Source organism: Amycolatopsis albidoflavus (assembly GCF_039525725.1).
In the GTDB taxonomy this organism is placed as follows: domain Bacteria; phylum Actinomycetota; class Actinomycetes; order Mycobacteriales; family Pseudonocardiaceae; genus Amycolatopsis; species Amycolatopsis albidoflava.
In genome coordinates, this window is the sequence record NZ_BAAAHV010000012.1 from 1,064,726 (window position 1) to 1,122,396 (window position 57,671).

Here is a 57,671-nt window from a genome sequence, read left to right on the forward strand (position 1 = left end):
GGCATCTTGGCGGGCGGACCGGGGTCAGTGGGCATCTGGCAGGCGGGCGGACCGGCGTCCCGAACGTCTAGGCAGGCAGGCGGACCGGCGTCAGCAGACGCCGTGGCGGGCGGACCGGCGTCAGCGGGCGACTTGGCGGGCGGACCGGCGTCCCGAACGTCTAGGCAGGCAGGCGGACCGGCGTCAGCAGACGTCATGGCGGGCGGACCGGCGTCCCCGCACTTCTAGGCAGGCGGGCGGACCGGGGTCAGCGGGCCTCTAGGCAGGCGAACCGACCGGCGTCACCACGCGCCTTGGCAACCGGGCGGACCCGCGCCGTCCGTCTCGCCCGGCGGGGACCCCTTCAGGAGCCGAGGGTCTCGGCTGCCGAGCCTTCCGTCCGGTCTATTCCGGCCGGACTGTCCACAAAGGACTCGTTGTCGCCAGTTCGGGGCCGGGTTCCGAGTCGGGCGGGAGGGGGTCGGGGTCGGGCAGCGGACGGTCCGGTCCCGGCGTCACCGGGTCCGGCTCCACCGGGCCGGGCGGGACGGGCTCGGGCGGGGCGGGCGGCGCGGTCGAGCGGGGGCGAAGCATCGCGGACTCCTTTCACTCCCCGATGGGCTACCGCAGACCGGCGGCGGCGAAACATCCGCGCGTCCCCGCCGAGGTCGGCTAGGGTCGAAGGCGGAGCCGACGAACCGAGAAGAGGCGAGACGATGAGCGCGGACAAGCCCGGCGAGCAGCAGCCGCTCGACGCGGAGATCGTGGAGACCCCCGGCCCGCCGCCCGCTGCCCTGCCCGAACCCGACTACAGCGACAACGGCGCCCCGTCGTTCGACTTCGTGCGGGACCGGATCGAGAAGCGGTACACGACGTCGGTCGGCGCGCAGGAGATCGCCGGAATCGGCGGGCCGGAGGACCTGCAGTCGCTGGACAAGAAGATCGCCGACCGCAAGGAGGCGGCGAAGGACAAGCTGGCCGAGATCCGGCGGGCGATGGGGAAGGAATAGCTCCCGCTCGGCGGGGAATTCCGCCCGGGGGCCGGGCGGGATCGACGGCTGCCCGGGCGAGCCGAGGCGAGACACCGAGCCGAGCGGGCCGTCGCGAACGTTGCCGTGCCCGTGCTGGTTCTCGCCGCTGACGACCTCGGCCGCCCCGGGAACCGCCGCTGCTGGGCTCCCCGGCAACGCCGAAAACCACTCTGCACCCGTCAAGCGACCCAGCAGGAAGCCTCGCCGCACCCGTCAAGCGACCCGGCGGAAAGCCGCGCCGACGCTCGACCTCGACGCTCGCTGGCTGGGCCGCCGCGGGATCTGGCGAAGCCGTGAGTTCCCGTAAACACCGCCGCGGAACGCCGCGAATCCGGCCCGACACTGTCCACAATGGACCTGAGCCGCCAATTCCCGTGGCCTCCCCCGCGCCCGTTCTGGTTGAATCGCCCGTATGGCAACCACCGTGCGCGTTCCCGGCCTGGTGCTCACCGAGCACGAGTTCTCCGTCCCCCTCGACCATTCCCGCCCGGAAGGCGCGAAGATCACCGTCTTCGCCCGGGAGGTCGCTGATCCCGACGGGCTCGACCGGCCGTTTCTCGTTTATCTCCAAGGCGGTCCCGGGCACGAAGCGCCGCGGCCGTCGCGCGGGACGCCCAGCTGGTTGCCGCGGGCGTTGCGAGAGTACCGGGTTCTCATGCTCGACCAGCGCGGCACCGGACGGTCCACGCCGGTCGGCACGCTCACCGGCACGCCGGCCGAGCAGGCCGAGTACCTCACGCACTTCCGTGCCGACGCGATCGTGCGCGACGCGGAGTTCGTGCGGCGGCAGCTGGGCGTCGAGAAGTGGAGCGTGCTCGGGCAGTCGTTCGGCGGGTTTTGCACCCTCGCTTACCTTTCCCGGTATCCCGAAGGCTTGGCCGAGGCCTTCTTCACCGGCGGGCTGCCGCCGATCGCGCGGCATCCGGACGACGTTTACCGGGCGACATTCGCCAACTTGCTCGAGCGCAACCGGCGGTACTACCTCCGCTACCCCGGCGACCGCGCCCGCGTAGAGGCGCTGCTGCCGTTGCTCGACGACGGTGCGGTGACCCTGCCCGACGGCAGTCCGCTCACCGCGCGGTTGTTCCAGCAGCTCGGTTACGTCCTCGGCGCCAGCGGCGGCGAGGAAGCGCTGCACTACCTGATCGAGCGCGACCCGAAGTCCCCGGCTTTCGCGCACGACGTCGCCGGCTCGCTGCCCTTCAGCGCGCGCAATCCGCTGTACTCCGTGATCCACGAGTCGTCCTACTCCGACGGGTTCGCCACCCGCTGGTCCGCCGAGCGCGTGCTGCCGGACGAGTTCCGCACCGACCGGACGCTGTTCACCGGCGAGCACGTGTTCCCCTCGCTCTTCGACGACCTCCACAGCCTCCGGCCGATGAAGGAGACCGCGGAACTGCTTGCCGCGCACGAATGGCCGCGGCTGTACGACGCCGACGTGCTGCGCGAGTGCACGGTTCCGGCGGCGGCCGCGATCTACGCCAACGACATGTACGTCGAGCGGGTGTTCTCCGAGGAAACCGCGCGGCTTATCCCGACGTTGCGGCCCTGGATCACCAACGAGTACGAGCACAACGGCGTGCGCGCGGGAGGCGATCACGTGCTCGGGCGGTTGATCGACCTCGTTCGCGGACGCGTCTGACCTGCCGTGAGGGGAACCCTGAGGGACTCTGAGTCCCTCAGGGTTCCCCTCACGGACGGCGCAGCGGGGTCAGGCGACGGTTACGCCGCCGTCGACGGAGTCGGTGGACAAGGTGAGGTCCTGCCAGGCGTCGAAGTCGTCCTGGACGCGCTGGCGTCCGGCGGTGACCAGGCGCAGTGCGTCCGAGCCGAGCAGCAGGTGCACGGGCGGGTTTTCCTCGTCCAGCAGGCTGAGGATGGCGTCGCCCGCGCGGTCGGGATCGCCGATGCCCTGTCCGGCGAGCGCTTGGCGGCGGGTCCGGATCGGGTCGAACAGGGCGTCGTAGTCGGCGATGCCGCGCGGGGCTCGGACCAGCGAGCGGCCGGCCCAGTCGGTCTTGAACGCGCCGGGAGCCACTGCGGTGACCCGCACACCGAACTGGGTGACTTCCTGGGCGAGGGTGTCGGTAATGCCTTCGAGGGCGTGCTTGCTGCCTTCGTAGAACGCGAGGCCGGGGAACGTGGTGTGCCCGCCCATCGAGGTGATGACGAAGATCTGGCCGTCGCGCCGTTCGCGCATGCCGGGCAGGACCGCCTTGATGGTCGCGACCGTGCCGAAGACGTTGACCTCGAACTGGCGGCGCAGCTCGGCCATCGACGATTCCTCGAAGGTGCCTTCGAGTCCGTATCCGGCGTTGGCCACGAGGACGTCGATCGGGCCCAGTTCCGCTTCGGCCTCCCGCACGGTGGGCTCGATCCGGTCCGCCTCGGTGAGGTCGAGGACGAAAGCCCGGGCGCGTTCCGGGTCCAGCGCCCGGAAATCGGCCGCGTGCTGTTCGGTACGCACGGTGCCCGCGACGCGGTGCCCAGCCGCGAGGGCGCGTCGGGCAACGGCGCGTCCGAGGCCGGTGCTGACGCCGGTGATCAGGATTGTCTTGCTCATTGCGAAGTGTCCTTTCGTGGGGCATGACTGCATAGACCCCGCAGGTGCGGCGGGGCCTGGTGTAGGAGCGAAGGTCAGGACTCGGCGGAATCCCGGGCAGGCGCGGGTTCGCGGCCCCAGCTGGCCAGCAGCCGCAGGCGTTCTTGCGAAGGCGAACCAGCCGGGGCGCTGTAGACGACCATCGATTGGCCCGGATCGGCGACCGCGGTGAAGATCTCGTACTGCAGTTCCAGGTCGCCGGCGACCGGGTGGCGCAGGCGTTTGAGACCGGTGCTGCGTTCCCGGACACGGTGTTCCGACCACCACGCCGGGAACTCGGGCGAGCGCATCATGAGTTCGCCGATGAGATTGGCGATGTGCTGATTCCGCGGTTGCGCCGCGGCGGCCAGCCGCAACCCGTGCACGTAGTCGCGGGCGACGCGTTCCCAGTCCCGCCACACCAGGCGGGCCCGCGGATCCAGCAGCGTCCAGCGCGCCATGCTGCGTTCCCGCCGCGGCAGCTCGGCCACGTCGGGAAACAGCAAGGCCCACAACGCATTCCCGCCGACGACCGTCAGATTCCGGTCGCTGACGAACGCCGACGCCAGTTCCATCGAGTCCAGCACCTGCCGCAGCGCCGGACGCAACCGGGACGAATGCTCGGCCCGGTCCAGCCGCTCGGCCGTGGCTCCCGCGAGAGCGAACAGATGCCGCCGCTCGATGTCGTCGAACCGCAGCGCGTCGCAGAGGGCGCGCAGCACCTGCTCGGACGGCTGCCGGGCACGGCCTTGTTCCAGCCGGGTGTAGTACTCGGTGCTCACCCCGGCCAGCTGCGCGACCTCGCCGCGCCGCAGCCCGGCGACCCGCCGTCCGGCGCCGGACTCGGCCGGAAGCCCGAGGTCGTCCGGCGTCAGCCCGGCGCGGCGGGCGCGGAGGAAATCGCCCAAGTCGTTCTTGCCCATGCTTCGAGTCTGCCTTCCGGGCGGTTGATCACCAAGGGCGTAGCTGGTCCTGCCAGTACTACTCAGCGGACCGGGCGAGGATGACCGCGCGGGCTGCCAAATGCAAAGCCAGCCGCTCATCCGGACGCGACAGGTCAACATGCAGCAACTGCTCGATCCGGCCGATCCGCGCAGCAACCGTATTCCGGTGAATCCCCAGTACAGTCGCCGTCTCGGCAAGCGAAGACTCCGCGTCGAGATAAGCCGCGAGGGTCCGGATCAGATCCCCAGGCACCAAAACCAACGGAGCAAGCAACGCGCGCGCAGCAGGCTCGAAGGTGTCCGTCCGCGTCCACTCCAACAGCAGCTGGGCCATCCCGAGCTGGTCCACGTGCAGGAAATGCCCGGTCTCCGGACGCGCCGCAGCGAGGCGGGCGGCGTCGGTGGCTTCGGCGACTGTCGCGGTGAGACCGTCGGCGTGCGGGCGGCCGACGCCCAGGTGTGCGTCGAGCGTCCGGCGCAGGCTGCGGTGCACGGCGCGCAGCCGCGCGGACAGCGCACGCACCCGTTCCGCAGTCGGTTCCTGTTCGAAGGTGACCCAGCCGGTCCAGCCCTCGCCGTGTTCGACGGTGACCGCGTCGATCGATTCGGCCCGGAGTGCGCGCACGACTTCCTGCGTCCGGGAGACGGTGTCGACGTCCGCAGGCACACCGATGCGCAGGCCGACGTGCCAGCCGCCGAGTCGCCAGCCCGCGTCGGCAGCGCGGCGACGCAGGTCGGAGCCGGGTTCGGTGTCTTGGCGCAGCAAATCGCCCAGCAGCGCGGACCGGGAACGGGCGTCGCGTTCCAGTTCCAGGCGGTGGGCCAGCAGCCAGCGCTGCACGGCGCCGGCGGCGACGGCCAGCGTCGCGGCGACGACGTCCGCGCGCGGGGACTTGGCTCCGGGCAGTTCGGCGGCCAGCCACACCGACGGCTGCGGCAGCACGGCGGGATGGGCGAGCAGGACGCCGTCCGCGAGGGCGATGCGTTGCGGGACCGGCTCGTGCACTCGCACGCGGGCGGCGTCGGCGAGTTCACCGGCCAGCACATCGCCACGGTCGTCGAGGACGGCGACGGGAGCGTCCAGCAGCCGCCGCAGCACGGTCACGATCTCCTCGGGCGGACGCAATCGCTCGCCGAGCGCCCGGTGCGCGGCCAGCACGGCGTCCGCGCGGTCGATGTCGGGAGCGGCCAGCGCGAGGCGGGCGTCCACGAGCAGATCGAGCGGATCGGCTGAAGTCACCAGCAGTGGCACCGACAACCGTTCGGCCAGAAGTCGTGACGCGGCAAGCGGTTCGGCTCCGGGGAGCAGGACTCCGGCGGCTCCGGCATCCGCGCACCGGCGCAGGAGGGCGTCGATCTGCCAGTCGGAACCGAGCGGACGGACTACCACCACCAGTTCGCCGGAAGCGGGGATGCCGGACGCGTCCAGGGCGGCTTTGACCGTCCGCAGTGGACGATCCAAACCGGACTCGCCGGAGCAGACCCGGACCGGACCGGCCCACGAGGGCAGAGCGAGCAGCTGACGGATAATCACCGGGCTGCCACCGGATCGCAGTCGATTCCGTACGCGCGCGGTTCCAGCAGCGGGCGGCGTCGCGGATCGGTCCAGAACGGGGAAGCGGCGAGACACACGACGTCCACCTCCACGCCGGCGCGGATCGCGTCGCACTGCAGCGGGATGCCGGTTCGGCGGTCGAGCACCGACAGAATGTCCGGAGTGGACGCCACCGGCAGCCCGTCCCGCAACGCCAGCAGGTATTCGTTCTCCATCTCCAGCCGCAGCAACGCGCCGTCGCGATGATCGGTCAGCGTCGCCGAGCCGCGGCCGAATCCGGGGTGTCCGTGCTGCCCGGGGCCGATGTGCCGCGACACCTCCAGCACCCGGCCGCGGGCGAGAACCCGGCCGTCGAGGGCGGTTTCCAGCGCGGCGAGGTCCGGGCTCTCCCCTGCCGCGAGCACGCGGGCACCGAGGGCGAGGGCTTCGCTCGTCGTGCCGACGACGGCGTGTCCGGCCAGTTCACCGGCGGGGATCGGGGCGAGCGCGATCGCCGCCCAGCCGCCTGAGCTGGCCAGGAACGCGCGGATCCCGCTCTCGACCACCGAGGCCGCCGCCGCGGCGAGCACCACCACGCGGCCGCCGGGTTCGGCCATCGCCGCCGGAGCGACGCCGCGGCCGGTCGCGGCGACCGAGAGCTGGTCGAGTCTCGGCAGCCCGCGCCCGGAAAGGTCCGCGTCCGCATAGGCCAGACCCAGGTCCTGGGCGGCCACCAGCGGCAGCAGGCCGTTCAGGCCGCCGATCTCGATGGACATCAGCGCCTGCGCGCGCTGCCCGGTCCAGCGTTCGATCGCCGCGATCGCCGAGGCGAATTCGTCGCCGCTGGGCAGCTTCTCGGCGAACGCCGCGGTCGCGCCGACGATGCCGGTCGGCACCACGAGGGTGTCCGGCGCCAGGTCCGCGACAGCGTGCACGACGGGTTCGCGGCCGGATTCGGTCAGCCGCCGCAGCAGCACCGCCGCGGTGACGGTGTCCCCGCCCCCGCCGGACCCGAGCAGCGCGACGCCGCGTTCGAGTGCCGGCACGTCCGCGGCGGTGATGCGCATGGCTGGTCAGCGTATCAGCGGAGGCTGTACCCGCCGTCCGGATACAGCGTCGAGCCGGTGGTGTAAGTGCTGGTGAACAGGTACAGCACGGCATCGGCCACTTCGGACTCCCGGCCGACGCGGTGCAGCAGAGTGTCCGCGCGGTACTGCGCGAAACTCGATTCCCGCGCGGCGGCCGGACGCCCGGCCCACAGGTTCCCGTCGATCGTGCCCGGCGACACGACATTCACCCGTACCGGTGCCAACTCCACCGCGAGTCCGCGACCGAGGCCCTCGATCGCCGCATTGCACGCCACGTACGCCGGTGCCGCGGCAGGCGGACGCACGCTCGCGACACCGGACATCAGCACCACCGAAGCATCCGGCGACAGCTTCGGCGCGGCGTGCTTCACCGCGTGGTACTGGCCCCAGAACTTCGTGACGAACGGGCTTTCCGCCTCCTCGTCGCTGAGGTCGCGCATCGGGCCGACGGTGTAGGACGCGGCGGGCGTGAACAGGTGGTCGACCCGGTCCAGCGCGCCGAAGAACTCGGCCAGCGACGCCTGGTCGGTGGTGTCCACGGCCTGCCAGGTCGCAGTCGGGCCCAGTTCCGCGGCGGCCGCGCGCAGCTTGTCGCCGGTCCGGCCGCCGAGGTGGACCAGCGCGCCCGCCGCCGTCGCGCGCCGGGCGACCTCCAGCCCGATCCCGGAACCGCCGCCGAGCACCACGACCACCCGGCCGTCGAGCGAAGTCACGAAGCCACCTCCACAGGGACGAAATCGTGCGGCAGCCCGAACGCCGCCGGGCCGAACGTGGCCAGCGCCTCCGGGGTCCGCATGAGCGGCGGCGTCGAGATTCCGACCACGGTGACGCGCTGGCCGTAGCGCAGCGTTTCGGTGGTGATCGGCTCGGCGGATTCCGCCTCCAGCACGCAGATCAGGTCAGGGACCAGGCAGCGCACTTCGCCGTCGACGAGCGCCACCAGGTTTTCGTTCTGGAAAAGGATTTCCAGCTTGTGGTCGCCCTCGAAGGACACGACGGCGGCGCGTCCGCGGGCGAACCCTTCTTCGGTGCGACGTTCCACATCGGACACTTTGCCGCGGAACAACACCCGCAGATGCGGGTACAGCGTGTCGCTGAGCGCGGTCGCCAATGCGGCCACCGGATCAGCGTTCTCTTCTCGCGCAAGGCGAATCGCGCGGCCGACGCTCAGCGCGAGCGAAAGCGTCCGTGGCACGGCCGTGCGTTTGACGTCCGCGCCGCTCATCGAGTACTCCGCGATGTGTGCGACACCGCCGAGCCGGATGGTGATCCCGCGCGCGAGCCATTCCATCCGGCGGTTGTCCGCACCGGTGTCGATCACCGTGGTTTCACCGCGTTCCCCGGCGATTCCCATCGGCGAGCCGGGGACGCCGTACACGCCGAACGTCTCCATCTGCAGTTCCGGGAACGCCCGGCCCATCCCGTCGGCGTCCACCACCGGAAGGCCGAGCCGCGCGCCGACGACCAGCGGGATCATCGAGTTGATGCCGCCGCATTCGATCGGCATCGTCGCGTCGGCCTTCGCGCCGAGGCGCTTTTCCAGCGCCCGCAAGGCAAGTTCGGGTTCGGCGCCGTTCGGGAGCTTCTCATGCACGACGGTCGGCGCGCCCATCTGCGCGGTCGGGATCACGAGGGCGTCATCGTCCAGATCTTCCGGGTCGAGCACGGTGACAGGTCCGTGCTCGCGGATCGCCTCGCGCACCAGCAGCCGTCCGACGTACGGGTCGCCGCCGCCACCGGTGCCGAGGACCGCTGCTCCGCGAGCGAGGTCTTCGAGGTGGTCTTCGGTCAGGATCCAGCTCATCCCGCGACCCCGATCGGGTCGAGGTCGTAGCCGAAGTACCGCGGACCGGCCAGCGCGATGCCTTCCGGGGTGTGCCAGCGCGGATCCGCCGGGGCCGCGATCACCGTCACCCGCTGGCCGTAGCGCAGGCCCTCGGTGGTGACGGCCTCGCCGGACTCGCGGTCGAGGGTGCAGATGAGGTCCGGCACGGAAGCGCGCACCTCGCCGTCGACCTCGGCCACCAGGTGCTCGTTCTGGAAGCGCAGCAACATTTCCGTCCCGGTGTCACCGTCCATTCCGGACAGCCGGGCTTCGCCGCGGGCGAACCCGGTGACAGTGCGGCGGGCGACGTCGACGACCTTGCCGCTGAACAGTGTCTGGCCGCGCAGCCGCGCCACGACGCGATCCACGGGGTTCTCGTGCGCCTCGCGCGCCTCTCGCACGAGCGCGCCGAGTTCCGCGCAGAGCGTCAGCGTGCCGGGCACCATCGATTCACGGGCCTGCGCGCCGGACATCGCGTAGTTGCTGATCATCGCCGAGCAGCCCATGTCGATGGTCGCCGACCGGGCCAGCCGCTCCGCCCAGTGATTGTCCACAGTGTCCAGTACGCCGCGGTTGCCCTTCTCGTCCGCAATGGACATCGGAGTCGCGCGGATTCCGTACAGGGTCGGCAAAACCATCTGCAGTTCCGGGAACGCCCGGCCCATGCCGTCCGCGTCCACCAACGGCAGGCCCAGCTGCGCGGCCGCGACGACCGGGATCAGCGAGTTCACGCCGCCCGCTTCGGCACAGGCGATGTGCGTGAGTTCCTTGCCCAAATAGGTGGCCAGCGTCCGGGCGGCGAGCCCGACCTGTTCGGCGGACGGCAGTTTCTCCACCATCACGGTCGGCGCGCCCATCATCGCGACCGGCAGCACCACCGCGTCGTCGTCCAATTCGGACAGTGACACCAGCGGGACCGAACCATGCTCGCGCACGGCGGAATGCGCCAGCAACCGGCCGATGTACGGGTCTCCCCCGCCGCCGGTGCCGAGGATCGCCGCGCCGCGCGCGATGTCGTCCAGGTCCTTCTCGGTAATCTCAGCCATCGTTCACGCCCCCAGTTGCAGGTCGCCGACCGCCTTGACCCGGATCCGGGTGGCGTTGCCGGGCAGGTACGGGATCGGCACCTCGTCGAAGTCGACGATGCCGACGGACGCCGGGCTCGCCCCGGCGGCCACCGCGCGGTCGACCGCTTCCTGCTTCGCCTCGTCCACCACGGCTTCGCGACGGCCGGGCTCGATCACGTACACCCGGTCGACCTCGCCGCCGATCTGCGCGATCGCCGCGCCGATCGCGTTGGCCACCGCGTAGTGATCCGGCCGGCGCACCTCGCCGGAACCGGCCAGCTCGTCCGGCAGCAGCACCGAACCGCCGCCGACGGCGACCACCGGGAGCGGCTCGGACGACGTGCGCATCCGGTCCACGACGTCGGAAACGTCCGTCGCGATCCGGTCCAGCGCCGCCCGCACGAAGTCCCGGTCGAGGTGCGCGACCAGCGACGGATCGCCGATCTCGGCACGCCCGGCGGCGACCGCGATGTCCGTGGCGGTCAAGGTGTCTCCGCCGAACACGAGCGCCTTCGAGGTCAGCTCGTAGCCGACGGAATCCGGTCCGACGGTCACGCCGGACGCGTCGCCGCGCACCCGGCTGCCGCCGCCGATGCCGATCGACAGGACGTCCGGCATCCGGAAGTTCGTGCGGATCCCGGCCACGCTCACGTCCGTGGTCGCCTCGCGCGGGAAACCCTGGCGCAGCACGCCGACGTCGCTCGTGGTGCCGCCGACGTCGACCACCGCGCAAGTGTCCAAACCGGACAGCACCGCCGCGCCGCGCATCGAGTTCGTCGGGCCGGACGCGAAGGTCGCCACCGGATAGCGCCGGGCGAAATCGACGTCCATCAGCGTTCCGTCATTCTGGCTCAGGTACAGCGGCGCGGTGATGCCCGCGCCGGTGACCGACGCGGCCAGACCGTCCACGATGTGCGCCGCCAGCTCGCGCAGCGCGGCGTTGATGACGGTCGCGTTTTCCCGCTCCAGCAACCCGATCCGGCCGATTTCGTGGGACAGCGAGATCGCGACGTCCGGCAGCTGCGAAGCGATGATCTCCGCCGCCCGCGCCTCGAACTCCGCGTTCACCGGCGAGAACACCGACGTGATCGCGACGCTGCGAACCCCGGCCGAGCCCATGTCGTCGGCGGCCTTGCGCAGTTCGCTCTCGTCCAGTTCGGCGATGTGCCGTCCGTCGAACTCGTGGCCGCCGTGCACCAGGTAGCTGCGCCCGGACACCGCGTCGACCAGCCGCTGCGGCCAGTCCACCATCGGCGGCAGCGACGCGCCGGCGGGCAGGCTCAGCCGCACCGCCGCGGTCGGGGCCAGCCGGTGCGCCTCGACGAGCGCGTTGATGAAGTGCGTGGTGCCGATCATGACCGCCCGCACCGCGGCCGGGTCGAACGCGCGCTGCCGCTGCAGCCCGTCGATCGCGGCGACGATGCCCGAGGTGACGTCCTCGGTGGTGCTGGTCTTGATCGAGGCGAGCACCTCGCGGCCGTCCAGGAGGACCGCGTCGGTGTTGGTGCCGCCGACGTCGATGCCGATGCGCACGAAGAAATCTCCTTCCAGGTAACGGAATCAGGCGGCCGGGGCGGGTTCGGCGTCCGCGGTGGCACTCCTGCCGACCCCGCGGACCAGGCCGAGCTTCCCGGCGGCCACGTACAGAACGAAAGCGACGACGAGCGAGTTGATGCTGGGCAGACCCCAGTCCACGAATTCGCCGAACAGCGCGGCGGCGATCCAGACGACGATCGTCGCGGGCACCCACACCGGAGCGTCGGTGGGCACCGCGCCCCGCGCCCTTGCCTCCTCCAGCGTGCCGCGCCACTGCTTCACCACGAAGTATTCGGCCACCATGATCCCGGCGATGGGCGGGAAGGCGACCCCGAGCACGGTGAGGAAATCGGTGAACTTCGAGAGGATCCCGGCCGCGGCGAGCACGCTGCCCACCACGCCGAGCACAGCGGTGACCAGGCCGCGGTGCGCCCGTTTCCCGGACACGGTGCCGATGAAGTTCACGACGCCGAGCCCGGACGAGTACAGGTTCCAGTCGTTGATCTTCATCGTGCCCGCGATGACGATCAGCAGCCCGACCCAGCCGACCGACGACGTGACGATCGTGGTGATCTGCGCCGTGCCGACCGCGTGCGCGAGCAGCACGCCGGCCAGGCCGATCACGTACTCGCCGAGCGTGACGCCGACGAGCGTCTGCTTGACGACGTCGCCGGTGGTGCGGTTGAACCGGGTCATGTCCGGCGTGATCACCGCGCCGACGATGAACCCGCCCGCGACCAGCGTCGTGCCCTGCAGCAGGCTCAACTGCGGACCCGGCGGCGCCGAAGCCACGAGCGCGCCGAGGTCGTGCCGGGTCAGTTCGGAGACCACCGACCAGCCGACCAGGATCAGGAACGCGGGCACCATCAGGTAAGCCGTCCACGCCATCGAGTGGAAGCCGCGCACCACGATCGCGGTCACCACCAGGCCGAACACGAGCGCCCAGCCCCATTCCGGCAGGCCGCCGACCAGCGCGGCGAGGCCCTGCGCGGACACCGCGGACTGGATGCCGAACCAGCCGATCAGGCTGATCCCGATGGCCAGCCCGATGAGCGCGGAGCCGCCTCGGCCGAAGCCGGTCCAGCGCGCGATCATCGAGGTGGTCAGGCCCTCGCGGACGCCGATCACGCCGACGAGGATCGTGATCAGTTCGAGGATGACCGAGCCGAGCGTGAACGCCAGCACGGCGTTCCCGAAGCTCATCCCGAAGCCGATCGTGGCGCCGAGCAGGAACTGCGACAGTGCGGAAACCTGGCCGAACCGCTGCACAGCGACCGACCACCACGAGTAACGGGCGGAATCGGGCACCCTGGTCAGCGCGTAATCGTCGACACCGACAGCCGAGGCCATGGCGACCTCCTCATCCTGGAGGGGAACGGTTCCCAGCACCGTAAGCAGCAGCTCCGGCGAGGTCACCGTGCGATCCGCACAGTCCGGCCAGCCCGGCTGTGCAGATCGCATTCCTAGCCGACCAAGGCGTGGACAGCCTCGTACGAGAACGCCGCCGCGCCGACCCCCGCCGCGATGCTGACGACGACATTGGCCGCCGCGGCGAAGTACGACTGGCGCTCGACCAGCCGGACGGTTTCGTAGCTGAAGGTGCTGTAGGTCGTCAGCGCGCCGCAGAATCCGGTGCCGAGCAGCGAGTAGACCGCCGCGGGCAGCGCGGTCCCGGCGCCGGCGAGGCCGCCGAGCAGGACGCAGCCGACGAGATTGACGGTGAACGTCCCCCACGGGAACAGGCTCTGGTGCCGGGACTGGACGGCCCGGTCGGTCAGGTACCGCATCGGCGCTCCGACCGCGGCGCCGAGGAAAACGAGGAGGACGGTCATCGGACAGCCACCTCCGCCGGGACGAGTTTGCGGGTGATCGCGTGTCCCAGCAGGACGGCGAGCAGCGCGGCGGCGAGCGTTCCGCCGAGGTAGCCGAAGGCGAGCGGCACGGTGTCCGGTTGGAGCAGGTTGCGCGCTTCGACCGCGTAGGTGGAGAACGTGGTGAAGCCGCCGAGGATGCCGACGCCGAGGAACGGCCGCACCAGCCGGTGCGCCGACCACGTCTCGGTGACCAGCACCATCAGCACGCCGATGAGGAAACAGCCGGCGACGTTCGTCCAGAACGTCGCCCACGGGAAGCCGCCGGTCGCGGCGGGAAGGGCCTGCGCGAGGCCGTAGCGGGCCAGCGCGCCGAGCCCGCCGCCGAGCGCGATCACGCCGAGCACCGACACGTGGTGCCGGACGAGTTCGCGTTGCTGCACTGGATCCCGGAGATCGACGTCAGGGTCGAGAGGTTCTTCAGGCACAGTCTTCTCCTACTCCACGGACACACGGCTCGCCGTTCGAGTAGGGACTGTTGGCGGTCTCGACCGCGGTTGTCCGGGAGATTCCCGGAGCGGCGAGCCCCACCGCCGCGCGTACGCGAGCCTACCTGATCAGTTCCCCGCCTCCCGCAACGCGGTCAGCGCCGGACCGAACATAGTGGACTTGATCGCGGCGAGCGTGCCGCGGTCCTTGCCCGCCAGCGGCGCGACTCGTTCGGCTGCCGCCGTTGGCAGGTCTTCCAGCGCGGCGGTCGCGTCGACCAGGCCGAGCGCTTTCGCCTGCGGACCGCCGAAGCGGCTCCCGGTGGTCATCGACGCGACGGCGGCGGCCGGGGTGAGCTTCGCCTGGACGAGCGCGGCCATGCCCGGGGTGAACGGGAGGTTGATGTCGGCTTCGGGAAAACAGAAGTAACCGCGGTCCTCGCGCATGATGCGGAAATCGTGCGCCATCGCGAGCATCGCGCCGCCGCCGAAGGCGTGCCCGTTGACCGCGGCGATCGTCGGGACCGGCAGCGCGAGCACACGGGCGAGGAGTTCGTGGATGCTCGTGACGTACTTGCCCGCTTCTTCGGGATGGCTGGTGAACCAGTCGAGGTCGAGGCCGTTGGAGTAGTACTTGCCGCTGCCGATGGTGACGAGCGCGGCGGGTTCCTTGCCCGCGGTGACGGTGTCGAGGTGAGTGTGGACTTCTTCCAGCCACGTTGGGGCGAAACGGTTTTCGTCGGAGCCGAAGTCGAGCACGTGGACGGCGCCGGCGGTGGTGAGGGTGGGCATTTCAGTCCTTTCTGGACTTTTTCGGTGGTTCCAGGGCGAGGATGGCGCGGACCGCCGCGGCCAGCCGTGCGCGACTGTCTGCGCTGGCAGGTCCGGTGGCGAGTTCGCGGCGGAGCAGGGCGGTCGGAAGGTCCACTACGCAGGCGGTGATGACCTCGACGGCCTGGCCGTCGCCTCGGTCCCAGAGTTGACGGGCGAGGCGGACGAGGAGGCGGACCAGGCGTTTGTCCAAGGCGTGCAAGGCTTCCGCTACGTCGTCGGGCAGCTGCGGACCCAGTACGCGCTTCGACGGGACGGCGATCATCATCCGCGCGGCGTCCGGACGCGCGTCGGCTACTACGGCGGAGGTGTCGGCGGCCGCGACTACCGCTTCGATCGGGTCGGGCGCTTCGTCGACCAGCCGCTCTTGTTCGTCGAGGAAGAAGGTGGCGGCGCGCAGCCAGGTCCGGCCGATCAGGGCGGGGAGGTTGGTGAAGGCGTGGTAGATCGTGCTGTTCGGGACGCCTGCTTCTTGCGCCAGCCGCCGGACGGTGAGCGCTTCGGGGCCGGAGTCGGCGATGAGGCGCTCGGCGACGTCGAGGATCAGCTCGGGGTCATGGATCCGGGGGCGGGGCATGTCGGCGATAGTAATGGAGCACGTGCTCCATTACTAGGGCGGGGTGATGTGCGACTCGGGGTCGCCTGCTCGCCGGCCGAGCATCGCCGCGGACGAGTGTTCGCCACCGGAATCCTTGTCCAGTGCCGAGGAAGCACCCGCGCGCGTCCCGAACGACCCCGGCCGTTCGCCGGGCAGGGCGCGATTTCCCGCCGCGCTCACGGGACCCGAACCGCCTTTTCCGCCGCCGCCCGCGCCTCGCCGGGCACGTGCGGGACGGGGTTCAGTCCGCGATGTACAGGCAATCCCGCCCGTCGCGGGCGGTGGCGTCCTGGTCGTCCAGCCAGCGGCCGCCGTCGGCCAGGTAGCGGAAGCGGAGCCGGGCGCCCGGCGGGACCTCCACCGCGGCCGAGCGCGTGCCGTTCGAGCGTTTGCGGAGTTCGTGGCGGCCGGGCTGCCAGTCGTTGAAGTCGCCGACCACGCTCACCGGGCCGGGCGGGGTGTCGAGCGGGAGCACGAACGTCACCCGCCGGGCCTGCGAGCCGCTGCTCCGGCTGGTCTTGATCACGGCGTTTCCCTTTCCGGTTCCGGCGAATCGGTCTTTCTGAATCGTTTCACGACCGCCGCCGGAAACCCGGACGCGACGAATGCCGCGTCCGGGTGAACCCGGGGTCAGGTGGTGGAAACGTCGTCCAGCTGCTCGGCCGCCGGGCGGACCGGGAACAGGTCGCCGCCGGGCGGGGCCGGGATGCGGCCGACCGCGGCCCGGGCCTTCCAGTCGCCGGCGTCAGCGGCGGCGTGCACGCTGTCGAGGGCGGCGTACTGGATGAAATGGATGTCCGGCAACGGCCACGGCGCGGCGCCGGTGGCCGCCGGGAGCAGGTGGTCGACGGCGGCGAAAATGCTGCCGCCGTCGGGGTTCCGGTACGACCACAGGTCGACGCCCAGGTGCTTGCCCAGCTGCGCGAGGCGAGTCAGGGCGACCAGGTTGAACGTGTGGTAGTGGTAGGTCCGGGTGCGGGTCGACTCCTCGGGCTGGCCGCCGTCCGCGGCGATCTGGTGGTCGATCCGGGCTTTGCCGGAGTCGCGGACGATCTGCCGGGCGAGGTCGCGCTGGCCGACGTAGCTCGCGGTCGCCGCGGTGAGCAGGTCGTAAAAGGTGCCGTGGTTGTTGGTCGCCTTGGCCTCGTCGGTGCCGTTCTTGCTGGTGCGCAACCAGGTCAGGAAGTCCGACGACCAGCCGCGGAACGCTTTGCCGTCCGCCTTCGTCCAGCCTGGCGCGCCCGCTTCGAGGATCCGGGCGGCGTCGAGGACCTGGGTGAAGGTGTAGGAGAACTCGATGATGCCGATCCCCCGCCCGTCGGTCTTGCACGGGATGCCCTGCGCGAAGTTCAGGTTCGGGTTCATTTTCGTTGCCGCGTCGAGGAACCACGTGCGCAGGTCGAGCGCGGCGCGCTGGGCGTACTCGGCCTTGCCGGTGTAGTACCAGGCGAGCGAAAGCTGGTAGATCGAGTTGAACGCGACGAGCCGCTCGGCCTTGTCCGGCACGTTCTTCATCTCGGGATTGACCTGGCCGTCGCGGTCGACGTACGGGCAGCCCTGCGGATTCTCCGGCGTTTTCGGCTGGCTGGGCCAGTAGTACGGGGCGAGGCTCAGGTAGTCGTGCTTGTCGCCGCTCGGCGGGACGCGTTCCTTGTCGACGACCGTCCACGGCCCCTTGGTCAGCGCGTCGTCGGCCTGCTTCAGGAGGTTGGCCAGCGAGGTGCGCAGCGTCGGGTTCCCGGCCATCAGGCCGATCTTGTTGCCTGCCAGGTGCAGGCCGTCGAGCACCACCGGGTCCGGCACGCAGACGAACGAACACGACCTCGGCGCGGGCGCGGCGGTCGCCGCTCCGGCGGTGGTCGCGAGCAGCCCCGCGACCGTCGCGAGAACCGCCGCGAGACGACGCGGACGGGTAGACCGGAAAGGAGGCAGCACCGCAACTCCGTTCAAGGATATGAATACTCCACAGATATGTGAACTGAGATTGAATAGCCGAACGATCGGGGCCGCGTCAAGGGGATGTCAGGCGGAGAGGCCGCGCCGGACCGGGTTCCGGAGGGTGCCGATGCCCTCGATCATGATGGTGACCTCGTCGTCTGCCTCGAGAGTGACGTCCGGGCCGGGGACGGCTGATGTACCGGTGGCCAGGACGGCTCCGCGCGGGAAAACGTCGCCGCGGTAGAGCCACGACACCAGATCCGCGAGCCTGCGATGGAGCCGCGAGGTGGACGTCTCCCCCGCCCAATGCCGTGCTCCGGCTCGGTGGATCTCGACGGTGATGCCAAGCGCGTATGGGTCCGGGATGTCTTGCGCGGGCACGATCCACGGCCCGGCCGCGCACGAGCCGCGGTACATCTTGGCCTGCGGCAGGTACAGCGGGTTCTCGCCTTCGATGCTGCGCGAACTGACGTCGTTGACGATCGTGTAGCCAACGATCTCCGCGTTCGCGTTGCACACCAACGCTAATTCGGGTTCCGGAACGTCCCAAGTGGAATCTTCCCGGACGCCGATCAACTCGCCCGGACCACGTAGGCGATGTCCGACGCTCTTGAAGAACAGTTCCGGACGCTCCGCCTCGTAAACCCGCGCGTAGACGTCGGCGTCGCCGCTCTCCTCCATCCGCGCCTCGCGCGACACCTCGTAGGTGACTCCGGCGGCCCACACTTCGGTGTCGTCGTCGACCGGCGCTCGCAGCTCTCCTGGTTTTCCCGGCTTCAGCTCGACCGCCAATGCTTCGGCGAAGTCTTCGGCGGACAGGGCCAGCAGGGAGCCGAGCGTGGTGCCGATCGGGAGCGTGCCGGTGGCTTCGCCGTCGGTGACCTGCCAGCCCGCGGCGGTCTTCACCAGGCGGCGCATCAGTGCGAGTCCCTCGGCACGGCGGAACCGCGGGTGCCGTGCAGGAAATCGAAGTCCGCGCCTAGGTGCGCCTGGGTGACGTGCTCGCGGTAGAGCCAGGTGTAGCCGCTGCGGTACGGGCTTTCCGGCGGGACCCACGCCGCGCGGCGGGCAGCGAGTTCGTCGTCAGGCACGTGCAGGGTCAGCTCGCGCGCCGGGGTGTCGAGCGTGATCCGGTCGCCGGTGCGGACGAGCGCGAGCGGGCCGCCGACCGCCGATTCCGGGCTCACGTGCAGCACGACCGTGCCGTAGCCGGTGCCGGACATCCGGCCGTCGCAGATCCGGACCACGTCGGTGATCCCCTGCTCGATCAGCTTTTTCGGGACCGGGACATTCGCCACCTCCGGCATGCCTGGGTAGCCCTTCGGGCCCGCGCCGCGGATCACGAGGATCGTGTCCGGGGCGACCGGCAATTGTGGATCATCGGCGACACGGTGGTAGTCCTCCGCGGTGTCGAAGACGAGCGCCGGGCCGGTGTGCGTGAGCAGTTCCGGCGACGCGGCGGATTGCTTGATCACCGCGCCTTCCGGGGCGAGATTTCCGGTGAGCACAGCGGTTCCGGTGCCGGGCGGCTGGAACGGCGCCTCAACCGTGGTGATGACGTCGTCATTCCAGCACTGCGCCGTTTCCCGGGGCTTGCCGCTGACCGTGCGGACGTCGGCGCGCAGGAGTCCAGCTTCGGTGAGCCTGCTGAGCACTACGGGTATTCCTCCTGCGTAACAGAAATCCTCCATGAGGAACCGGCCGGACGGCATCAGGTTCACCAACGTGGGGACCGCTCGGCCGAGTTCGTCGAAGTCGCTCATCGTGAGCGGGACTCCGACGCGCCCGGCCAGCGCGAGCAGGTGCACGATCGCGTTGGTGGACCCGCCGATCGCCGCGTTGACGCGGATCGCGTTCTCGAATGCCGCACGGGTCAGGATTTCCGACGGCCGCAGGTCTTCCTTCACCATCGCGACGATGCGCTGCCCGGCTGATTGCGCGGTCTCGAAGCGCCGAGCGTCGACCGCGGGCCAGGTCGCCGACCCGGGCAACTGCATGCCGAGCGCTTCGGCGAGACAAGCCATCGTCGAGGCGGTGCCCATGGTCATGCAGTGGCCGTTCGAACGGGCCATGCAGCCTTCGGCGAAGAAGCACTCCTCCTCGGTCATCCGGCCGGCCTTGAGTTCTTCCTCGAACTTCCAGACGTGCGTGCCCGAGCCGACGTCGCCGCCGCGGAACTTGCCGTTGAGCATCGGGCCGCCGGTGACCATCACCGCGGGCAGGTCGACGCTCGCCGCGCCCATCAGCATCGCCGGGGTCGTCTTGTCGCAGCCGGAGAGGAGGACGACGCCGTCGAGCGGGTTGGCGCGGATCAGCTCCTCGACCTCCATCGCCATCAGATTGCGGTAGAGCATCGCGGTGGGCCGCATGAGCGTCTCGCCGGTCGCCATCGTGGGGAACGCGAGCGGGAAGCCGCCCGCCTGCCAAACGCCGCGCTTGACCGCCTCGGCCACGCGATCGAGGTGGACGTTGCACGGGGCGAGCTCGGAAGCGCTCACCGCGATCCCGATCACCGGACGGCCGTCGAACACCTCCGGGCCGAAGCCCTGGGACCGCATCCACGACCGGTGGATCATCCCCGCCCGGCCGGACGCCCCGAACCACGCCGCACTGCGCACTCGCCGGCTCCCTTCGCTGGAGCCTCCCTCGATACCCGATCGGGGGGATCCTGGCAATCGACTGAGAATTCCGGTGAACCGGACACTTCGCGGGCGTGCCGGGCGTTGGAGGGGGTGAGAGATGTCGCCGGACAACGCGAGGTGTGCGATGAGCCTGATCGGGACCCTGGTCGGGTACGTCCTGACCGTGTTCATCGTGGTGCTGATAGCGCGGATGGTGCTGGACTGGACCCGCGTGGTCGCGACCGGCCCCGCGTGGCTCGGCCAGGCGCGCCGCATCACCCACCGGGCGACCGAACCGGTGATCGCTCCCGTGCGCCGGGTACTGCCGCCGATCCGGGCCGGCGGGATCGGCATCGACCTGGCATTCACGGTGGTTTTCGTGGCGGCGTTGGTGGTGCGGTCTGTGGCGTTCGCGTTGTGAGGCTTGGGGTCGGGGTTGTCAGCGGCGCGGTCGGGTCGTTCGCGACCCGGCCCGGTCGTTTGCAGTGCGGTCGGGTCGTTCGCGGCCCGGCCCGGCCCGGTCGTTTCGCGGCCCCGCCCGGTCGTTCGCGGCCCCGCCCGGTCGTTCGCGGACCCGCCGAGTCATTCGCGGCCCGGTCGAGTTGCGAGCGGCCCCGCCGAGTCGTTCGCAGCCCGGTCGGTTGTTAGCGGTTTGCTCGGGTTGTGAGCAATGCGGTCGTGTCCTTAGCCGCGCAGTCGGGTTGCGACTAGTGCGGCCGGGTTACGAGCGGTGCGCTCCGGTTTTTGGCAGTGCGCTTGGGTTGTGAGGAGCGCGTTCGCGTAGTGAGCAATGCGCTCGAGTCCTGAGCCTCGCGGTTGGGTTGCGGCTAGTGCGATCAGGGTGAGAGCAGCACGCTCGGACTGCTCCCGGTGCGCTCGGATTGCGAGCGGTGCGAGCCGGGTTGTGCGAGCGGCGCGGTCGCGTTGTAGGCAGTGCGCTCGTGTCTTGAGCGCCGCGCGCCTCGGTTGCTAGGAGCGCGTTCGGATTGCGAGTGGTTCGTGCGGGGGTCGACCAGTGCGTTCAGGCTGCGAGCAGTGCGGTCGCGTTTTGAGCCGCCCGCCTGCGTTCCGAGGAGCGCGCTCGGGTTCAGAGGAGCGCTTGCGCTCGCGTGGTAAGGAGCACGGTCGGGTTGTGAGAAGTGCGGTCCCGGCCTGAGGAACGCGTCCGCGCTGTGAGCCATCCGCTCGTGTCCCGAGGAATGCGCTCGTATTCTGAGCAGCGCGCGGTGCCGTGAGGCCCGGCGAATAACTCCCGGGTCCGCCGCAATGTCCACAGTGGAGTGACGCGGGTGCTCCTGCGGCAATCAGCAGCACCCGCGCCCAGGCGACGGCCCCAGTCAGGCCGCGGCGAACGGCTCTGCGGTGATCCCGTCAGCGGTCACCCCGGACTGGTTCCGGGGCCGTGCCGAGGGGTTGACCGCCAGCTTCCCGGTGCCCGTCTCCCCCGGCCGCGTGCTCCGGATCAGCGGGAGTCGAGCCGGATTTCGCCGGCGCTGGAGTTGACCTCGATGCGGTGAGCGCCGGTCGGCCGGTCCGGGAGGGTGCCGCTTCGTTCGCCGACCGCGGTCTTCGCCGACACCGCGTAGTCCGTGCCCGGAACGGTGAGGGAAACAGCGCCTACGTCGGTCCTGATGGTGGCGTCGGCTGCCGCACTCAGGGTGATGTCTACTTCGCCGACGGAGGTCACGGCCTTGACTGGCCCGGCGGAGTCCTGAACGGCGACCCGGCCCGCGGACATCGTCAGGTCCAGCGAGCCGACCTTGGCCGCCTCGAATTCGCCGGCTCCCATCTTCCCGGTCACCGCGACGCGGTCGGGCAAGGTGACCGTGTAGGAGACGACGCACTGGGTTCCGCAGGTTCCGTCGAGTTCGAGCGTCGGGCCGGTCAAGCGATGCCAGACGCCCTCCGGCTTTGCCCCCTGGTAATGGATCTCGCGCTCGACAGTGATCGAGTCACGGGCGCCGCCGGAGCGCAGTCGCACGTATCCGGCGGGGCTGTCGATCTTGATCGCCGTCGGCGAACCGGTGAGCGTCGACGTGTCCTTCACGGTGTTCTGCCAAACCCCGACGGTGGTGCCGTCAGGCCCGTCCTGCTGCACGGGGAGCTGGCACGCCGAGACGCTCGCCGCCAGGACACCAGCCGCGACCAACCGACCACTTCGCACGTTTCTCGTCCTCTTCTCTTCGAGCCGGACTTTCACGTTATGGCCGTGATCAGCTTTCGGGCATCAGGGATGACCCGGACCTGGACCAGGGTTTCCGCTGGAATGCCGAATTCCCGGACGGTCGTCGCGGTGCCTGCAACGGAACGCGTCTCAGGTTGTTCCCTCGTCGAATGCAGGGTTGTTCAGGCCGGAGGAACGGCGCGGTCGGGGTGCTGAGCGTCAGGGCTTTCCGGCGGTGACCGGGGCAGGTTCGTCGTCGGGGCGGCGGCGGGCGGTCCAGCGGTCGTAGCCGCGCAGGAGGAAGCGATGGGCGGGGCGTTCGACCAAGCGGGTGAGGGCCCAGCCCAAGAGGACACCGGTGGTGATCATGCCCGCGGTTTGCAGCAGCGGGTCGAGGCCGAGGCCGGACAGCCAGTGCAGCACGAGGTAGCCGATGGCCTGGTGGATCAGGAAGACGCCGTAGGAGACGCCGGCGAACCAGGTGATCGCGCGCTGGGCGAACGGCGGAAGGAAGCGGTTCCAGTCCGGGCCTGCCGCGGCCAGCGAGATCAGCGCGATGCCGATCGCGATGCCGATCGTCGAGCCCCATTCGACGTGGATTCCGGTGGGGGTGACGGTCGCGCCGTGCAGGGCGTGCGCGGTCACGCAGAGGACTTCCAGCAGCGCGAACTCCGTCGTGGACACGCGTTTCGTCGTCCAGAGCCGGACCGCGATGCCGGCGACGAAGAGGTGCCAGCGGTGGAAGCCGAAGCCGTCGACGATGACGCGGTACCACTCGGGCGGGCCGGCGATGCGCAGCGGCCATTGCGCGAGCGGGACCAGCAGAGCGGTCCACATGACGACGCGGAACCTGCGGCCGTGGCCCCAACTGCTCCGGAAGAGCAGCGCGGCGACAGTGAACGCCATGAGCTGGAGGGGAATCGTCCAGTGGGAGCCGTCGAGGAAGGGGTGCTCGGCGGGTTTCCAGTTCCAGAGCATCAGGAGGTTGCCGGCGAGGTCGCCGAACCGCGGACTGAACCAGCCGGGCGGCGAGAGGTACCGCAGCGCGAAGTAGATCACCACGACGGCCGCGAGAAACGGCGGCAGCAACCGCGCGATCCGGCCCCACCAGTACCGCCCGAGCGACCCGCGCCCGATCGTGACGGCGGCGAAGTACGCGGAAATCACGAGCAGCAGGCTCGCCCCGACCTGGTGCGGAAACACGAACCGCCGCGGCCCCAGTTCGGGGTGCACGACGACGCTCATGAAGGTCGCGTGGTACAGCAGCACCAGCACGACGCACCCACCGCGCACGAGGTCCCAGCTGATCCGCCGGTTCCCCGAAGACACGCTCACCGGACGGAACGAGGACACGCGCGCCACCGTAACTGGTGAGGTTCACGAGGCGGGGAGCGACCCTGGGGCGTGTTGGGCGGGGCATTTCCGGTACAGGGGCTCGGGTTCGCGGTGCGAGGGCGGGGTTGTTCCGGGGAAATCTGTGGTGGCGGAGGGGTTTCCGGCTGGAGCGGCTGACGGGGCGGGCTGTCGCTGGGTGATGCGGGGTTCCGGTGAGTGAGAGGTTTTGGGTTGCGGGCAAGCAGGATTCACCCGTTGGATGTGACGGACAAATGCTTGCTTGGTTCGGTGGACAGTGTCGGCGGGATGGCGGGGCGGAAGTGTCGGCGGCAGGGCGGCAGGGCGGCAGGGCGGCAGGGCGGCAGGGCGGCAGGGCGGCAGGGCGGCAGGGCGGCAGGGCGGCAGGGCGGCAGGGAATGATCCGCCTTGCGGCTGAATCGGTCTTGTGGGTGGTCTTGGTCTGGCCGCGTTGCGGGGCTGCGGGGAGGTTGCGGGGCACCGGTATCGGGTGGGTTGCCGGGCGCGGCACCTTGGGGCGGCCCACGAGTCGCGGGCACCGTCGGCCGGAAGCCGCTGCGGTCAGAGTGTGGCCGCAGCGAGCGAGTGTGCGGACGCCGTCAACCCAAGCCGCCTTGCGGCGGATCTCGGCGGGCGGGCTCGGGCAGCGTCCGCCCGGCCGATCGCCGACGTCCTCAGCGACGCCTCGGCAGGCTCGGCAGGCTCGGACAGCCGAACCAGGGTCCGGCGCGCCGTGCCCACCAGCTCGACCGGGCGGGTCCGGCCTTCGGATGCCGGTCGAGCCGCGCTGTCGGGTTGTCCTGGCCCGCCCGGCTCGAGCCCTCGGCAACCAACCCGGCTTATCCGACCCGCCCGGCTCCCGGCTCCCGGCGTCCCCGCGGCCTCGTCCGCGGGGAACCCGCGCCGCCATTCCTGCCGCTGGGCAGAGCGGCGAACGGCCTCACGCCCCAGGCTTGAAAGCGACCTCCTCCGTCACCACCGTGCCCGCAGTCCGGCCGGGAGCGGACTGGTGGGTCCAGTACAGGTTCGTGTGCGCGATGACCTGCGCCGGCGACGGCGCGCCCCACTCCGTGTGGTCGTCCGTCGTATGAGCGTCGCTCACCAAGGTCGCGTCGTAGCCTCGGGCGAAGGCTCCATGGAGGGTGGAGCGGATGCAGGCGTCCGTTTGGGCTCCGCTTACCACCAGGTGACCGACCTTCAGGTCGGCGAGGACTGATTCCAGGTTGGTGTCTTCGAAGGAGTCACCGTAGGACTTCTCGATCAGGGGTTCGGCGGGCGAGGGCGTCAACTCCGGGACCAGCGCCCATTCGGTGCTGCCTTTCTCCAGGCCCTCGTCGGAGTGCTGGACCCACACGACGGGGACCTCAGCCGTGCGGGCTTTGGCCACCAGGGCGGCCACGTTCGCGACGACGGCGTCGCGTTCGTGCGCGTCTGCGACGACGCCGTTTTGTACGTCGACGACGAGCAATGCGGTGTTCGGGCGGTTGTCGAGCGTGGTCATCGGATAGTCCCTCCAGTCAGGTACCGCTCACGCTAGCGCCGACCACCGACAAAAAGTGTCAGTCCGGGCGGAGGGCGTCGTGCGGGGAGGACGGGCCGAGCTCGGTTTCGAAGCTGGTCAGCAGGCGGGACAAGAGGACATTCAGCTCGGACAGGCCGTCCGCGTCCAGGGCCGACGTGAAGAGGGCCTGTTCACGGTCGGTGCGTTTCTTCGTGGCGGCGGCCCAGCGGGCGCGGCCTTTGCGGGTCAGGCGGATCGGGCGGCTTCGGCCGTCCGAACCCGCGGCGACGCGTTCTACCAGGCCCGCTCGTTCCAGGCGGTCGATGCGAACGGTGACGGTTCCGGAGGTGACGCCAAGGCGGTCGCCCAGCTCTTTCGGCGTCAGCACCGCGGCGCGGCCGGATCGGTGCAAAGCCGACAGCGCTTGCCAATCCCCCGTGCTGAAGCCGTACTCCTCCGCGACGCCGCGCAGCACCTGCTCGAACTGCCTCGACAGCCTGCCGATCCGCTGCCGGGCCGCCTCGACCTGCGGATCCACGCCGTCCGGCATCACGGCCAGCCATTCGGGCAGGCCCGCCCCCACTGAGTCCAACTGGACACTCCCTCGAAGCTCAAGGTAGTTTGGTTTGAGTATCAAGGTATCTGGTCCTGGGGAGGTCCGCATGTCCGGTCGCGTCTGGTTCATCACGGGAGCGAGCAGCGGGTTCGGCCGCGTGCTCGCGGAAGCTGTGCTGGCACGCGGGGAAAAGGTCGTGGCCACGGCGCGCGACACAACGGCGCTCGACGGGTTGAAGACGTTCACCGCCCGGCTGGATGTCACGGATCCGGCGTCCGTGGAAGCGGCGGTGAGCGCGGCGATCAGCGAGTACGGGCGGATTGACGTGCTGGTCAACAACGCGGGGCACGGGTTGGTCGGCGCGCTTGAGGAACTGACCGACGCGCAGGCGCGGCAGGTGCTCGAGACCAACGTTTTCGGCGTCCTGAACGTCACGCGCGCGGTGCTGCCGCATCTGCGGGCGCAGCGCAGCGGGCACATCGTGCAGTTGTCGTCGGTGGGCGGGGTGATCGGAAACCCGGGGCACGCGTTGTACGCGACGTCGAAGTTCGCCCTGGAGGGCATGTCCGAGGCGCTCGCCGGAGAGGTCGCGCCGCTCGGGATCCGGGTGAGCCTGGTGGAACCGGGGCCGTTCCGGACGGACTTCGCCGGGCGGTCGATGACGTTTTCCGAGCCCATCGAGGACTACCGCGACACTCCGGCGGGCGTTATGCGCCAACGGTTTTCCGCGCAGGACGGCGCGCAGCCCAACGATCCAGCGAAGGCTGTCGAGGCCATTCTCAAACTGGTCGACACGCCGGACGCGCCGCTACGGCTGCCGCTCGGGCCTGAGGCCGTGCACCGGATCCGGGCGAAGCTGGAGCAGCAGCTCGCGGATCTCGCGGCGTGGGAGGAAGTTTCGCTGGACACGCGTTATCCGGACGACTGAACTCAGCCGTCCGGATAACCCGGCAGGTCAGCCCACGGGGCCTTCGGCGGGCACGACGGTGACGTTCTGCTGCTGACCGGTCTGGTCGACGACGGTCACGGTCATCTTGTCGCCCGGGTGGTGCTGGTCCATCAGGGTGGTCAGCGTGGTGGGCGAGTCGACTGCTTTGCCGTCCACCGCGGTGATCACGTCGCCGGCGGCCAGTCCTGCCTTCGCGGCCGCGCCGTCGGGGACTACCTGCTGGATCGCCGCGCCTGAGCCGGATCCGCCCTGCTGTTGCTGTTGCTGCTGTCCGGCATCGCTGACGGTCACGCCCAGGAACGCGCTCTTTCCAATGTGGACAGTGTCCGAACCGGTGCCGCCGACGATCTGGTGTGCGATGGAGATCGCCTGGTTGATCGGGATCGCGTAGCCCTCGTTCCCGCTGGACCCCTGCGAACCATTGCCCTGCGAACCCTGCGAGTCGCCTGGGGAGTTGCCCTGCGAGCCGCTGCCGGGGAAGCCGTTGCCGAGTCCGCCGTGGCTGCGCCGCCCGCCGCCGCCGTTGAACTGGTACCCGGCCGATGCCGCGGTGTCCACGCCGATGACCTGGCCCTGCGCGTTCACGAGCGGGCCGCCGGAATCGCCGGACTGGATGTTCGCGTCGACCTGGATCAGGTCCTTCAGCTGCTCGGACGAGCTGTTCGATTCGTCGGACGCGGTGATCGATTGGTTCAGTGCGGTCACCCGGCCTCCGGCGGGAATCGGCGCTCCCCCGGCGCCGCCGGCGTTGCCGAGACCGACGACCGCGTCGCCGACCTTGACCGAGGACGAATCGCCGAGCGCCTCCGTCGCCAGCCCGGACGCGTCGTTCAGTTTGAGCACCGCGACGTCGTGGCTGCGGTCGTAGCCGAGCACGGACGCAGTGTACGTCTGGCCGTTGCCGATGTCGGTGACCTTGATGCTGGTCGCGCCCTCGACGACGTGGTTGTTCGTGAGCACCTCGCCGTCGGCGGTGAGCACGATGCCCGTGCCCGCCGCGGCCGCGCCCTGGTAGCCGAGCTCGGTGTTGATGTTGACGATGCCCGCGCTGACCTTCTTCGCGATCGCCTGCGGGTCGATGGCCGTGTTCGACGGGTTGGTCTGGTTGCCGATCGAGCCGAAGTTCTGGTTCCCGGAAACACCCGGCGGCGCGGACGGAGTCCACACGAAGTGCCCGACCCCGAGCCCGACGGCGACCGACAACGCGATCGCGCCGACCGTGACGGCCGCGGTCCGCAACGGGTGGCTGGCCCGCTGCGGCCGGTGATACGGCGTGGCGAACTGCTGCGTCGGGTGCGGCTGACCGGCGTACTGGCCGCCGGGCTGCGCGCCGTACGCGCCGGGCGGCGGGTTCCAGGCCTGCTGCTGTCCCCAGCCTTGCTGATACGGCTGACCCGCTCCGGGCGAATAGGGATGCGCCTGTCCGCCGTAGCCGGGCTGTCCCTGGTCCTGCCCGCCTCGCTCCTGCTCGTTCATGGTCCGCTCCCGCGTCTCGTGACCCTCCGCCAGCTCAGCAAACACCCGGTACCTGAGATTTTCCTTGCCGTGGTCCGTGCGGAAGCTGTGTACCCGCCCAGCGGCGCCCCGAGGCACGGAAAACCCCGCCCGGCACAGAGTGGGCTGCGCCGGACGGGGCCGCGGAGACCGCGTTCTCCGCGCCGCCGGGATTCCGGCGGCGAGGGTGGTCAGCTCACGTGCACGTAGTCGACCACCAACTGCTGCGGGAACTGGGTGTTGCCGTCCGGGTCTCCCGGCCAGTCGCCGCCCACCGCGAGGTTCAAGATGAGATAGAACGGGTGGTCGTACACCCATTTCTTGCCGTTCAGGTCCGCCGGGGTGCGGGTCTGGTAGGCCTGCCCGTCGACCAGCCAGACGATCTTGTTCGGCGACCAGTCGACCGCGTAGGTGTGGAAATCGTCGGAGAAGTTCGGGCCGTTGAACGCCGCGCCGATACCGCCCGCGCCCGAGTAGCCGGGGCCGTGGATGGTGCCGTGCACGGTATTCGGCTCCTTGCCGATGTTCTCCATCACGTCGATCTCGCCGTCGTCCGGCCACTGCCCGCCGCCGAGCATCCAGAACGCGGGCCACATTCCTTGCCCGCGCGGCAGCTTCATCCGCACTTCCAGGTGCCCGTACGCCTGGCTGAACTTGCCCGCGGTGTTGAGCCGCGCCGAGGTGTACTGGCAGGCGCCGTACCAGCAGTTGTTGCCGGAGTTCTCTTTCTTGGCAGTGATCACGAGGTGGCCTTGGCCGTCGAGCGCGCCGTTCGCCGCGCCGGAGGTGTACCACTGCCGTTCGTGGTTGTTGCCGTTGTTGTCGCCGGTTTCGTAGCTCCACTTGCCCCCGTCGGCGGGCGCGCCCGCCGGGCCGTCGAAGTCGTCGGAGAACCCGGCGGCCGGAGCGGCGGCGGGGGCGGCGTTCCCCGCGGGCGTCAGCGCGACCGCACTGGCGACGGCGAGCGCCGCGGGAATCGCGAGCCGCCGCCAGCGGGAGGAGGTGTGCGTGGACGTCATCGTCATCCCTCAATCACTCGAGGGGCGGCCTGGCGGCGCCACCCCGGGTTTGTTGTGGATGGCAACAAAGTATGCCCACCAGTGTCTTCACCGGCAAGACGTTCCGTGGGTCATTTTCCGACCAGGGCTGAGGAAAGGCGCTCCGGAAGCATTTCCGGGCAAGGCCGGAGGACCGGACGGGCAAGCGGTCCGGTCATCCGGCTTGGTCAGTACCGGAACTGCTGCAGCTGACGCCCGTCCGCCGACGGCGCCCAGCCGATGCGGCCGGCCGGGTCGAGCTGGGCGGAGCGCTCGGTCAGCGGGTCGAACTCGCCGCCGAACGGACCGGCCACGAAGTTCAGGCCGGGCACCACCGCTGCCGGTTTCCCGGCGGCGAGGTCGACGACCGCGAACTGGCTCGTCGCGTTGTTGTCGGTGACGACGCCGCCGACCTTGCCGAACTGCGACAGCACCGGCGGCGTCCGGAACGCCTCCAGCCCGAGGTGGTGCTCGCCGTCGACCGCCAGGAACCCGCCCTTCTGCTTGCGCACGCCGATGGTGCCCGCCGACGCCAGGGTCGCCTCGTCCACTGACACCAGCGACGACGTGCCGACGATGTTGAGGCTGATCGCGCGGTAGTCCGACTGGTAGATCCGCCCCGCTCCGGAGTCGACCGCCAGCCCGGTGGCACACCCGCTGCCGCCGTCCGCCCGCCGGACTTCTCCGGAGTTCAGGTCGACGCGCGCCACCGGGCCGGCGCCGCCGCTGAAGCAGATCAGGCTGCTGTTGGCCCGGCTCAGGTAGACGTAACCGTTCGCCGGGTCGAGGTCGAGCATCCGGTACGCGCCTGCTCCCACGCCCGGCGGGTCGGCGGGCAAGGGCTTGCCGAACGTGCCGGTGCCGAGGTCGAGCGGGAACACCGTGTCGGCGTTGTCGCCGTCGTGGTGCGCCAGGAGCGCGGCCCGGTGTCGCACCGGGTCTACCCGTCCGCCGTCGAGCGAGTATCCGGTTGCGGAGGCGCTGGCGACGAGCTTGCCCGATGCCGTGTCGTAAGTCTCCACAGTGGACTGATCACCGCCGAAGTGCAGCAGCGCCAGGCGATGCGCGTCGGGATCAGCGCCGAGGACCTGGTACCCGCGGTCCGGCGACGCGTCACTGGCGACTGCCCGGCCGTAGGTGCCCTTGGCGGTGTCGTACTCCCGCACCGACTCCCCCGCGCCGGGTTCGCGCAGCGCGACGTACGAAGTTCCGGTGGCCGACGCGGCGAAGCTCGTCACCACGGTGTCGCCTGGCGCAAGGCCGTCATCGACAGTGAGGAACGACGTCGGCGAAGCCTGGCCGAGGATCCGTCCGTGCGCGTCAGTCGCGAAGACGCGGACGTTGTAGGACAGCGAACCGCCCAGACCCAGCTTCCCCGCGTCCAGCGACGCGGTTCCATTGCGACCGGGAAGCTGTTGGTAGGCAACCGCTCCGGCGCTCGGACCGCCTGCGTCCCTGCTGTCGCCGTTCGCGTTCGTCACCGTGTTGAGCGATTTGAACAGCGTCGGCGCGGGTGCGGAGAACTCGACCGCCGCGCCGGTCGCGCCGCGGATGCCTCGCACGTCGTAGCCAACAGAGAACCCTGGTGCGGCACGGGGGATCTCCGCGTGATGCCCGGTGCCGAGGATGGGCGCGTCGGGCCGTTGCCCGGCATCGCCGCCGACACGAACCGCAGTGAACTCGCCGTACACCGGATCGCCGACGCTGCCGGTGACCGAGCGCTGCACGATTCCGATGCCGTAGATCCCTCCGCCGGAGGCGAACGCCGACGCCGGCACCAGCACATCTCCGGACGTCGCGGTCAGCGGGGCGGTGAACGTGGTCCCGAACAGCGGTGCACTGACTGGGCTCCAGTGTCCGAGTGTCGACACGACCAGCTGCGGGTTCGACAGGTTGCGGACGCCGGTGAGGTCGTAGTGCACGCTCGTTGACTGTCCGCTGTGGACAGTCGCGGGCGCGACCGGGGCCTGTGCTTCGGCATAGGTGCCGTCGGTCGGGCCGAAGGTCAGCGTGCGGGCGGCTGACGCGATCGGCCAGCCCGCGATCCGGACTTCGAAGGTGACCGGCACGCTCCGGTCTGTTGTCGCTACCACGGGCATTCCGGCCGCAGTAAGGATCTCTGCCGGGCTCAGCCGGACTGCGGGTACCGCTGAGCGGAACTCCTTGCCGCCGATCTTCAGCGCATACGACGCGCCCGGCGGTGCACCCACGACGTCGGCTCCGATAGTGACCGGTCCGACCAGGCCTTCGCCGGTGCCGTTGGTGGCGAGGTCGATCCGGCCGTCCGGTGCGTCCTCCAGGAACGAAGCGCCGAGACCGCCGGTGGTCACCCGGTGTGCGACCGAAACCCGCGCGATGGCCGGAGCAGCGTGGACGCCGAGTACGGACTGGACAGCGGCGGTCACGTCGAGCTGCGGTCCGACGGTCACCGGCCGGTCTGCTTGCGGCGGGGTCGACACCGGTCGCGCCGAATGCGTCAGCACGTTGCGGACGTCGAGCGGGTTCATCGGGCGGCCGCTCAGTTTCGCCGCTTGAAGCACGACGGCGGCCGCGGCGGCGGTCATCGGCGCGGAGGCCGAGGTGCCGCCGTTGAGCACGGGGCTCACGTCGTGGGCGGAGCCGCGCAGAGGGTGCTGGTAGACGAGAATTCCGTCGCTGGGTGCGGAAATGTTGACCCGCGAGCCGAAGCCGGACGAGTAAGCCGCGCTGCCGTTGAAGCGGGTCGTCGCGTACGTCGGGTTGTGCGCGGCGGGAGTGCCTGAGCGCTGCGGTACCGAGAGAGTGTCGTCCAGTGTCGTGCCGCCGACGGCGATCGCGCCGCTGTCGAGGACCTTCGTCGGGGTCGTGGAGTACGCGTCGTCGTCGATGTCGGTGGTGTCATCGGCGTTGCGGGCGACGTCGGTGGGTGTGCTGCCGCCGTCCGGGCCGACCGCGGTGGGCGTGTAGAGCCGGGTTCCGTCATTGGCCGAGATGGTGACGACGATGTGGTACTGGTGCACGATCGTGCTGACGACGGACTGCAGCAGCGGATCGTCTTCGAGGTACCGGCCGGGGAAGCCGACCGTGTCGGTGCCCTCGCCGAGGCTCGCCGTGATCACGTTCGGCCGCGGCGTCTGCCGGGCGGCGGCCAGCAGCGAAACCGCGATCTGGTCGACGGTCGGCTCCTGCGGCACGACGAGCCGGTACTGCGCGCCCGGCGCGATGCCGAGCAGATCCGTGTAGCCGGACCCGACCGCGTCCGGCCGTTGCGCGTCGTGCGGGAGCGGGGCCATCACGCCGAAGTCGAGCAGCACTTCGCCGAGCCCCGGGTCCTGGCCTTCCGCCGAACCGAGCGGGTCCAGGCGGCCGGACGGGCTCGCGGTGTAGGTCGGGATCAGCGGCATGGACGGAAGATCGAGGTACCGCTGGCCGTCGCGGACGATCGTCGTCGGGCCGTAGGCGGCGACGTACTGGTCGCCCGCGTCGGCCATGCCCTGGTCGGTCAGGTCGCCGATGGAGACGTTCGTGATGATCTGACCGGTGCCGGGAAGCTGGCCGTACTTCGATTTCAGCAGGCTGTACGCGCCGAGTGCGTTGGTGCCGCCGGCGTTGAGGTAGTTCTCGGCCGACGAGCTGACGCCGTAGTTGTCCGGCAGCGGCGCGGGCGGTTTGGCCTGGGCTTGCTTCTGCTGTGCGTGTTGTGCGGCCTGGACGGACGGTTGCGGCACCGGGATCGGGCCGGTGGACATCGCGGACACGCGGCGGTTCGCGCGGGCGCTCACCACGCCGGGCGTCTTCGACAGCCTTTGCGCGGCGGCGGTTGCGTCGGAGCCGCGAAGGTGTACTAAGACGGTCTTCGACAGCTCGGGAACGTCGGTGGCATCAGGGAAAACCGGCTCTACTGATGTTGCGCCGACTTCGGTCAGTGCGGTGTTGACAACGTTGTCGGAAGTGCGAGCGGCCCGCTTGCCCGCCGCGATCGGCGGGCCCGTCACGGAAGTCGACGGTGCTAGCCGCAGGACGACGTCGTTGGGTTGCTGCCGGGTGAAAGCGGCTCGGACCGCGTCGTCGGTCGGGGCGAAGTCGCCGAGCGCGGACGTGCCTTGAGCAAGGGGAAGCACGGTTTTCGCGACGGTCTTGCCGCGGGCGTCGGTGCGGGTCGCGGTGCCGTCGGAGGCGAGCGTGATCGCTCCCCCGTCCGGCATCGCGACGTGTCTGGAGGCTGGCTGATCCGGCGGCGGCGCGGCAGAAGCCGGAGCCGCGGCGAGGCCGCACAGCGTCACCGCGGCGGTGGCCGCGGAGACGAGGAGGCGCAGCGAGAACGTTCGGGCGCGAGACACAGCGCCCCCTTTCGGGTCGGGGGGACGGGGGTCAGTGGTCGGATCAATTTCCCAGCCCGCGACGGCGTGGCGCAAGATAGCCACCATGACCAATAGTCGCCAGGTGGCGGATTCCCGCCAGGCCGCGCCGGATTTGTCCGCGCTCGGCCTGCCGCCCGCGGACATCCGGGTCTATACCGCGCTTGTCGGGCATCCGCGCACCCGGGCGGCGGACGTGGCCGAGCAGTGCGGACTGTCCGCGCAGCAGGTTTCGCGCGCGCTTTCCCGGTTGACCGCAGCCGGATTGGCGAGCCGCGTGCCCGGACGACCGGCGCGCTACCTCGCCGCGCCGCCCGACCTCGCGCTCGGAGCGCTGGCCGCGGAACGGGCCGCCGAACTGCGCGAAGCACGGGCGAAAATCGAAGAACTGATGGAAGTGCACCGCGAGGCGAGCCGGTTCACGCATCCGGCGGAGCTGGTCGAGGTGGTCACCGGGACGGAGAACATCGACAGCCGCGTGCTGCGGTTGCAGGAGGAGGCCCGGACACAGATCCGAGGTTTCGATCGGCCGCCGTACGTGAAGCCGCCCGGCGCGAACCTTGGCGCGGAACAGCGCCGGCTGAAAGCGGGCATCGCGTATCGGGTCATTTACGCGCAAGCCGCCATCGCCGTGCCGGGCCGGTTGCGCAGTGACATCCTGGCCAGCCACGGCGAAAAATCGCGGGTGCGGCCGACGCTGCCGATCAAGATGGTGATGGCGGACGAGAAGGTCGCGGTGATCCCGATCAGCTCGTCGCCGCACGTCGCGGACGCCGCGTACATCATTCACGCGTCGGCGTTGCTGGACGCGCTGGTCACGCTCTTCGAGGCGGAGTGGGACCGGGCGGTGCCGATCACGCGGGCGCTGACCGGCGGGGACCGGGATACCGCCACGCTGCTCACGCTGCTGGCGTCCGGGCAGACGGACGCGGGGATCGCCCGCGCGCTCGGGTGGAGTGCGCGGACTACGCAGCGCCGGGTCCAGCGGCTGATGACCGAGCTGAACGCCACGACCCGGTTTCAGGCCGGGATGAACGCCATGGCTCGCGGATTGCTGTGACGAGGTTCGTGAAGGACTCCTTGAGGGAATCAGATTCCCTCAAGGAGCCCTTCACGGACTTCAGCGGCGGTGCGGCGGCGGTGCGCGGGGCGGCGGGGTCCGTCCGTGAGGGCCACCTTCAGGGACTCTGAGTCCCTCAGGGTTCCCCTCACGACCCGCCGCGGCGGTCGGCGGTGCGAGGGGGCGGGGGGCGGCGGTGGAGGGCATCAGTCCGCTGTGGACGGACGTTCCTCCAGCAGCCACAACACCCCGCTCGGCGGAAGCTGCAAGACCGCCGACGCGGGCTGCCCGTGCCACGGCTCCTCAGTCGCCTCCACAGAGCCCAAGTTCCCGACTCCCGAACCGCCGAACGACTCCGCGTCCGTGTTCAGCACCTCGGTCCACCGGCCGGCAGCGGGAAGGCCGACCCGGTAGTCGTGGTGCGGGACTCCGGCGAAGTTGGCGATGCAGGCCAGCCGCGAGCCGTCCGCGCCGAGGCGCAGGAAGCTCAGCACGTTCCCCGCCGAGTCGTTCGCGTCGATCCAGCGGAAACCCTCCGGCCGGACGTCGCCGCTGAACAGCGCGGCGGTGTCGCGGTAGATCGCGTTCAGCTGCCGGATCAGGTCGCGGACGCCGCGGTGCAGCGGGGTTTCCAGCAGGTGCCAGTCCAGCGACCGCGATTCCGACCATTCGCGCGGCTGCCCGAATTCGCCGCCCATGAACAACAACTGCTTGCCCGGATGCGCCCACATGAACGCCAGCAGCGCGCGCAGGCCGGCCGCCTTGTTCCAGTCGTCGCCCGGCATCCGCTCCCACAGCGAACCCTTGCCGTGCACCACTTCGTCGTGCGACAGCGGCAGGACGAAGTTCTCGCTCCACGCGTACACGAGCGAGAAGGTCATCTCGTTGTGGTGGTACGCCCGGTGGATCGGCTCGTGCGACAGGTAGCGGAGCGTGTCGTGCATCCAGCCCATGTTCCACTTGAAGCCGAATCCCAGGCCGCCCAGATGCGTCGGGCGCGTGACGCCGGGCCAGGCGGTGGATTCCTCGGCCACCATCACCACACCGGGGTGTCGCTTGTAGACAGTCGCGTTCAGCTCCTGCAGGAACCGCACAGCGTCGAGGTTTTCCCGGCCGCCGTACTCGTTCGGCAGCCACTCGCCGTCCTTGCGCGAGTAGTCGAGGTACAGCATCGAGGCGACCGCGTCGACGCGCAGGCCGTCGAGGTGGAACTCCTCCAGCCAGAACAGCGCGTTCGCGACGAGGAAGTTGCGCACCTCGTTGCGGCCGAAGTTGAACACGAGCGTGCCCCAGTCCGGCTGCTCGCCGCGGCGCGGGTCCTCGTGCTCGTACAGCGGGCTGCCGTCGAAGCGCGCCAAAGCCCAGATGTCGCGTGGGAAGTGCGCGGGCACCCAGTCCACGAGCACGCCGATGCCGCGCTGGTGCAGGTGGTCGACGAGGTAGCGGAAGTCGTCCGGCGAACCGAAGCGCGACGTCGGCGCGTAGTAGGAGGTGACCTGGTAGCCCCACGAGCCGCCGAACGGATGCTCGGCCACCGGCAGGAATTCGACGTGCGTGAAGCCGGTTTCCTCGACGTAGTCGGCCAGCTGGTCGGCCATCTCGCGGTAGCCGAGCCCGGGCCGCCACGAGCCGAGGTGCACCTCGTACACGCTCATCGGCGCGTCCGCCCAGTCGGTCGCCTCGCGCCGGGCGACCCAGTCGTCGTCGCCCCAGGCATACGACGATTCGGTGACCTTCGACGCGGTCGCGGGCGGCACCTCGGTGGCGAACGCCATCGGGTCGGCCTTCTCGTGCCAGTGCCCGTCCGCGCCGAGGATGCGGAATTTGTAGCAACTGCCCGAGGAAACGCCGGGTACGAACAGCTCCCACACGCCCGACGACCCGAGCGAGCGCATCGGGTGGCCGCGGCCTTCCCACGCGTTGAAGTCGCCGATCACCCGCACGCCGCGCGCGGTCGGCGCCCACACCGCGAAGGACACGCCTTCGACGACGCCGTTCGGAGTGTCGTACCGGCGCACGTGCGCGCCCAGCACGTCCCACAGCCGCTCGTGCCGGCCCTCGCCGATCAGGTGCTGGTCCAGCTCCCCCACCGTCGGCAGCCAGCGGTACGGATCGTCGGTGACGACAGTGTGGTTGTCGTAGCCGACCTCGATCCGGTAGTCGCCGGGATGTTCCGGCAACGCCGCGGCGAACAGCGCGTCCGCCACCCGCTCCAGCGGGACGCGGCGCTCGCCCGCGATGACGGACACCGACGTCGCGCCCGGGCGCAGCGCGCGCACGACGATGTCGCTGCCGTCGGTGTGCACGCCAAGCACCGAATGCGGGTCGTGGTGCTCGCCTGCCAGCAGCCGGTCGATGTCGAGCGGAGACGGCGCCGCCGAGGGCAGATCCGCGGGGACAGCGTTCACGGGGTCACTCGCTTCCGTCGGTGCTGCGGGCGATCGCCGCCAGGGGCACGCTCAGCCAGTCCGGCCGGTTCGCGTGCTCGTAGGCGACCTCGTACACGGCTTTGTCCAGTTCAAAGGCGCGGAGCAGGTCCGCGTGCTCCTGCGGGTCGCCGACCGGGCCGCCGGCGCGGGCGTACCCGGCGCAGAACGCGGCGCGGTTGCGCCGGGCCCATTCCATCGCGTGCCGGGTCACGTCCGCGTTCTCCGGCTGCCCGACGAGCCGCTGGTGCGCCGCGTAGTCGAACGACCGGAGCATGCCCGCGACGTCGCGCAGCGGCGAGCGCAGCGCGTGCCGTTCCGCGACCGGGGCGGCCGGTTCGCCTTCGAAGTCCAGCAACAGCCATCCGTTGACGGTACGCAGCACCTGGCCCAAGTGCAGATCGCCGTGGATGTACTGCAGCGAGATCGGCGCCTCGTGCGCGCGCACCGCTTCGAACACTTCGCGCAGCGCGGGCGCGTACACGGCCAGCTCCGGAACCACATCGGACACCTGCTCGAGGCGCTCGGTCATCGCGCGCACCGTGCGGTCCAGCTCGTCGCCGTCCGCGGGCTCGGTGCCGAGCGCGGTCGCCAGGTCCGCGTGCACCTCGGCGACCGCGGCCCCGAGCCGCTCGGACTCGCCGGCGAAATCGCCGCCCGCCTCGGCCGCGGCCTGGTCCGGCTCGGCCAGCAGGTCCCGCACGCTCGTGGTCGCCATCGCCCAGCCGTCGACCGCGTCCGGGAGGAATTCCTGCAGCATCCCCATCGTCGCGGGTTCGCCGTGCAGTTCGCCGGAGATCGAGCCGACCACACGGGCGATGTGCTTGCAGCCCGCGTCCTGCAACGCGCGGTGCAGCAGCAGGTCCTTGTTCGTCCCCGCGCTGAGCTTGCGGAACAGCTTGAGGATGTACTGCCCGCCGTACACCAGCGAAGTGTTGCTCTGCTCGGCGGTGATCGGCCGCGAGCGCAGGCCGGGCTCGAGCGTCGCGTCCGGCTCCGCCGCGAACCGCAGCGGCCCGACGGACCCGCCCGCCGCCATCCGGTCCAGCAGCCCGGCGGTGAGGTCCGCGTCGCCGCTCGCCTCGTAGAGCCCTTCGCCGAGCACCGCCGCCGAAGCCACCTCGGGAACCCCGGACCGGCTGCCGATCAGCAGCTGGTACGGCTCGGTGCGGTCGCCCTGCACGACGTCGACGACCGCGTGCACGAGCAGCGGATCGGGCCCGGCCAGCACGGTGAGCCCGGCCGGGCGGACCTCGTCGACCGGCCGGTCCTTGCCCGCGAACCAGCGCTGCGCGGGCAGCCAGCCGGGCAGCAGGGCGGTCAGCGCTCGGGACGCCTCGGGCAGTTCGGGCGGGGAACCGTGGTGCGACAGCGGACTCACCTCATTCTTCCGGCTCGAGCAGCTGGAACCAGTAGAACCCGTGGCCGGGCAGCGTGAGCAGGTACGGCAGCTCGCCGATGTCCGGGAACCGCACGCCGCCGGTCAGCTCGACCGGCGTCGCGCCCTGGTGCGCGGACAGGTCCAGCTCCACCGGCTGCGGGAAACGGGACAGGTTGTTGACGCACACCACGACGTCCTCGCGGCCGTCCGGGCGCAGCCACCGGCGCTGGTAGGCGAGCACGCTCGGGTTCGAGCCGCCCAGGTCGGCGAAATCGCCCTGGCCGAACGCGTGGTGCTGCTTGCGCACCTCGATCATCCGGCGCGTCCAGTTCAGCAGCGACGACGCGTTGTCTGCCTGCGCCTCGACGTTCAGCGCCTGGTGCCCGTACACCGGGTCCATGATCACCGGCAGGTAGATCCGGCCGGGGTCGCAGGTGGAGAACCCGGCGTTGCGGTCCGGGGTCCACTGCATCGGGGTGCGGACGGCGTCGCGGTCGCCGAGCCAGATGTTGTCGCCCATGCCGATCTCGTCGCCGTAGTACAGCACCGGCGACCCGGGCAGCGACAGCAGCAGCGCGGTGAACAGCTCCTGCTGGTCGCGGTCGTTGTCCAGCAGCGGGGCCAGCCGGCGGCGGATGCCGATGTTGGCCTTCATCCGCGGGTCCTTGGCGTACTCGGAGTACATGTAGTCGCGCTCTTCGTCGCTGACCATCTCGAGCGTCAGCTCGTCGTGGTTGCGCAGGAAGATGCCCCACTGCGTGCCGGACGGGATCTGCGGCGTCTGCAGCAGGATCTCCGAGATCGGGAACCGCGACTCCCGGCGCACCGCCATGAAGATCCGCGGCATCAGCGGGAAATGGAACGCCATGTGGCATTCGTCGCCGCCGGACTCCGCGTCGCCGAAGTACTCGACCACGTCGGTCGGCCACTGGTTCGCCTCGGCCAGCAGGATCCGGCCGGGGTACTCGTCGTCGACCACTTTCCGGCAGCGCTTGAGGAAATCGTGCGTGCGCGGCAGGTTCTCGCAGTTGGTGCCCTCCTGTTCGAACAGGTAGGGCACGGCGTCGAGGCGGAAACCGTCGATGCCGATGTCGAGCCAGAACCGCAGCACGTCGATCATCGCGTCCTGCACGGCCGGGTTCTCGTAGTTCAGGTCCGGCTGGTGGGTGAAGAACCGGTGCCAGTAGAACTGGCCGCGCACCGGGTCGTAGGTCCAGTTCGACGTTTCGGTGTCCACGAAAATGATCCGCGCGTCGGCGTAGCGGGAATCGTCGTCGCTCCACACGTAGTAGTCGCCGTACGGGCCGTCCGGGTCCGAGCGCGACTGCTGGAACCACGGATGCGCGTCCGACGTGTGGTTCAGCACCAGGTCGGTGATCACCCGGATGCCGCGCCGGTGCGCCTCGTCGAGCAGGTACACGAAGTCCTCGACACTGCCGAATTCCGGCAGCACGGCACGGAAATCGCTGATGTCGTAGCCGCCGTCGCGCAGCGGCGAGGCGTAGAACGGCGGCAGCCACAGGCAGTCCACCCCGAGCCATTCGAGGTAGTCCAGCCTGCCCGCCAGCCCGCGCAGGTCGCCGGTGCCGTCGCCGTTCGAATCGGCGAACGCGCGCACCAGCACCTCGTAGAACACCGCGCTCTTGAACCATTCCGGGTCCTTCGGCGCCGCGTGCGCGTGCGCGAAGTCGTCCGCCTGCGGCTCGACCAGCAAACCGTCGGCCGTCACCGCCTCGCCCGTGTGCGGCACGTCCGCCAGTCCCGCCGCGGTGCCGGGCCGGCTGTCTTCGTCCATCGTTCCACCTTGTCCTGAGTGCCTGTGCTGAATAGTGGTTATCCCGAACAGAGCCGGGATAACCACTCGCGAAGTGCCGTTGCGGAGTTCAGGCCGCGAGCCTGCGGCGCAGCGCCACGATGTGCGCGACCGCCCGCCACGGTTCGAGCCGGACGAAGTTCGCCTGGCCCCAGTCCCACGTCTCGCCGGTGACCTCGTCGTGCGCGATGAGCCGCTCCGACCAGTCGAAGCCGAGCGCGGGCAGGTCGAGCCACAGCGTGCCCTCGTGCGCGCCGTGCGGGTCGAGGTTCACCACGGTGACGACTGTGTCGCCGGTCGCCGGGTCCTGTTTGGAGTAGGCCAGCAGCGCTTCGCTGTCGACGTGGTGGAAGCGCAGCGACCGCATGCCCTGCAGCGCGGGGTGCGCGCGGCGGACGGCGTTGAGCCGGGTCAGCCACGGTTCCAGCGAACGGCCTTCGGCGAGCGCGCGGGCGAAATCGCGGGGGCGCAGCTGGTACTTCTCCGAGTCGAGGTACTCCTCGCTGCCCGGCCGCACCGCCTCGGATTCGAACAGCTCGTAGCCGGAGTACACGCCCCAGGTCGGCGACATCGTCGCGGCGAGCGCGGCGCGCAGCGCGAACATGCCCGGACCGCCGTGCTGCAGCGATTCGTGCAGGATGTCCGGGGTGTTCACGAACAGGTTCGGCCGTCCGTGATCCCAGTGCTCGACGAGGTCCGTGCCGAACTCGGTCAACTCTTCTTTCGTGGTGCGCCAGGTGAAGTAGGTGTAGCTCTGGGTGAAGCCGAGCTTCGCCAGCCCCCACAGCCGGGCCGGCCGGGTGAACGCCTCGGCGAGGAACAGCACGTCCGGATGCGCGTCCTTCACCGACTGGATCAGCCACGCCCAGAAGTCCGGCGGCTTGGTGTGCGGGTTGTCGACCCGGAAGATCCGCACCCCGTGCGACACCCAGTGCAGCACGACGCGCAGCACCTCGTCGTAGATGCCGCGCGGGTCGTTGTCGAAGTTGACCGGGTAGATGTCCTGGTACTTCTTCGGCGGGTTCTCCGCGTAGGCGATGGTGCCGTCCGGGCGGGTGGTGAAGAACTCCGGGTACTTGACCACCCAGGGGTGATCGGGCGCGGCCTGCAGCGCGAGGTCGAGCGCGACCTCGAGGCCGAGTTCGTCCGCGCGGGCGGTGAAGGAGTCGAAATCCTCGATCGTGCCGAGCTCCGGGTGGATCGCGTCGTGCCCGCCCTCGTCCGCGCCGATCGCCCACGGCGAGCCGACGTCGTCCGGCGTCGCGTCGAGAGTGTTGTTGGGGCCCTTGCGGCTCACCCGGCCGATGGGGTGCACCGGCGGCAGGTACACGACGTCGAACCCCATGCCCGCGACGCGGTCCAGCTCGCGCTCGGCGGTGGCGAAGGTGCCGTGCACCGCGCGGCCCTGCGCGTCGACGCCGCCGGTGGAACGGGGGAAGAATTCGTACCAGGAACCGAAAGCGGCGCGTTTGCGGTCGACCCACAGCTTCAGCACACGGCCCTTGGTGATCAGCTCGCGCACCGGGAAATCGTGCATGAGCTGGCGGACCTCGGGCGACAGCGCCGGTCCGACGCGCTCGGCGAGATCGCGTTCGTCGTCGCGCAGCGCGGCCGCGGCCCCGGCGAGCAGCGGGCGCTCGGCCCGGCGCTCCGGGCGGCGCGACACGCGGTCGAGCAGCAGCGCCCCGCTCTCCAGGTCGTTGGCCAGCTCCCCCGACCCCTGCCCGGCGGCGATCTTCACCTCGACCGCGTGCTCCCAAGTGGCCCACGGATCGCTCCACGCGTCCACCCGATAGGTCCACATGCCCTCGGCGTCGGGCACGATCACCGCGCCGAACCGGTCGAGCCCCCGGCCCTGCTCGGCCATCCGCGTCTGGCGCGCGGCGCGATCGCCGGGACCGCGCCAGGCGACCGTCGCGGCGACCGCGTCGTGGCCCTCCCGCCAGACCGTGGCCGTGACGGGGAAATGTTCGCCTGCAACGGCTTTCGCCGGATATCGGCCGCAGCTGACAATGGGTGCGACGTCGTCGATCCCGAGCCTGCCGGTCATGGCAATGCCCCTTTTTCACGGTGGGTGGGAGGGTGGTCGGAGTGTGCTTCCGCGAGCACGGTCAGTGTGCCTGATTCCTCCAAAGCCGTTGACAGCGGGGCCTTTTTCGGAAATTCCCGCCACCCGGTCGGGCGAAACGCGCCCATTCGGCGGAACTCCCCGACGCATTCCCGTCTCCCGCCCGCAACACGAGCGCCGAATTGCGTTAACAATCGGCCGCCACGTTCCGGTGATTACTCGCGAGTATCGCTACAGATGTCCGTGAGGGGAACCCTGCGGGAATCAGAGTCCCTCAGGGTTCCCCTCACGGACTTCTTCCGGAGTGAGCGCGGGGCTAGAGCTGCGGGATCTCGACGGTGTCCCGCGGCGCGCGCAGCAACAGCAGCGACCGCGCCTCGACCGTGATCCGCGCCTTCGGCTCCAGCACGCCGGGGTTGGCCGGAGTGCCGTCGGCGGTGCTGGTGTCCAATGTGGGCTTGAAGGTCTCGCCGTACTCCGGGCCGGGCAGCACGATCTCGGCCGGTTCCGCGCCCGCGTGCAGCACCAGCAGCCACGAATGGTCGGTGACGAGCGCGCCCTCGCGGTTGCGCGCCTGGCTGTTCGACCCGTCGATCCACATGCAGAGCGTGCGGCGGTCCTCGTCGAACCAGTCGATCTCGTCGAACTCCTCGCCGTCCGGCCGGAACCACACGAGGTCGGGCTTGCCGGTGACCGTCGTGCGGCCTTCGAAGAACTCCGGCTGCCGCAGCGCCGGGCTGTGCGCGCGCAGCCGGATCAAGCGGCGGGCGAACTCGAGCATCGGCTCCGAGGTCTCGGTCGGGGTCCAGTCGACCCACGACGTTTCGTCGTCGAGGCAGTAGGCGTTGTTGTTGCCCTGCTGGGTCCGCCACATCTCGTCGCCCGCGGTGAACATCGGCGTGCCGGTGGACAGCAGCAGCGTCGCGAACAGGTTGCGCGCCTGGCGGGTGCGCAGCGCCACGATCGCCGCGTCGTCGGTCTCGCCCTCCGCGCCGTGGTTCCACGACCGGTTGTCGTTCGTGCCGTCGCGGTTGTCCTCGCCGTTGGCCTCGTTGTGCTTTTCGTTGTAGGACACCAGGTCCCGCAGCGTGAAGCCGTCGTGCGCGGTGACGAAGTTGATCGACTGCCACGGCCGGCGCAGGTTGTGGTCGTACAGATCGGACGAGCCGGACAGCCGGTACGCGAGGTCGCGGACGCCGGTCGCGCCGCGCCAGAAATCGCGGACCGTGTCCCGGTAGCGGCCGTTCCACTCGGCCCACTGCGCGCCGAAGTCGCCGACGCGGTAGCCCTCGCCGGTCGCGTCCCACGGTTCGGCGATCAGCTTGCAGCGCGACAGCACCGGGTCGGTGGTGATCGCGGTGAGCATCGTGGACTCGCGGTCGAACATCTCGCCGCGCGGGCGGCCGAGCGTGCTGGCCAGGTCGAAGCGGAACCCGTCGACGCCCATCTCCTGCGTCCAGTACCGCAGCGAATCGGTGACCAGGCGGACGACCGTCGGCGAACCGGCGTCGAGGGTGTTGCCGCAGCCGGTGAGGTCGGCCATGTGGCCGCGGCGGGTGTGCAGGTAGTACGCCGGGGCGTCGAGGCCGCGCAGCGAGAGCGTCGGGCCGTCCGGGCCGCCTTCGCAGGTGTGGTTGAAGACGACGTCGAGCAGCACCTCGATGCCGGCCGCGTGCAGGGCCGCCACCATCGTGCGGAATTCCTCGACCTCGCGGCCCGGCTCGCTCGCGTACCCGGCGTGCGGCGCGAAGTAGCCCAGCGGCGAGTAGCCCCAGTAGTTGTGCCGCCCCGAGCGGATCAGCGCGGGCTCGTCGGCGAACGCGTGCACCGGCAGCAGTTCGACGGTCGTCACGCCGAGCCGGGTCAGATGCTCGATCGCCACCGGGTGCGCGAGGCCGAGGTACGTGCCGCGCAGCGCCTCCGGGATGAACGGATGCTGCTGGGTGAACCCCTTCACGTGGAGTTCGCAGATCACCGATTCCTCGAACGGCACCTCGGGTTTGACCCCGGTGTCCTGTCCGCCCGGCGAGGTGACCACCGACAACGGCACCGCGCCCAATGAGTCCACAGTGGACATCGGACCGCGCTCGGGATCGCCGGTGAACCCCTGCGCGGCGTGCAGGCCGGCGAGCCTCCCGTCGATCCGGCGCGCGTACGGGTCGACGAGGAGCTTGGCCGGGTTGCAGCGGTAACCGTGCGCCGGGTCGTACGGACCGTGCACGCGGTAGCCGTAGCGCTGACCGACCGTGACGCCCGGGACGAGCCCGTGCCAGACGCCGAACGTGCGTTCGGTCAGCTCGATCCGCCGCTCGGAGCCGTCGTCCCCGACGAGGCACACCTCCACCGCGTCGGCGACGGCGGACGTCACCGCGAACCGGACGCCGCCCGCCTCCGGGTGGGCGCCAAGCGGAAACGGACGTCCGGCGAGGACCTGGTTGTCGGTTGCGGGTCGCTGTGCCATGGGCCGATCTTTTCAAACCCCCGGCGGCGGCGGGCTCCGGCGCTTGGCTGAACTTGCCCGGGGCAGGGGTGATGACCTGGGCCGATGGCGATGCCGGTAGGGGTCGCGGGCCGGGCGCGCCCTCCGACCTCGGAATTGGTGACAGGTTTTGTCAGTGGACCGAGGCATGCTGGGCCCATGCGCGCGAGCCGCCTCGTCTCCATCCTGTTGCTGCTCCAAGCCCGGCAGCCGAGAACCGCGGACGACCTGGCCGCCCGGCTGGAGGTCACCCCGCGGACGATCTACCGCGATATTGAAGCGTTGAGCGCGGCCGGGATCCCGGTGTACGGCGAACCCGGCCACGACGGCGGGTACCGGCTGGTCGACGGGTACCGCACCCAGCTGACCGGCCTGACCAGGCAGGAAGCCGAGGCGCTCTTCCTCACCGGCCTGCCCGCCGCGGCTTCCGGGCTCGGTCTCGGGCCGGTCGCGGCGAACACCGAGCGCAAACTGCTGGCCGCGCTCCCGGCCGAACTGCGGTCTCATGCCGACCGGGTCCGCGAGCGGTTCTATCTGGACGCGGCGTCCTGGTATCACGACGCGGAAGCCACGCCGCAGTTGCCGACCGTCTCGGACGCCGTGTGGCAGCAACGACGTGTCCGGATCCGGTACCAGCGCTGGGCCGCGCCTCACGACGCGACGCGGGTGGTCGAGCCGTACGGCGTGGTGCTCAAGGCCGGTCACTGGTACCTGGTCGCCCGGCGTTCCGGGGAGTTCCGGACTTACCGGGTGGCGCGGATCGTCGAGGCGGTGCTGCTCGACGAGGCCTTTGACCGGGTTGAGGATTTCGATCTGGGCGGCTACTGGCGGAACTACCTCGATGACTTCGACTCGCGACGACACCGGGGCGAGGCTGTGCTGCGGCTGTCGCCGGAGGGGATGCGACTGTTGCCTCAGCTCGCCGAGCCCGCCATTGCGCGTGCCGCGGTGGAGACCGGGGTGGTCGAGGCGGACGGCTGGACGCGCGTGGCCGTTCCGATCGAGCACCCCGACCAAGCCGTCCACGACCTGCTGCGGCTTGGGCCGTTGGCGGAAGTCGTTGCGCCGCAAGGGCTTCGCGATCGGCTGGCCGAGGCGCTGAGGTCGATGCTCCGTCGCTACCCCGAGTTCAGCGAGTAGCGACCAACACGAACGACTCCGCGGGCAACACCGTCGCCGCAGCGCCCACCTCGGGATTCCCCCACGAAGCCAGCACCTCCCCCGCCACCGGGAGCTCGACCGGCTTCGCCGCGAAGTTGCACGCCAGCCGCAGCCCGCCGCGGTGCAGGATCAGCCACGAATCGTCCGGCGCGGTCTCCACGGCCACCCGGTCCAGCCGTGGATCGGTCAACTCCGGGTATGAGCGGCGGAGCCGGATCAGCGTCCGGTACAGGCCGAGGATCTCGCGGTGGCCCGGCTTGCCCGGTTCCGACCAGTCGAGCCGCGAGCGGGCGACGGTGGCCGGGTCCATCGGGTCCGGGACGTCCGTTTCGCCCCAGCCGTGCCGGGCGAACTCGCGACGCCTGCCGGTGCGGACGGCCTCGGCCAGTTCCGGGTCCGGGAACGACGCGAAGAACTGCCACGGCGTCTCCGCGGCCCACTCCTCGCCCATGAACAGCATCGGCGTGAACGGCGAGCAGAACACCACCGCCGCGCCGCAGGCCAGCAGGCCGGGCGAGACGGTCGCGGACAGCCGGTCCCCGGTCGCGCGGTTGCCGATCTGGTCGTGGTCCTGCAGGTAGGCCAGGAACCGGTGGCCGGGGGCGACGCGCCGGTCGAGCGGGCGGCCGTGCGTGCGGGAGCGGAACGACGACCACGTGCCCGCGTGGAAGAACGCTTCCCGCAGGGTTCTGGCCAGCGCGCCGGGCTCGGCGAAATCGGTGTAGTAGCCGGTGGTTTCGCCGGTGAGCCGGACGTGCAGCGCGTGGTGCAGGTCGTCGGACCACTGCGCGTGCAGGCCGTAACCCCCGGCATCACGGGCGGTGACGAGCTTCGGGTCGTTCTGGTCGGACTCGGCGATCAACGTCAGCGGGCGGTTCAGGGCTGCGGACAGGGCCTCGACCTCGGTGGCGAGTTCCTCCAGCAGGTGCACGGCGCGTTTGTCGACCAGCGCGTGCACGGCGTCCAGGCGCAGGCCGTCGAGGTGGAAGTCGCGCAGCCAGCCCAGCGCGTTGTCCAGGACGTAGCGGCGAACTTCGTCCGAACCGGGGCCGTCGAGGTTCAGGCCCGCACCCCAGTCGGTGCGGCCGGCGAAGTACGGACCGAACCGGTCGAGGTAGGCGCCGGACGGGCCGAGGTGGTTGTAGACGACGTCGAGCACCACCGCGAGCCCGCGTGCGTGGCAGGCGTCGACCAGGCGTTTCAGCCCGTCGGGGCCGCCGTACGGTTCGTGCGCGGCACCCCACAGGACGCCGTCGTAGCCCCAGCCCGCGGTGCCGTCGAAGGAGTTCACCGGCAGCAGTTCGACGTGCGTGACGCCGAGGTCGGCCAGGTGCCCGAGCCGGTCGATGACCGCGTCGAACGTGCCTGCCTCGGTGAAGGTGCCGACGTGCAGTTCGTAGACCACGCCGCCGGGCAGCTGCCGACCGGTCCAGGACTGGTCGGTCCACTCGAAGGCGGAATGGTCGTAGACGCGCGACGCTTCGTGCACGCCGTCCGGCTGGCGCTGCGAGCGCGGATCCGGCAGCGGACGGTCGTCGTCGCCGAGCAGGAAGGCGTAGTCGGTGCCGGTGACGTCGGCCTGCCACCAGCCGTCGTCGGCGGCGGTCATCTCGTGGTCGGTGCCGTCCACGCGGACGCGGACGCGCTCGGCGGACGGGGCCCACACACGGAACATCAGGAGTCCTCTCGTACCAGAAGCGCGACTGGGTACTGCTCGAACAACGCCGAAGCTTGCGGTGCGTCGCCTACCCCACGGCCAGTCAGCACGTCGGTCCATTCGCCGGCACGCAGCGGCAGGACGGTGTCTCGCCAGCCACCTGCACGGTGCAGTCCCACGGGCAGCCGGGTAACTGCCACGGTCAGGCCACCTCCGCGCTCGAAGGCCAGAAGGTGTTCTGCGGCAACGCCTTCGGCCTGCAACGGCCGGTAGCCAGTAAAGAGTTCCGGCCGGTCTCGACGCAGGGTCAGCGCGTGGTGCACCACCAGCAGCTTCGCCGCACCGGTCTCGTCGATTTCAAAGGACTCGCCAGCTTGGACGCGTTCGAGCAGCGAGCGCCGGACGGCGTAGTCGACCTCGCGGCGGTTGTCCGGATCGACCAGCGAGTAGTCCCAGAGCTCGGTGCCCTGGTAGACGTCCGGCACGCCGGGTCCGGCCAGCTGCACCAGCTTCTGGCCCAGCGAATTCGCCCAGCCCGCGCCGCGCACCCGTTTGACGAACGATTCGACGTCCGCCGCCAAGGCCGCATCGCCGAGCACGGCGGACGGCCACTCGGCGACGGCTCGCTCGAAGTCCTCGTCGTGATCGGTCCACGAAGTGCGGAGTTTCGCTTCCTTCGCGGCCTTGTCGAGGTAGTCGCGCAGCCGCTCCGGCGAGATCGGCCACGCGCCCACAAGCGTCTGCCACGCAAGGAGATTCAGCGCAGGCTCGTCAATGCCGCGCGCGGCAGTCCAGCGCCGGACCGCGACCGCGAACTCGTCCGCGACCTCCGACAGCGCGACCATCCGCGCCCGTGTGTCCTCGGAACGCTTCGTGTCGTGAGTGGTCAGCGTGGTCATCGTGGCCGGAGCCGCGGCTGCCCGCCCCGCGGCCAGCGTGTGGAATTCCCCGGTGCTCAAGCCGAATCGGTCCGGATTTCCGCCGACCTCGTTCAGCGCGGCGAACCGGGTGAACCGGTAGAACGTGGTGTCCTCGGTGCCCTTCGCGACGACCATGCCGGACGTCTGCTGGATCCGCGTCGCCAGCTCGCAGTCCGGCGCGCCGCGCACCTGGCTGTCGAGCGCGTCGAGCGCCGGGGCCAGCTCGGGCCGCCGCTTGCGCGCCCGCGCGACGGCCGTCGCCCAATGCCCGGCGCCCTCGGGCAGATACGAACGGTAGACCGGGAACGCGATCATTACCTCGGCCACGGCAGCGCGGGCCGCGTCCGCGTCCACGCCTTGGAGCAAGGCGGCGATCCGGTGCACCTCGGCGACCAGCATGCCGTCGGTCACCAAGCGCCGCGCGCGTTCCTCGACCGAGTGGTAATCGGTGCGCACGCCCTGTTCGGCGGCGAGCCTGGTGAAGACCGACGCGGCGGCCGGGTCCACGAACACGCCGGTGATCTCGCGCAGCGCGTCGTATCCAGTGGTCCCGTCGACCGGCCAGCTCTGCGGCAGCGCCTCGCCGGGATGCAGGATCTTCTCGGCCACCAGCCACGCACCGGGCGCGCCCTCGCGGAGCCGTCGGAAGTAGCCGCCGGGGTCGGCGAGGCCGTCCGGATGGTCCACGCGCAGGCCGGTGACGTCGCCGTCGGACACCCAGCGCAGCAGCTCGCCGTGCGTCTCGGCGAACACCTCCGGCCGTTCCACGGTGACCGCGGCCAGGTTCGTGATGTCGAAGAACCGCCGGTAGTTCAGCTCGCGGTTGCCGCGCCGCCAGCCGACCAGCTCGTAATGCTGGCGCGCGTGCACCTCCCGCGGCGTGCCGTCGCCGGTGCCGGGCGCGATCGGGAACCGGTGGTCGTAGTAGACGAGTTCGTCACCTTCGATCGTCAGCTCGTCGTTGTCGTTGCCGAGCACCGGCAGCAGCAGCCGACCCCGGTGCCAGTCGATGTCGAAGAACGCGGCGTACGGCGAATCCTGGCCGTTCCGCAGGACGTCCCACCACCACTGGTTCGCCTTCGGCACCTCGACGGACATGTGGTTCGGCACGATGTCCACCACGAACCCGAGCCCGGCGTCTTTCAGCCGCGCCGACAACGCCTTCCGCGCATCCTCGCCGCCCAATTCGCCCCGGGCGCGCGTCGGATCGGTGACGTCGTAGCCGTGCGTGGACCCGGGCGTCGCGTCGAGCATCGGCGAGCCGTACAACGCGCCGACACCCAACTCGCGCAAGTAATCCACGATCCCCGAAGCCTCGGCAAAGCCGAACTCCGGCCGCAACTGCACCCGGTACGTCGAGGACGGCGTGCTCATTCGCCCTCCTTCGCGGTGCGCTGCAACACGACCAGCGAACGCGCGCCGAGCGTGAACTTGCCGCCGCCCTCGACCGGCTCGACGTCGCCTTTCCCGACGCTGCCGGTCTCGGTGTCGACCACGACTGTCCATTCGCGACCGTAGCCATTGCCCGGCAAGGTCATCGCGATGTCCTCCCAGTGCGCGTTGAACGCCAGCAGGAACGAATCGTCCTCCACTGGCATCCCGCGCGGATCGAGGTCCGGAATCCCTTCCCCGTTCAGGAAAATCACCACCGATTTGCCGAACGCGTCGTCCCAGTTCTGCTCGGTCATCTCCTCGCCCGCGGGCGTGAACCAGGCGATGTCGCCCAGTTCCTCGCCCTTGCGCACCGGTTTGCCCTGGAAGAACCGGCGGCGGCGGAACACCGGATGCGCCTTGCGGAACGCGGTCAGCGCGGCGGTGAACTCGACCAGATCCGCGTTCTCCGTGGCGAGTTCCCAGTCCATCCAGGACAGTTCGGTGTCCTGGCAGTAGGCGTTGTTGTTGCCCTCCTGGGTGCGGCCGAGTTCGTCGCCGTGCAGCAACATCGGCACGCCTTGCGACAACAGCATCGTGGCGAGCAGGTTCCGCCGCTGCTGAGCGCGCAGCGCGAGCACCTCTTCGTCGTCGGTCGGACCCTCGACGCCGCAGTTCCACGAGCGGTTGTCGTCCGCGCCGTCGCGGTTGTCCTCGCCGTTGGCCTCGTTGTGCTTTTCGTTGTAGGACACCAGATCGGTGAGCGTGAAGCCGTCGTGCGCGGTGACGAAGTTGATCGACGCGAACGGGCGGCGGCCGTCGTCCTGGTACAGGTCCGACGAACCGGTGATGCGCGACGCGAATTCGCCCAGCGTGGACGGTTCGCCGCGCCAGAAATCGCGGACGGTGTCGCGATACTGCCCGTTCCACTCCGTCCACAGCGGCGGGAAATTGCCGACCTGGTAACCGCCCGGCCCGACGTCCCACGGTTCGGCGATCAGCTTCACCTGGCTCACGATCGGGTCCTGCTGCACGAGGTCGAAGAACGTCGACAGCCGGTCGACGTCGTAGAACTCGCGGGCCAGCGCGGAGGCGAGGTCGAACCGGAAGCCGTCCACGTGCATCTCGGTCACCCAGTACCGCAGCGAATCCATGATCAGCTGCAGCGTGTGCGGGCTGCGCACGTTGAGCGAGTTCCCGGTGCCGGTGTAGTCCATGTAGTACTGCGGATCGTCCTCGACCAGGCGGTAGTACGCCTCGTTGTCGATGCCGCGCATGGACAACGTCGGGCCGAGGTGGTTTCCCTCGGCGGTGTGGTTGTAGACCACGTCGAGGATCACTTCGATGCCCGCCTCGTGCAGGGCGCGGACCATGCCCTTGAACTCCTGCACCTGCCCGCCCTGGCCCTGCATCGCGGCGTACCCGTCGTGCGGCGCGAAGTACCCGATCGTGTTGTAACCCCAGTAGTTGCGCAGGCCCTTCTCGTCGAGACCGTGGTCGGTGACGAACTGGTGCACCGGCATGAGCTCCACTGTGGTCACGCCGAGTTTCTGCAGGTGCTCCACGATCGCCGGGTGCGCCAGCCCGGCGTACGTGCCGCGCAGCCGCTCGGGCACGAACGGATGCGTCATCGTCATGCCGCGCACGTGCGTCTCGTAGATCACCGTTTCGTGGTACGGCACCCGCGGCGCACGATCGTTGGCCCAGTCGAAGAACGGGCTGACCACCAGCGAGTACGGCACGTGGCCGGCGGAATCGTCCTCGTTGAACTGCTCCGGGTCGTCGAAGCGGTAGCTGAACAGCGCTTCAGTCCAGTCGACGCCGCGCGACAACGCCTTGGCGTACGGGTCGATCAGCAGCTTGCTCGGGTTGCAGCGCTGGCCGCGGCTCGGGTCGTACGGCCCGTGCACGCGGAATCCGTACCGCTGCCCGGGGCCCACGCCGAGCAGGTAGCCGTGGTGGACGAAGCCGTCGACCTCCTCCAGCCGCGAGCGGGTTTCGTTGCCCTCGTCGTCGAACAGGCAGAGATCGACGTGCTCGGCGACCTCGGAGAACAGCGCGAAGTTCGTCCCCACGCCGTCGTAGGTCGCGCCGAGCGGGTAGGGCTTTCCGGGCCAGGGCCGCACAGGGCTTCTCCTTGGGCATCGGTTTTCGTTGTCCGGACGGGCTTTTCGAGTTTTTCAGCGCACCGGGCGGGCCGCGGCGAGCGGGGCGACCGCCGCCCGCACCCGCGGGTCGGCGAAGAACCCGTCGACAGTGACGGGAAGCGGGATGCGCCAGTTAGGGTACTCATCCACTGTGCCCGGCAAATTCGGCTGGCGCCGTTCGCCGACGACATCCGCCGGTGCGGTAAGCACCAGCCGCGACGCCGCCGAAGCGAGCAGCGTGTGCAAGGCGACCACCAAGTCGTCGTCCGGAATTCCTTCGCTGGCAACCAGTTCGAGCAACGCCGTCCGCTCAGCCGCCGCTTCGGCGTACTCCTGCTCCACCGGACGGTCGAGCTGGCCGAGTTCGGCGCGCACGCGCACGTGCTCGGCGGCGAGCCAGCCGGACACCGTCGGCAGGTCGTGCGTGGAAATGCTGGCCATCGCGTCCGGATCCCAGCTCTCCGGGCGGACGAACGGCTTGCCGGGCGCGTCCCAGTCGCGCTGGAACCACAGCACCGCGGAGCTGAGCAGGCCGCGTTCGTGCATGGTTTCGGTGACGGTGTCCTCGACAGTGCCGAGGTCCTCCCCCACCACGACCGCGCCCGCGCGATGCGCTTCCAGCGCGAGCACGCCGAGCATCGCTTCGGCGTCGTAGTGCACATACGTGCCGCGGCCGGCCGGTTCGCCCGGCGGAATCCACCACAGCCGCCACATCCCGGCGACGTGGTCCACCCGGATGCCGTCGGCGTGCCGCAACACGCCGCGCACGACGTCGCGGAAGGGCGCGTACCCGGCTTCGGCGAGCCGATCCGGCCGCCACGGCGGCAGATTCCAGTCCTGGCCCTGCTGGTTGAACGCGTCCGGCGGCGCCCCGACCCGCACCCGCGCGGCGAACACGTCCCGCAGCGCCCAGGTGTCCGCGCCGCCGGGATGCACCCCGACCGGCAGATCGTGCACGACGCCGACCGGCATGCCCGCTTCACGCGCGGCGCGGCGGACGTTGTCGAGCTGCTCGTGACAGAGCTGCTGGAGCCAGCCGTGGAACTCGATCCGCTTCGCCAGTTCCTCGCGCGCGGCGGCCACCTCGGCGCTGCCGGGATCGCGCAGCGGCTCGGGCCACTCGCGCCAGTCGCTGCCGTGCACCTCGGCGAGCGCGCCGAAGGCGGCGAAGTCGCGAAGGTCGTCATCCAATTCGATCGAGTGCGGGTGGTAGGGCCGCAACAGTTCCAGCGCGGCGCGTTTGGCGGTCCACACGGCGTCGTAGTCGATCAGTTCGCCGATCGGATCCGGCGCGAGCTCCCGCACCTGCCGCTTCGTGTCTTCGTCAGCGGAGGCGAACGCCTCGGTGTCGGTGACCCGCAGGTACAGCGGATTCGCGAACCGGCGGCTGGACGGCGAATACGGCGACCGTTCGACCGGGTGCGCCGGGCTGATCGCTTGCACCGGGTTGACCAGCAGCACGCCCGCGCCCAGTTCGGCGGCCGAGCGGGACGCCATTACGGCGAGATCGCCGAAATCGCCCATTCCCCACGACTGTTCGGAATGCAGCGCGTAAAGCTGCAGCATCCAGCCCCACTCGGGCGGCACCGCGGGCAGCCGGTCCGGGACGACGGCCAGCGAAACCCGTTGCGCCGCGGTGACGATCTCGTGCCAGCCCAGCGGAAGGTCAGCCGGAAGTGTGGCGCCGACGTCACGCGCAGTGCCGTCTTCGAGTTCGACTGTGACAGCTTGGCCGAGTTCGCGTTCTTGCCCGGCGCGCACGACGACAGTCGGCGGCAACGCTTGCGAGGCACGGGCTTCCCGCACCGCGGCCAATTCTCGCTGAATTGCTTGTGGAGTACCGGCATCGACGTCGAGCTGCGCCAATACGGCGATCACGATGTCAGGGTCGACCTGTACTTCGATCTGGTCGGCGTTTTCGTAGCGGGTCGCGACGCCGTGGGCAGCGGCCAGTTCGGCCAGTTCGGGGGTCACGTTTCGGTCCGGGGAACGGGAATGCGCACCGGGCCAGTGTCCCGGGCGGCGCCGCGCGGCGCCATTCGCCTCGCCGCCGCAGACGGGCGAAGCGGTGACCGGCCGGTCGGGGGGCGTGCCGGCCGGTCACCGCCACACGAAACAAGAGGGAAGGCCGCCTCAGGAATGACGCGCGACGGCCGAGTTCACCCGTTCAGGCGCTTTTCGCCATCTCAGCGCGCAGGTCCATACCAACGGAGGTAGTGCGGTCCCAAGTGGACGCCGTCAGGCTCCGGTCAGCTGCCCGAGCTTCCCGGCGAGCCGGTCCAGCCATGCCTCGACCTCGCCCGCCGAGCGGTCCGGGAGCCCGAACACGACCTCGGTGACGCCTGCCGCCTCGAGCTTGGCCAGCCCTTCCGGATCCGGGCGCGGGCCGAGCGCGATCACCTCCGGCTCGCCGTCGCGGCCTTCCTCGCGCCAGATTTCGCGCAACTGCGCGACTTTCTCGGTGATGTCGCCCTCGCCGGGCGTAGTCAGCCAGCCGTCGGTGTGCCGCGCGATCCAGCGGAACGTGCGCTCGTTCCCGCCCGCGCCGACGACCACCGGCACCTTGGGCTGCACCGGCTTCGGCCACGCCCAGCTCGGCCCGAACTCCACGAACTCGCCCGAGTAGCTCGCCTCTTCCTCGGTCCACAGCGCGCGCATCGCTTCGAGGTACTCGCGCAGCGCGGTGCGCCGCCGCTTCCCTGGCACGCCGTGGTCGGCGAGTTCGTCGGTGTTCCAGCCGAACCCGACGCCGAGCGTGACCCGGCCGCCGGAGAGGTGGTCCAGCGTCGCGACGGTCTTGGCGAGCGTGATCGGATCGCTCTCCACCGGCAGCGCCACCGCGGTCGCCAGCCGGATCGTGGAGGTCACCGGCACCGCGCTGGCCAGCGCGACCCACGGGTCGAGCGTGCGCAGATAGCGGTCGTCCGGAAGCGAGGAGTCGCCGGTCCGGGGATGCGGGGCGTCCCGCCGGATCGGGATGTGGGTGTGCTCGGGCACGTAGAACGTCGCGAATCCGGCCTCTTCCGCGGCCTGTGCGGCCGCCGCCGGGGAGATGCCCCGGTCGCTGGTGAACAACACGATCCCGTATCTCACCCCCGGCACGTTATTAGAACGTGTTTCAGTTTGCAACGGCCTCCGGCGCGGCGCGATTATTCCTGGTGAAACCCGGGCTTGACGGCGACATGGACCGGGTATTCCACTGGTACTTGAGCGATCACCGGCCCGTCCTGTCCGAGGAGGGGATCATGCTGCCCCATCGCGACCGCAGCGCCCTGCGGAAGATCGAAGAGGAACTCGCCGCGAGCGACCCCGTGTTCGCCGCGACGCTGAGCCAAGGCGTGCTGCCCGCGCAGTCCAGGCGGTGGCGGAAGATCCTCGTGCTCGCCGAAGCCACCGTCCTGTTGATGCTGGTCTTCGGCCTCATGGCCGGGGACACCGGCTGGTTCCTGTGGGGCCTGCTGGCCGCGCCGCTGCTGGTGTGGGCGCACCGGGCCATGCTGCAGCGCGGCCGCGAGCGAGCGGCCGACGACCAGCCGTGATTTTCAGCGTTGCGCGGCGCGTTCGAGCAGCGGGGTGAGCCGGTAAGGCACCATCTCGCGCATGACGAGCGCGTTGTTGGTGCGCTCGACGCCGGGGATTTCCAGGATTTCCCCGGCGATCCGGTACAAATCGTCCGCGTCCGTCGCGACGACGTGCACCAGAAGGTCCTGCGCCCCGGTCAATCCGCGCACCTGCAGCACTTCCGGCACCGCGGCGAGCGCGCGGCCGACCTCGTCCAGCAATCGTTGCCGCGCTTGCACGGTGACGAACGCGGTGAGCGGGTAGCCGAGCGCGGCCGGGTCGATCCGGTGTTCGGCCGAGCGCAGCGCGTCGCCCTGTTCGAGCCGGGCGAGCCGGCTTTGCACGGTGTTGCGGGACAGGCCCAGTTCGTCGGCGAGCGCGACGGCGGTCGCCCGCGGGGTGCGGCCGAGCGCGAGCAGGATCCGGGCGTCGGTGGCGTCGAGCCGCTGGGTGCTGGGCATGCTGCGCAATCCTCTCCGCACCGCGAGGTGCCGACCTGGGCGTTCTGCGCAATGTCGAACGCGCTTGTTGTGCACCCTACCCAGCTCTGCTGGACTGTCCTGAACTTTCCGCCCAAGAGAGGTCCGATTCGTCGTGAGCAGCGCCGCCCCCGAACGCCTTCCGGACAACGACACGGTGACCGTCCTGCGCGAGGTGCAGGACCGGGTGCTGTGGCTGTCGACCGCGATCATCGACCACGCGAACCGCGTCCGGCCGAATCCGACCGGGCTCAAGGTCGGCGGGCACCAGGCGTCCAGCGCCTCGATGGTGTCGATCATGACCGCGCTGTGGTTCGCCCGGCTCCGCGCGCAGGACCGGGTTTCGGTCAAGCCGCACGCCTCCCCCGTTCTGCACGCGATCAACTACCTGCTCGGCGACCTCGACGAGAAGTACCTGACGACGCTGCGCGAGTTCGGCGGCCTGCAGAGCTACCCGTCGCGCTCGAAGGACCCGGATCGCGTCGACTACTCGACCGGTTCCGTCGGCATCGGCGCGACCGCCCCGATCTGGGGTGCGCTGGCGCGGCGCTACGTCGAATCGCACGGCGGCGGCGCGGGAACCGGACGGCAGTACTCGCTGGTCGGCGACGCGGAATTGGACGAGGGCGCGTGCTGGGAAGCGATCCTCGACCCGAACGTGGCGGAACTGGGCGAGGTCGTCTGGATCGTCGATCTGAACCGGCAGTCGCTCGACCGCGTGGTCCCGAACATCGGCGCGACCCGGCTGCAGGGCATGTTCGAGGCGGCCGGCTGGCAGGTGCTGACCGTGAAGTACGGCCGGCTGCTGCAAGAACTGTTCGAGCGGCCGGGCGGCGCGGCGCTGCGCACGCGGATTGACGAGATGTCGAACCCGGAGTACCAGCGGCTCATCCGCTGCACCCCGGCGCAGCTGCGCGAACGCCTGACGACGCCGGAACTGGCTCCGCTGCTGGACACTCTCGACGACGACACGCTGCACGCCGCCATCCGAAACCTCGGCGGCCACGACCTGTCCGCGCTGCTGGACACGTTCGACGCGATCGAGGACCACCGGCCGACGGTCGTTTTCGCTTACACGGTCAAGGGATTCGGTCTCGCCAGCGAGGGACATCCGCAGAACCACTCGTCGCTGCTGACCGCCGAGCAGCTGGGTTCGCTGGCCTCACGGGTCGGGATCTCGCTCGACAACCCGTGGCAGAAGTTTCCCGACGGCTCTGCCGCCGCCCAGCTGTGCGCTTCGACGGCCACTCGTCTGGAGCGGGAAACCGTTTCGCTGCAACCGGTTCCGGCACTGCCGTCCGACATCGGCCGCACGCCGTCTGGTCGCACCACGACGCAGGCCGCGCTCGGCCGCGCGCTGCTTGATCTGACCCGCGAAGCGCCCGAGGCGGCGGAACTCGTCGTGACGCTGTGCCCGGACGTCTCGTCCAGCACCAACCTCGGCGGCTGGGTCAACAAGGTCGGCGTGTGGTCGCCGCAGGAACGCGTCGACTGGTTCGCCGACGACCCCGAGACGATCCTGCACTGGCGCGAGCGGCCCAGCGGACAGCATCTGGAGCTGGGCATCGCCGAGGTGAACCTGGTGAGCGCACTCGGCGAACTCGGCACCACGTGGTCGCGCTGGGGCCGTCCGCTGCTGCCGATCGGGGTGCTTTACGACCCCTTCGTGGAGCGCGCGCTGGAACCGTGGTCGTTCGGCATCTACGGCGGCGGACAGTCCATTTTGGTCGGTACGCCGTCCGGCGTCACGCTCGCACCCGAGGGCGGTGCGCACCAGTCGGTGACCACGCCGTCGGTCGGGCTCGAACAGCCTGGCTGCGTGACGTACGAACCGGCTTTCGCCTTGGACGTCGAGTGGACCCTGCTGGCTTCCCTGTCGCGCCTC

At 70.2% G+C, this 57,671-nt stretch carries 44 protein-coding genes and 1 pseudogene (1 of these 45 cut by a window edge); 8 read left to right on the forward strand and 37 right to left on the reverse strand.

Annotated features, from left to right (window positions below):
* Positions 1–384: 384 nt before the first annotated feature.
* Positions 385–573, reverse strand: a complete 189-nt coding sequence (locus ABD156_RS23175; protein WP_344277280.1) for a hypothetical protein — start codon at positions 571–573, stop codon at positions 385–387.
* A 122-nt stretch (positions 574–695) separates the two neighbouring features.
* Here ABD156_RS23175 and ABD156_RS23180 point away from each other — a divergent pair, with 122 nt between their 5' ends.
* On the forward strand, positions 696–989 hold the full coding sequence (locus tag ABD156_RS23180; RefSeq protein ID WP_344277283.1) for a hypothetical protein: 294 nt from the start codon (positions 696–698) through the stop codon (positions 987–989).
* 433 nt (positions 990–1,422) lie between these two features.
* A complete protein-coding gene (locus ABD156_RS23185) occupies positions 1,423–2,652 on the forward strand; it encodes an alpha/beta fold hydrolase (protein ID WP_344277286.1) in 1,230 nt (409 codons plus the stop codon).
* A 69-nt stretch (positions 2,653–2,721) separates the two neighbouring features.
* Here ABD156_RS23185 and ABD156_RS23190 read toward each other — a convergent pair whose 3' ends face one another.
* From ABD156_RS23190 to ABD156_RS23275, 18 genes are all read right to left on the reverse strand, one after another.
* Positions 2,722–3,573 carry an oxidoreductase gene (locus ABD156_RS23190; RefSeq protein ID WP_344277289.1) on the reverse strand — a complete coding sequence of 284 codons (852 nt, stop codon included), beginning with the start codon at positions 3,571–3,573 and terminating at the stop codon, positions 2,722–2,724.
* Between the two features lie 74 nt (positions 3,574–3,647).
* Positions 3,648–4,514 carry a helix-turn-helix transcriptional regulator gene (locus ABD156_RS23195; protein ID WP_344277292.1) on the reverse strand — a complete coding sequence of 289 codons (867 nt, stop codon included), beginning with the start codon at positions 4,512–4,514 and terminating at the stop codon, positions 3,648–3,650.
* A gap of 58 nt (positions 4,515–4,572) precedes the next feature.
* The gene (locus ABD156_RS23200; protein WP_344277295.1) at positions 4,573–6,069 is read right to left on the reverse strand and encodes a helix-turn-helix domain-containing protein; all 1,497 of its coding nucleotides are present in this window, start codon (positions 6,067–6,069) and stop codon (positions 4,573–4,575) included.
* Positions 6,066–7,136, reverse strand: coding sequence for a DUF917 domain-containing protein (locus tag ABD156_RS23205; protein ID WP_344277298.1), 1,071 nt, complete (start codon positions 7,134–7,136; stop codon positions 6,066–6,068). The genes ABD156_RS23200 and ABD156_RS23205 overlap by 4 nt, the downstream gene beginning before the upstream one ends.
* 14 nt (positions 7,137–7,150) lie before the next feature.
* Entirely contained in the window at positions 7,151–7,870 is a 720-nt protein-coding gene (locus ABD156_RS23210; RefSeq protein ID WP_344277301.1) for an SDR family oxidoreductase, read from the reverse strand.
* Positions 7,867–8,961, reverse strand: a complete 1,095-nt coding sequence (locus ABD156_RS23215; protein WP_344277304.1) for an S-methyl thiohydantoin desulfurase family protein — start codon at positions 8,959–8,961, stop codon at positions 7,867–7,869. Before ABD156_RS23215 ends, ABD156_RS23210 begins: the two co-directional genes overlap by 4 nt.
* Positions 8,958–10,028 (reverse strand): S-methyl thiohydantoin desulfurase family protein, encoded by a 1,071-nt coding sequence (locus ABD156_RS23220; RefSeq protein ID WP_344277307.1) that lies wholly within the window; start codon positions 10,026–10,028, stop codon positions 8,958–8,960. Before ABD156_RS23220 ends, ABD156_RS23215 begins: the two co-directional genes overlap by 4 nt.
* Before the next feature lie 3 nt (positions 10,029–10,031).
* Positions 10,032–11,582 (reverse strand): hydantoinase/oxoprolinase N-terminal domain-containing protein, encoded by a 1,551-nt coding sequence (locus ABD156_RS23225; protein WP_344277310.1) that lies wholly within the window; start codon positions 11,580–11,582, stop codon positions 10,032–10,034.
* A 27-nt stretch (positions 11,583–11,609) separates the two neighbouring features.
* Positions 11,610–12,935 carry a purine-cytosine permease family protein gene (locus ABD156_RS23230; protein WP_344277313.1) on the reverse strand — a complete coding sequence of 442 codons (1,326 nt, stop codon included), beginning with the start codon at positions 12,933–12,935 and terminating at the stop codon, positions 11,610–11,612.
* A 113-nt stretch (positions 12,936–13,048) separates the two neighbouring features.
* Complete coding sequence (gene crcB, locus ABD156_RS23235) at positions 13,049–13,417, reverse strand: fluoride efflux transporter CrcB (RefSeq protein ID WP_344277316.1); 369 nt, start codon at positions 13,415–13,417, stop codon at positions 13,049–13,051.
* On the reverse strand, positions 13,414–13,884 hold the full coding sequence (locus tag ABD156_RS23240) for a fluoride efflux transporter FluC (protein ID WP_344277319.1): 471 nt from the start codon (positions 13,882–13,884) through the stop codon (positions 13,414–13,416). Before ABD156_RS23240 ends, crcB begins: the two co-directional genes overlap by 4 nt.
* A 129-nt stretch (positions 13,885–14,013) precedes the next feature.
* The gene (locus tag ABD156_RS23245; protein ID WP_344277322.1) at positions 14,014–14,676 is read right to left on the reverse strand and encodes an enoyl-CoA hydratase/isomerase family protein; all 663 of its coding nucleotides are present in this window, start codon (positions 14,674–14,676) and stop codon (positions 14,014–14,016) included.
* A gap of 1 nt (position 14,677) precedes the next feature.
* On the reverse strand, positions 14,678–15,292 hold the full coding sequence (locus tag ABD156_RS23250; protein ID WP_344277325.1) for a TetR/AcrR family transcriptional regulator: 615 nt from the start codon (positions 15,290–15,292) through the stop codon (positions 14,678–14,680).
* Between the two features lie 33 nt (positions 15,293–15,325).
* Positions 15,326–15,493 carry a hypothetical protein gene (locus ABD156_RS23255; RefSeq protein WP_344277328.1) on the reverse strand — a complete coding sequence of 56 codons (168 nt, stop codon included), beginning with the start codon at positions 15,491–15,493 and terminating at the stop codon, positions 15,326–15,328.
* Positions 15,494–15,554: 61 nt separating this feature from the next.
* The gene (locus tag ABD156_RS23260; protein ID WP_344277331.1) at positions 15,555–15,839 is read right to left on the reverse strand and encodes an isoamylase early set domain-containing protein; all 285 of its coding nucleotides are present in this window, start codon (positions 15,837–15,839) and stop codon (positions 15,555–15,557) included.
* A 104-nt stretch (positions 15,840–15,943) separates the two neighbouring features.
* Positions 15,944–17,248: an alginate lyase family protein gene (locus tag ABD156_RS23265; RefSeq protein ID WP_344277334.1), complete on the reverse strand. Its 1,305-nt coding sequence runs from the start codon at positions 17,246–17,248 to the stop codon at positions 15,944–15,946.
* An 87-nt stretch (positions 17,249–17,335) separates the two neighbouring features.
* Complete coding sequence (locus ABD156_RS23270; protein ID WP_344277337.1) at positions 17,336–18,169, reverse strand: fumarylacetoacetate hydrolase family protein; 834 nt, start codon at positions 18,167–18,169, stop codon at positions 17,336–17,338.
* Positions 18,169–19,869 carry an IlvD/Edd family dehydratase gene (locus ABD156_RS23275; protein WP_344277340.1) on the reverse strand — a complete coding sequence of 567 codons (1,701 nt, stop codon included), beginning with the start codon at positions 19,867–19,869 and terminating at the stop codon, positions 18,169–18,171. Before ABD156_RS23275 ends, ABD156_RS23270 begins: the two co-directional genes overlap by 1 nt.
* A gap of 148 nt (positions 19,870–20,017) precedes the next feature.
* Between ABD156_RS23275 and ABD156_RS23280 the strand changes: the two genes are divergently transcribed.
* Positions 20,018–20,293, forward strand: coding sequence for a YggT family protein (locus ABD156_RS23280; protein WP_344277343.1), 276 nt, complete (start codon positions 20,018–20,020; stop codon positions 20,291–20,293).
* Positions 20,294–21,334: 1,041 nt separating this feature from the next.
* Here ABD156_RS23280 and ABD156_RS23285 read toward each other — a convergent pair.
* The 4 genes from ABD156_RS23285 to ABD156_RS23300 form a co-directional block, all read right to left on the reverse strand.
* The gene (locus tag ABD156_RS23285) at positions 21,335–22,036 is read right to left on the reverse strand and encodes a DUF4097 family beta strand repeat-containing protein (protein WP_344277346.1); all 702 of its coding nucleotides are present in this window, start codon (positions 22,034–22,036) and stop codon (positions 21,335–21,337) included.
* A gap of 219 nt (positions 22,037–22,255) precedes the next feature.
* A complete protein-coding gene (locus tag ABD156_RS23290) occupies positions 22,256–23,389 on the reverse strand; it encodes an acyltransferase family protein (RefSeq protein WP_344277348.1) in 1,134 nt (377 codons plus the stop codon).
* A 940-nt stretch (positions 23,390–24,329) separates the two neighbouring features.
* The gene (locus ABD156_RS23295) at positions 24,330–24,890 is read right to left on the reverse strand and encodes an isochorismatase family protein (protein WP_344277351.1); all 561 of its coding nucleotides are present in this window, start codon (positions 24,888–24,890) and stop codon (positions 24,330–24,332) included.
* Between the two features lie 58 nt (positions 24,891–24,948).
* Positions 24,949–25,473 (reverse strand): MarR family winged helix-turn-helix transcriptional regulator, encoded by a 525-nt coding sequence (locus ABD156_RS23300; protein WP_344277633.1) that lies wholly within the window; start codon positions 25,471–25,473, stop codon positions 24,949–24,951.
* A 79-nt stretch (positions 25,474–25,552) separates the two neighbouring features.
* On the opposite strand from ABD156_RS23300, the gene ABD156_RS23305 reads away from it, so the two are divergent.
* Positions 25,553–26,374, forward strand: a complete 822-nt coding sequence (locus tag ABD156_RS23305) for an oxidoreductase (protein WP_344277354.1) — start codon at positions 25,553–25,555, stop codon at positions 26,372–26,374.
* A gap of 27 nt (positions 26,375–26,401) precedes the next feature.
* Here ABD156_RS23305 and ABD156_RS23310 read toward each other — a convergent pair whose 3' ends face one another.
* The 3 genes and pseudogenes from ABD156_RS23310 to ABD156_RS23320 all read right to left on the reverse strand — a co-directional run bounded on the left by ABD156_RS23310 (position 26,402) and on the right by ABD156_RS23320 (position 33,245).
* Positions 26,402–27,871, reverse strand: a complete 1,470-nt coding sequence (locus ABD156_RS23310) for a S1C family serine protease (protein WP_344277356.1) — start codon at positions 27,869–27,871, stop codon at positions 26,402–26,404.
* Positions 27,872–28,083: 212 nt separating this feature from the next.
* Positions 28,084–28,908, reverse strand: a pseudogene (locus tag ABD156_RS23315) (glycoside hydrolase family 16 protein); the annotation flags it as partial.
* A 206-nt stretch (positions 28,909–29,114) separates the two neighbouring features.
* Entirely contained in the window at positions 29,115–33,245 is a 4,131-nt protein-coding gene (locus tag ABD156_RS23320) for a YncE family protein (RefSeq protein ID WP_344277358.1), read from the reverse strand.
* An 85-nt stretch (positions 33,246–33,330) separates the two neighbouring features.
* Between ABD156_RS23320 and ABD156_RS23325 the strand changes: the two genes are divergently transcribed.
* On the forward strand, positions 33,331–34,323 hold the full coding sequence (locus ABD156_RS23325; protein WP_344277360.1) for a helix-turn-helix domain-containing protein: 993 nt from the start codon (positions 33,331–33,333) through the stop codon (positions 34,321–34,323).
* Between the two features lie 206 nt (positions 34,324–34,529).
* Here ABD156_RS23325 and glgB read toward each other — a convergent pair whose 3' ends face one another.
* The 5 genes from glgB to glgX (ABD156_RS23350) form a co-directional block, all read right to left on the reverse strand.
* Positions 34,530–36,731 carry a 1,4-alpha-glucan branching protein GlgB gene (gene glgB / locus ABD156_RS23330; protein WP_344277363.1) on the reverse strand — a complete coding sequence of 734 codons (2,202 nt, stop codon included), beginning with the start codon at positions 36,729–36,731 and terminating at the stop codon, positions 34,530–34,532.
* A gap of 4 nt (positions 36,732–36,735) precedes the next feature.
* Positions 36,736–38,130: a maltokinase N-terminal cap-like domain-containing protein gene (locus ABD156_RS23335; protein ID WP_344277366.1), complete on the reverse strand. Its 1,395-nt coding sequence runs from the start codon at positions 38,128–38,130 to the stop codon at positions 36,736–36,738.
* A gap of 1 nt (position 38,131) precedes the next feature.
* Positions 38,132–39,925 (reverse strand): maltose alpha-D-glucosyltransferase, encoded by a 1,794-nt coding sequence (treS, locus tag ABD156_RS23340; RefSeq protein ID WP_344277369.1) that lies wholly within the window; start codon positions 39,923–39,925, stop codon positions 38,132–38,134.
* An 88-nt stretch (positions 39,926–40,013) separates the two neighbouring features.
* A complete protein-coding gene (locus tag ABD156_RS23345) occupies positions 40,014–41,993 on the reverse strand; it encodes an alpha-1,4-glucan--maltose-1-phosphate maltosyltransferase (protein WP_344277372.1) in 1,980 nt (659 codons plus the stop codon).
* A gap of 334 nt (positions 41,994–42,327) precedes the next feature.
* Complete coding sequence (gene glgX / locus ABD156_RS23350) at positions 42,328–44,472, reverse strand: glycogen debranching protein GlgX (RefSeq protein ID WP_344277375.1); 2,145 nt, start codon at positions 44,470–44,472, stop codon at positions 42,328–42,330.
* Between the two features lie 177 nt (positions 44,473–44,649).
* Here glgX (ABD156_RS23350) and ABD156_RS23355 point away from each other — a divergent pair, with 177 nt between their 5' ends.
* Positions 44,650–45,630 (forward strand): helix-turn-helix transcriptional regulator, encoded by a 981-nt coding sequence (locus ABD156_RS23355; protein ID WP_344277377.1) that lies wholly within the window; start codon positions 44,650–44,652, stop codon positions 45,628–45,630.
* Here the strand turns inward: ABD156_RS23355 and treZ are convergent.
* The 5 genes from treZ to ABD156_RS23380 form a co-directional block, all read right to left on the reverse strand.
* Complete coding sequence (treZ, locus tag ABD156_RS23360; RefSeq protein WP_344277636.1) at positions 45,620–47,329, reverse strand: malto-oligosyltrehalose trehalohydrolase; 1,710 nt, start codon at positions 47,327–47,329, stop codon at positions 45,620–45,622. The genes ABD156_RS23355 and treZ overlap by 11 nt on opposite strands.
* Positions 47,326–49,602: a malto-oligosyltrehalose synthase gene (gene treY, locus ABD156_RS23365; RefSeq protein ID WP_344277378.1), complete on the reverse strand. Its 2,277-nt coding sequence runs from the start codon at positions 49,600–49,602 to the stop codon at positions 47,326–47,328. Before treY ends, treZ begins: the two co-directional genes overlap by 4 nt.
* Positions 49,599–51,725: a glycogen debranching protein GlgX gene (gene glgX / locus ABD156_RS23370; protein WP_344277379.1), complete on the reverse strand. Its 2,127-nt coding sequence runs from the start codon at positions 51,723–51,725 to the stop codon at positions 49,599–49,601. Before glgX (ABD156_RS23370) ends, treY begins: the two co-directional genes overlap by 4 nt.
* A 54-nt stretch (positions 51,726–51,779) precedes the next feature.
* Positions 51,780–53,720, reverse strand: a complete 1,941-nt coding sequence (gene malQ, locus ABD156_RS23375; protein WP_344277382.1) for a 4-alpha-glucanotransferase — start codon at positions 53,718–53,720, stop codon at positions 51,780–51,782.
* A gap of 264 nt (positions 53,721–53,984) precedes the next feature.
* The gene (locus tag ABD156_RS23380) at positions 53,985–54,839 is read right to left on the reverse strand and encodes a TIGR03619 family F420-dependent LLM class oxidoreductase (RefSeq protein ID WP_344277385.1); all 855 of its coding nucleotides are present in this window, start codon (positions 54,837–54,839) and stop codon (positions 53,985–53,987) included.
* Positions 54,840–54,991: 152 nt separating this feature from the next.
* On the opposite strand from ABD156_RS23380, the gene ABD156_RS23385 reads away from it, so the two are divergent.
* Positions 54,992–55,285 (forward strand): DUF3040 domain-containing protein, encoded by a 294-nt coding sequence (locus tag ABD156_RS23385; protein ID WP_344277388.1) that lies wholly within the window; start codon positions 54,992–54,994, stop codon positions 55,283–55,285.
* Positions 55,286–55,288: 3 nt separating this feature from the next.
* Here ABD156_RS23385 and ABD156_RS23390 read toward each other — a convergent pair whose 3' ends face one another.
* Positions 55,289–55,768, reverse strand: a complete 480-nt coding sequence (locus ABD156_RS23390) for an Lrp/AsnC family transcriptional regulator (protein ID WP_037815539.1) — start codon at positions 55,766–55,768, stop codon at positions 55,289–55,291.
* 175 nt (positions 55,769–55,943) lie between these two features.
* Between ABD156_RS23390 and ABD156_RS23395 the strand changes: the two genes are divergently transcribed.
* On the forward strand, positions 55,944–57,671 hold the 5' portion of the coding sequence (locus ABD156_RS23395) for a transketolase-like TK C-terminal-containing protein (RefSeq protein WP_425546110.1). 546 nt of this gene lie beyond the right edge of the window; 1,728 of the gene's 2,274 nt are visible here — the first part of the coding sequence; the start codon lies at positions 55,944–55,946; its stop codon lies off the right edge, out of view.

Excerpts from the sequence above, each read along its gene's own strand:
- ABD156_RS23390 (WP_037815539.1), bottom strand. The coding sequence starts at position 55,768 with ATGCCCAGCACCCAGCGGCTCGACGCCACCGACGCCCGGATCCTGCTC.
- glgX (WP_344277375.1), bottom strand. The coding sequence starts at position 44,472 with ATGGCACAGCGACCCGCAACCGACAACCAGGTCCTCGCCGGACGTCCG.
- ABD156_RS23190 (WP_344277289.1), bottom strand. The coding sequence starts at position 3,573 with ATGAGCAAGACAATCCTGATCACCGGCGTCAGCACCGGCCTCGGACGC.
- ABD156_RS23250 (WP_344277325.1), bottom strand. The coding sequence starts at position 15,292 with ATGCCCCGCCCCCGGATCCATGACCCCGAGCTGATCCTCGACGTCGCC.
- ABD156_RS23305 (WP_344277354.1), top strand. The coding sequence starts at position 25,553 with ATGTCCGGTCGCGTCTGGTTCATCACGGGAGCGAGCAGCGGGTTCGGC.
- ABD156_RS23345 (WP_344277372.1), bottom strand. The coding sequence starts at position 41,993 with ATGACCGGCAGGCTCGGGATCGACGACGTCGCACCCATTGTCAGCTGC.
- ABD156_RS23270 (WP_344277337.1), bottom strand. The coding sequence starts at position 18,169 with ATGCGCCGCCTGGTGAAGACCGCCGCGGGCTGGCAGGTCACCGACGGC.
- ABD156_RS23175 (WP_344277280.1), bottom strand. The coding sequence starts at position 573 with ATGCTTCGCCCCCGCTCGACCGCGCCGCCCGCCCCGCCCGAGCCCGTC.
- ABD156_RS23355 (WP_344277377.1), top strand. The coding sequence starts at position 44,650 with ATGCGCGCGAGCCGCCTCGTCTCCATCCTGTTGCTGCTCCAAGCCCGG.
- ABD156_RS23180 (WP_344277283.1), top strand. The coding sequence starts at position 696 with ATGAGCGCGGACAAGCCCGGCGAGCAGCAGCCGCTCGACGCGGAGATC.
- ABD156_RS23220 (WP_344277307.1), bottom strand. The coding sequence starts at position 10,028 with ATGGCTGAGATTACCGAGAAGGACCTGGACGACATCGCGCGCGGCGCG.
- ABD156_RS23205 (WP_344277298.1), bottom strand. The coding sequence starts at position 7,136 with ATGCGCATCACCGCCGCGGACGTGCCGGCACTCGAACGCGGCGTCGCG.
- ABD156_RS23215 (WP_344277304.1), bottom strand. The coding sequence starts at position 8,961 with ATGAGCTGGATCCTGACCGAAGACCACCTCGAAGACCTCGCTCGCGGA.
- ABD156_RS23295 (WP_344277351.1), bottom strand. The coding sequence starts at position 24,890 with ATGACCACGCTCGACAACCGCCCGAACACCGCATTGCTCGTCGTCGAC.
- treY (WP_344277378.1), bottom strand. The coding sequence starts at position 49,602 with ATGAGCACGCCGTCCTCGACGTACCGGGTGCAGTTGCGGCCGGAGTTC.
- ABD156_RS23245 (WP_344277322.1), bottom strand. The coding sequence starts at position 14,676 with ATGCCCACCCTCACCACCGCCGGCGCCGTCCACGTGCTCGACTTCGGC.
- ABD156_RS23280 (WP_344277343.1), top strand. The coding sequence starts at position 20,018 with ATGAGCCTGATCGGGACCCTGGTCGGGTACGTCCTGACCGTGTTCATC.
- ABD156_RS23310 (WP_344277356.1), bottom strand. The coding sequence starts at position 27,871 with ATGAACGAGCAGGAGCGAGGCGGGCAGGACCAGGGACAGCCCGGCTAC.
- crcB (WP_344277316.1), bottom strand. The coding sequence starts at position 13,417 with ATGACCGTCCTCCTCGTTTTCCTCGGCGCCGCGGTCGGAGCGCCGATG.
- treS (WP_344277369.1), bottom strand. The coding sequence starts at position 39,925 with ATGGACGAAGACAGCCGGCCCGGCACCGCGGCGGGACTGGCGGACGTG.
- ABD156_RS23185 (WP_344277286.1), top strand. The coding sequence starts at position 1,423 with ATGGCAACCACCGTGCGCGTTCCCGGCCTGGTGCTCACCGAGCACGAG.
- ABD156_RS23385 (WP_344277388.1), top strand. The coding sequence starts at position 54,992 with ATGCTGCCCCATCGCGACCGCAGCGCCCTGCGGAAGATCGAAGAGGAA.
- ABD156_RS23195 (WP_344277292.1), bottom strand. The coding sequence starts at position 4,514 with ATGGGCAAGAACGACTTGGGCGATTTCCTCCGCGCCCGCCGCGCCGGG.
- ABD156_RS23325 (WP_344277360.1), top strand. The coding sequence starts at position 33,331 with ATGACCAATAGTCGCCAGGTGGCGGATTCCCGCCAGGCCGCGCCGGAT.
- ABD156_RS23230 (WP_344277313.1), bottom strand. The coding sequence starts at position 12,935 with ATGGCCTCGGCTGTCGGTGTCGACGATTACGCGCTGACCAGGGTGCCC.